The organism is Streptomyces sp. NPDC006512 (assembly GCF_040611935.1).
Lineage (GTDB): Bacteria > Actinomycetota > Actinomycetes > Streptomycetales > Streptomycetaceae > Streptomyces.
Map to the genome: position 1 here is coordinate 168341 of NZ_JBEXPG010000005.1, position 54996 is coordinate 223336.

The following is a 54996-nucleotide window of genomic DNA, read 5'->3' on the forward strand; positions in this document are numbered from 1 at the left end:
GGTGAGCCGGTTGCGGCACCTGGCCCTTCAAGTGATGCCGACCGATCGCGAGGTCCATGCCGGCATGGACGGCGGCATCGAGGTGCTGAAGTTCGGGGACGGATCGGCCGTCGGCCGTTCGGAAGGCGCCTTCGGCGGGCGCCCCGTCACCGACCCGAAGCACCTCCGGATCCTTGAACTGCGCTATGGAATGATCCGAGCCCAAGCGCTCACGCCCATGGAGTCGCGGGGCTTCATCGAAAACCTGCTGGGAGAGACATGATCGACTACCCCGAGCTGCGCTGGTTCAAGAGCAGCTACAGCGACGGCAGCGAAGGCGACTCCTGCGTCGAGGTGGCCTACACCTGGGTCAAGAGCAGCTACAGCGACAGCGGCGACATCAACGCGTGCGTCGAGGTGGCCCGTACCCCCGCCACCGTCCACGTGCGGGACTCCAAGGACACCGCCCTCCCCCACCTGGCCTTCGCCGCGACCGCCTGGGCGGAGTTCGTCTCACGCGCCTGACCCCCGTGCTACACAATGTCCCCTGTTCTTGGCGGCACGTCTCAGGGGGCCCAATGCGGGCGGGGGAGCACTTCTCCGGCAGGTACCGGCTCGACGCCCGGCTAGGGCACGGCGGCATCGGGGAGGTGTGGCGGGCGTACGACGTCGACCTCGGCCGGGCCGTCGCCCTGAAGGTGTTGCTGGAGTTCGACGCCCCGGACGAACTGCTGCGCCGCTTCCGGCGCGAGGCGGCGATCGGGGCGCGGCTCCAGCATCCCGGCATCACCGTCGTCCACGACATCGGGCACCACGAGAACCGGCTGTTCATCGTGATGGAGCTGCTGGAGGGCGAGGACCTCGCCCACCGGCTGGCCCGCTCGCCCGGCGGGCTGCCCGTGTCCGAGGCCCTCGAACTGGCCCTCCAGGCAACGGAAGCGCTGGAAGCCGCGCACGCGCAGAAGGTCGTGCACCGGGACCTCAAGCCCGCGAACCTCTTCCTCCTCGCCGACGGCCGTCTGAAGATCTGCGACTTCGGCATCGCGCGCACCGCCGACGCGACGGGCGGGCTGACGGTCACCGGCCGGCCGTTCGGCACCCCGTCCTACATGGCGCCCGAGCAGTGGCGCGGCGAGCACGTCGACGCCCGCTGTGACCTGTACGCCCTGGGGTGCGTGCTGCACGCGCTGCTGACGGGTGACACGCCCTTCCCGGCGACGGAGCAGCCGTGGGCGCTGATGCGCCGCCACCTGGACGAGGTACCGCCGGGCCTGCGGTCGGTGCGGCCGGACGTGCCGGTGGGCGTCGAGACGCTGGTCGCCTCGCTGCTGGCCAAGGACCCGGCCGAGCGGCCCGACGCGGCCGCCACGGTCCGGATCCTGCGCGCGCTGTGCTGGCCGGAGCCGGGCCCGCACACCGCCCCCACCGAGACCGCCCCCGCCCCGCCCGCCCCGCCCGCCCCGCCCCGGCCCCCGGAGCCGACGGAGCCCGGCCCGGCCGCACCCGACGTACGCGGCGCACCCGACGCGCACGGTCCGAGCCGCCGCAACGTCGTCCTCGGCGGCCTCGCCGCGCTCGCCGTGGCCTCGGGCGGCACCTTCGCCGCGCTGAAGCTCACCGGGGACGGAAACGGCGGGGGAACCGGCGGCGGAAAGGGAAGCGGGAACGGCGCCGCTCCGCAGTCCTCCGTCCTCACCGACGACGCCGGGGCGGTGTCCTCGGTGGCGTTCAGCCCGGACGGCAAGACCCTCGCCTGCGGCAACAGCAGCAAGACGGTCCGCTTGTGGAAGCTGGCCACCCGCGCCAAGACCTCGCCCTTCGGCGCCCACGCCAACGCGGTGGCATCGGTGGCGTTCAGCTCCGACGGCGCGAGCTTCGCCAGCGGCAGCCTCGACAACAGCATCCGGCTGTGGGACGTCCGCCGGCGCAGCGCCGACGTCCTCACCGGGCACACCAGCAGCGTGTGGGCGGTGGCGTTCAGCCCCGACGGCAAGACCCTGGCCAGCGGCAGCTGGGACCACACCGTCCGCCTGTGGAACGTCGCCGACCGCACCAGCGGCTCCCTCACCGGGCACACCAGCAGCGTCTGGTGCGTGGCCTTCGGCCCCGACGGCACGGCCCTCGCCAGCGGCGGTGACGACAACACCGTGCTGGTGTGGGACGTCGCCACCCGCGCCGTCGACACCACGCTCTCCGGCCACGGCGGCGCGGTCGCGTCGGTCGCGTTCAGCCCCGACGGGAAGACCGTCGCGACCGGCAGCAGCGACAACACCGCCCGCCTGTGGAACCTCGCCAAGGGCACCAGCGTCACCCTCGCCGCCCACTCCGGCGCCGTGTCCTCGGTGGCGTTCAGCCCCGACGGCCGGACCCTCGCCACCGGCAGCAGCGACAACACCGTCCGCCTGTGGAACGTCGCCGAGCGCTCCCCCACCATCTTGACCGGCCACACCGGCGCCGTGTCCTCCGTCGCGTTCAGCCCCGACGGCCGGACCCTCGCCACCGGCAGCGCCGACAACACCATCCGCCTGTGGAGCCTCAGGTGAGGGAGAACGTCGACCTGCCCGAGGACCAGGGGTGCCTGCGCTGGGTGCTCGGCGTCCCGCTCGTCCTGATCTACGTACCGGCGGTGCTCTTCTGCTGGTCGGCGCTGGCCATGAGCCCCGGCCCGGCGGACGATCCGCTGCGGGAGGACGTCCGCTTCGCCGCCGGTCTCACGATCGCCGTGTGCTTCGCCGGGCTGCTGCTGACCGCCGTACCGGTCTTCCACCGCACCATGGGCCGCTGGTGGTACGCCGGTCCCTTCCTCCTGGCCTCCGTCGCCTGGGTCCGCGCCCTGACCGTGTGACGTGACGACAGGCGGGCGGACGGGGAAACGCCGCGGCCCCCGCCCGGACGGGGGCGGGGGCCGCGGTGGGCGCGCGCGGGGCGCGCCCGGATCAGGCGGTGACGGCGACCGGGGCGCCGGCCTTCTCCTCGGCCGGGGCGGCGGCCTTCTCGTCCAGCGGGGAGGAGGAGGCGGTGGCGTAGGCCTCCTTGTCCAGGATCCCCTCACGGGCCGCGACGATGACCGGGACGACGGCCTGGCCAGCCACGTTGGTGGCGGTGCGCATCATGTCCAGGATCGGGTCGATCGCCATGAGCAGGCCGACACCGGCCAGCGGCAGGCCCAGCGTGGACAGGGTCAGGGTCAGCATCACGGTCGCGCCGGTCAGACCGGCCGTGGCGGCGGAGCCGACCACCGAGACGAACGCGATGAGCAGGTACTCCTTGATGCCCAGCTGCACGTCGAAGATGTTCGCGATGAAGATCGCGGCGAGCGCCGGGTAGATCGCGGCGCAGCCGTCCATCTTCGTGGTGGCGCCGAACGGGACGGCGAAGGAGGCGTACTCCTTCGGGACGCCGAGGCGCTCGGTGACCTTCTGGGTGACCGGCATCGTGCCGACCGAGGAGCGGGAGACGAAGGCCAGCTGGATCGCGGGCCAGGCGCCCTTGAAGAACTGGACCGGGTTCACCTTGGCGACGGCCCACAGGAGCAGCGGGTAGACGCCGAACATCACGAGGGCCGAGCCGATGTACACGTCGGCGGTGAAGGTGGCGTACTTGCCGATGAGCTCCCAGCCGTAGCTGGCGATGGCGGTGCCGATGAGGCCGACGGTGCCGATCGGGGCGAGGCGGATGACCCACCACAGGGCCTTCTGGAGGAGTTCCAGGACCGACTCGGCGAGGCTGAGGACCGGCTGGGCCTTGCTGCCGAGCTGGAGGGCGGCGATGCCGGCGACGGCGGCCATGAAGACGATCTGGAGGACGTTCAGCTCGGTGAACGGCGTGATGACGTCCTTCGGCACGATGCCGGTCAGGAAGTCGATCCAGGAGCCCGTCCGCTTGGGCTCCTTGCCGTCGGCCGGGGTGAGGCCGGTACCCGCGCCGGGGTCGGTCAGCAGGCCTATCGCGAGGCCGATGGCCACCGCGATCAGCGAGGTGATCATGAACCAGAGCAGGGTGCGGGAGGCGAGCCGCGCGGCGTTGTTCACCTTCCGCAGGTTGGTGATGGACACCAGGATCGCGAAGAAGACGAGCGGGGCGACGGCCAGCTTCAGCAGCTGGACGAAGATGTCGCCGACCTGCTCCAGCGTGGTCTTCAGCCAGCTGATGTCCTGGCTGCGGGCGAGCCAGCCGAACAGCACGCCGAGCACGAGACCGGTGACGATCTGGGCCCAGAAGGGGAACTTGAAGGAGGCCTTGGCGGGGGCCGGGGCCTGGGGGGTCGCGGACACGGACACTCTCCGGGGGTGACGCACAACGTACGGCGGAAGGTTCTGCAAGGGGTGCGGTGCGGCAGCAGCCGGAAGGGGCCGGGCCGGCCGGGACCGCTGCTGTATCGATTCAGCTCAACGGCAGAGGGAATCAGCGGCAACAGCAACAGGCCGCGGACACGCGGCGGCAGAGGTCGACGTGCAGGCGCTCCACGAGCGGAAGGCTCGCGGTCATCGGGTGCGCAACTGTGGTCAACATGTTGAACACGCTAACACTTCTCCTTTGAGAAGCCCAAAGGCATTCTTTGATCCAGAGCGCCCGGGAAGCCGCCGCGCCGGGCCCGGAAAACACGAAAGCCCCAGCGTTACGGGCGGTATTCCCGTAGCTGGGGCAGTTCGGTGTGTGAGGAAGCCAACCCGCCTCGCGTCAGTTCACGCGGGCGGCGTCGTCGGCCACGTCCTCCTGGCTGCGGTTCGCGGCGAGCTTCTGCTTCGCACCCGCGACGCGTCCGGAGATCTGCTCGGACATCTCGTCGCGCTGCTTGCGCAGCAGGACGAACGACAGCGGGGCCGAGATCACCAGCGCGAGCAGCACGATCCAGACGACGTTGGCGTCACCGAGGGATGCGGGCACCCACTTCAGGCGGACCAGGACGGTCACGAAGACCAGGCATCCGACGAAGATGCCCAGGCGCATCGCGGTGTAGCGGATCGTCGCGCTCGGCTTGAGGGACACGGTGACCCCTTCTCTCTCGTCGTCCTGCGGGCTTGGCGTGCCCGTCCAGTGAAGCACGCCGCTCCCCGGCGGCGGCCCGCCGGGGGGAGCGCCCCGGCCGGGCGCGGGCCGGGGCGAAGGGAGCGGCGTCAGAGGCGCATGGCCTGCGGCGTCTCGCGCAGGGCGGCGTCCGGGCCGGGGTACTCGCGGATGATCTCGTAGCGCGTGTTGCGCTCGACCGGGCGGAAGCCCGCCTCGCGGATGAGCTCCAGCAGGTCGTCGCGGCCCAGCTTGTTCGGGGTGCCGTAGTTGTCGGCGTCGTGCGTGATCTTGTACTCGACGACCGAGCCGTCCATGTCGTCCGCGCCGTGCAGGAGGGCGAGCTGGGCGGTCTGCACGCCGTGCATCACCCAGAAGACCTTGACGTGCGGGACGTTGTCGAAGAGCAGCCGGGAGACCGCGAAGGTCTTCAGCGCCTCGGCGCCGGTCGCCATCGTCGTCCGCGCCTGGAGCTTGTTGCGGACCTTGCCGTCCTTCATGTCCACGAAGTCGTGCTGGTAGCGCAGCGGGATGAAGACCTGGAAGCCGCCGGTCTCGTCCTGGAGCTCGCGCAGCCGCAGCACGTGGTCCACGCGGTGGCGCGGCTCCTCGATGTGCCCGTAGAGCATCGTCGCGGGCGTCTTGAGCCCCTTCGAGTGCGCCAGGCGGTGGATGCGCGACCAGTCTTCCCAGTGGGTGCGGTGGTCGACGATGTGCTGGCGGACCTCCCAGTCGAAGATCTCCGCGCCGCCGCCGGTCAGCGACTCCAGGCCGGCCTCGATCAGCTCGTCGAGGATGTCGGAGGCCGACATCCCGGAGATCGTCTCGAAGTGGTGGATCTCGGTGGCCGTGAACGCCTTCAGCGAGACGTTCGGCAGCGCCTCCTTGAGGGCGGACAGCGAGCGCGGGTAGTACCGCCACGGCAGGGTGGGGTGCAGGCCGTTGACGATGTGCAGCTCGGTGAGGTTCTCGTTCTCCATGGCCTTGGCCAGGCGGACGGCCTCCTCGATGCGCATCGTGTACGCGTCCTTCTCGCCCGGCTTGCGCTGGAAGGAGCAGTACGCGCACGACGCGGTGCACACGTTCGTCATGTTGAGGTGGCGGTTGACGTTGAAGTGGACCACGTCGCCGTTCTTGCGCGTGCGCACCTCGTGGGCGAGGCCACCGAGCCAGGCCAGGTCGTCCGACTCGTAGAGGGCGATCCCGTCCTCACGCGTCAGCCGCTCGCCGGAGCGGACCTTCTCCTCCAGCTCACGCTTGAGCCCAGCGTCCATGCCGGTGTCTCCTCTTTGTCCTGACCTGCCTGCAACCGCCACCCACCGTACTCTCAGCTCTCCTCGGGCAGCTCCCCGACCCGGTTCTCCCACTTGGTGGAGAGCACGATCGTGGTGCGGGTGCGGGAGACGCCCTTGGTTCCCGACAGCTTGCGGATGATCTTCTCCAGGCCGTCGACGTCGCTGGCGCGGACCTTCAGCATGAAGGAGTCGTCACCCGCGATGAACCAGCAGTCCTCGATCTCCGCGAGGTCGCGGAGCCTGCGCGCCACGTCCTCGTGGTCGGCGGCGTCGGAGAGGGAGATGCCGATCAGGGCGGTGACGCCGAGGCCGAGCTCCGCGGCGGCCACCGTCGCGCGGTAGCCCGTGATGACGCCGGCCGTCTCCAGACGGTTGATGCGGTCGGTGACGCTGGGGCCGGAGAGGCCCACGAGACGGCCCAGCTCCGCATACGAGGCACGACCGTTCTCACGAAGTGCCTGGATGAGCTGCCTGTCCACCGTGTCCATTACGTGGAGCCTTCCATTATTCGGCGATTCTGCAAGTCTAGGTATAGAATCTAAGGCACGCAGGGTCAACACCCTGCGAATCTTTTAGTCAGATCAATGACGATCTTCAGGAGTGGTTCACCGTGTACACGATCGAGATGGCCTACGCACACATGCGACAGCTCCAGGAGCTGGCCAACCGATCCCGCACCGACCAGCCGTCCGCCGCTCACCGCGTGGACAAGACCCGCAAGCCGCGCAGCGCCAAGAAGCGCTAGTCACCGCCGCTCGCCCCCTCGGGAGAGCGGGAGCCACCGAGCTCCCCCTCCCACCGGCGGTACAGCCGGTGCGGCACACCCGCCGCGTCGAGCACCCGCCCCGCGACGAAGTCCACCAGGTCCTGGATGTGCGTCGCGCCCGCGTAGAACGCCGGAGAGGCGGGCAGCACGACCGCGCCCGCCTCGTCCAGCGCCACCAGCTGCTTGAGCGTCTGCCCGCTCAGCGGGGTCTCCCGCACCGCGACCACCAGCCGCCGCCGTTCCTTGAGCGTCACGCTCGCGACGCGCTGGAGCAGGTCCTTCGACAGTCCGAGCGCCACACCGGCCACGCACGCCGTCGACGCCGGGACGATCAGCATCCCCTTGACCGGGTACGAGCCCGAACTCGGCCCCGCCGCCAGGTCCCCGGCGGCCCAGTACCGGACGTCGTCCAGTTCCGGCCGCGCGAAGGTCCCGGGCTTCCCGTCGGCCCCCCACCGCAGCCACTCCCCCAGATCGTCCCGCCAGTGCGCGTCGCGGAAGGCGATCCCGGTCTCGTCCAACAGGGTGAGCCGCGAAGCCCGGCTGACCACCAGGTCGACGCTCTCCCCCGCAGCCAGCAGCCCGCGGAGGACCGCCGCCGCGTACGGCGTCCCGGAGGCCCCGGAAACCCCGACCACCCACGGGGTGCGCTTGCGCTCAGTCATACCTCCGAGACTATCCGGCCACCCCGGGCGGGCACTCGGTAAGGTGCCCGCACGTTCCGAAGACGGGGCGGCGATCAGGGGGGACGAGCGGGATGAGTACGACGACGCGTCAGGACGAGTGGCGCCGGCGGGACCGGGCGAAGGCCGCCGCGCAGCTGATGCTGGGCTGGGTGGCCCTGCTGTGGGTGCTGGAGGCCGTCGACTACGCCACCGGGCACGCGCTGGACGCATACGGGATCGTGGCCCGGGACCCGGGCAGTCTGACGGGCGTCGTCACCGGGTCCTTCCTGCACTTCGGCTTCGGGCACGTCTTCGCCAACAGCGTCCCGCTGCTGGTGCTCGGCTTCATCACGGCGCTGGCCGGGATCCGGCGCTTCCTCGCGGTGTCCGGGCTGATCATGCTGGCGGACGGGATCGGCACCTGGCTGATCTCCCCGTCGGACACCATGACCCTGGGCGCCTCGGGCGTCGTCTACGGCCTCTTCGGCTACGTGGTGGTGCGCGGGTTCGTCGAACGCAAGCCGCTCGGGATCCTCGTCGGCGTGGCCGTCGCCGCCTACTGGGGAGGAACGTTCTTCCTCGGTCTGCTGCCGCTGGATCCGACGATCAGCTGGCAGGGACACCTGTGCGGCCTGGCGGGCGGGGTGCTGACGGCCCTGTACTTCCGCCGCCCGGACCACCGCCCCGCCCTCGCCGCCTAGCGCGGTGGCCTGTTACGGCGTCAGGCCCCGCACCGCGAGGTCGAGCAGCGCGCACACGAACAGGGCGATCCCGATGAAGCCGTTGACCGTGAAGAAGGCGCGGTTCAGGCGGGACAGGTCGTTCGGCTTGACGATGGTGTGCTCGTAGCAGAAGGCGACGGCCACGATCGCGAGGCCCGCCCAGAACAGCGGGCCCGCGTCCGTGGCGACGGCGTACCAGGCCAGCAGGGCCGTGGTGACGACGTGCGCGCCGCGCGCTCCCCACAGGGCGGCCGCGACGCCGTAGCGCGCGGGGACGGACTTGACGCCCTCCGCGCGGTCCGCGGCCACGTCCTGGCTGCCGAAGATCAGGTCGAAGCCGCCGATCCAGACGCCCACCGCGAGACCCAGGATCACCGCGTCCCACGACCACGTGCCGGTGACGGCCAGCCAGGCCCCGACCGGACCGATCGCCTGGGCGAGGCCCAGGATGGCGTGCGGGAAGTTCGTGAACCGCTTGCCGTACGGGTAGACCACCATCGGGATCACCGCGACCGGCGCCAGCATCAGGCACAGCGGGTTCAGCAGCGCCGCCGAGCCGAGGAAGACCGCCAGCGCGATCCCGGCCCCGGTCCAGGCGGAGCGCACCGACACCGCGCCGGTGACGAGCTCGCGCCCGGCGGTGCGCGGGTTCCGGGCGTCGATCTCCCGGTCGATGATCCGGTTGGCGGCCATCGCGAAGGTCCGCAGCCCGACCATGCAGACGGTGACGAGCAGCAGCGTGCCCCAGTGCACCGTCCCGTCGAGCCGGAACATCGCGGTGAACGCGGCGATGTAGGCGAAGGGCAGCGCGAAGACCGAGTGCTCGATCATCACGAGCCGCAGGAAGGCCTTGACCTTGCCGTTCGCCCGGGGCGCGGGCGCGGGCCCGGACCCGAGGACGCCCTCGGCAGCCGACGTCATCGCAGGGACCTCCGGAACTGTTCGAGTTCGGCGCGCAGGTCGGTGACCGACTGCGGGCCGATCTCCACCTCCAGCTGGGGCGTGCCCTCCGAGGGCGGCGGGACGACGGCCGCCAGGAAGGCGAAGCCCTCGCCGGCCGGGCGGCCCTCCAGGCGGAGCACGTCGTGGGCGGCCACGGTGAGGACCACCGTGAACTCCTTCTCGGTGTCCGCGGTGGCGTCGAGCAGGCTGGCGGCGAAGGCGTCCGCGTCGGCGGTGGACAGCTCGTCGAGGGCGATCTCGCGGCCCTCGCCGTCCGTCCGGTCGGCGATCAGCTGCCACAGGTCGGACGGCCCCGCGAACTCCTCGGGGGTCACTCCGGTGCGCTCGGCCGCTTCCCGGACGCCCGGCTGCGCCGGGTCGATCTCGGGGCGGACCAGCGCGACGCAGGGGGTGTCGCTGCCGATGAAGAGGGCGGGTCCGCCCACGGCGATGTCGCTCACAGGCCGTACTCCTTCCAGCGGCGGTCCACGAGGGCCGCCGTCGCGGGGTCGGACTCCACCATGTCGGGCCAGCCGCCGTCGCGCGTGTAACCCTCCTCCGGAAGTTTCTTCGTGGCGTCGATGCCCGCCTTGCCGCCCCAGAACTGCTGGTAGGAAGCGTGGTCCAGATGGTCGACCGGACCCTCGACCACCGTCAGGTCACGGGAGTAGTCGGTGTTGCCCAGCGCTCGCCAGGACACCTCGTGCAGGTCGTGGACGTCGCAGTCCTTGTCCACCACGATGATCAGCTTGGTCAGCGACATCATGTGGGCGCCCCAGATGGCGTGCATGACCTTCTGCGCGTGCTTCGGGTACTTCTTGTCGATCGAGACGATCGCGCAGTTGTGGAAGCCGCCCGACTCCGGCAGGTGGTAGTCCACGATGTCCGGCACGATGATCTTCAGCAGGGGCAGGAAGAACCGCTCCGTGGCCCGGCCCAGCGGACCGTCCTCGGTGGGCGGCCGGCCCACGACGATCGACTGGATCAGCGGACGCTTGCGCATCGTCACGCAGTCGATCTTCAGCGCGGGGAAGGGCTCCTGCGGGGTGTAGAAGCCGGTGTGGTCGCCGAACGGCCCCTCGGGGAGCATCTCCCCGGGCTCCAGCCAGCCCTCGATGACGACCTCGGCGTTGGCCGGGACCTGGAGCGGGACCGTCTTGCAGTCGACCATCTCGATCCGCTTGCCCGCGACGAACCCGGCGAACAGGTACTCGTCGATGTCTCCGGGCAGCGGTGCGGTGGAGGCGTAGGTCACGGCCGGCGGGCAGCCGAAGGCGATCGCGACGGGCAGCCGCTCGCCCTTCGCCGCGGCGACGGCGTAGTGGTTGCGGCTGTCCTTGTGGATCTGCCAGTGCATGCCGATGGTGCGCTTGTCGTGGCGCTGGAGGCGGTAGAGACCGAGGTTGCGCACGCCCGTCTCGGGGTGCTTGGTGTGCGTCAGGCCGAGGTTGAAGAAGTCCCCGCCGTCCTTGGGCCAGGTGAACAGCGCCGGGAGCTGGTCGAGGTCGACGTCGTCGCCGGTGAGGACGACCTCCTGGACGGGCGCGGAGTCGCCCTTCACCTTCTTCGGCGGGACGTGCACCATCGAGCCGAGCTTGCCGAAGGCCTCGCGGACGCCGATGAAGCCCTGCGGCAGTTCGGGCTTGAGGAGGCCGCCGATCTTCTCGCTGATCTCGGCGTACGACTTCAGGCCGAGGGCCTTCAGCAGGCGCCGGTCGGTTCCGAAGACGTTCATGGCGAGCGGCATCGCCGAGCCCTTGACGTTCTCGAACAAGAGGGCCGGGCCGCCCGCCTTGTTCACTCGGTCGACGATCTCCCCGACCTCCAGGTACGGGTCGACTTCGGCCTTGATGCGCTTGAGGTCGCCCTCTCGCTCCAGAGCCCGGAGCAGCGAGCGGAGATCGTCGTAAGCCATGGGGCCCAGTATCCGTCACCCTCTACCCTGGAAGCGTCACCGGGGCCCGACGCGGGCCCGCCGTCACTGCCCGGGAGTCGGTCCCACACCGTGCTGCGCTATCTGCCGTTCCTGCTGATCCTCGCGCTGACCATCTACGCCTTCATCGACTGCCTGAACACGCCCGAGGAAGAGGTCAAGGTCCTCCCCAAGGGGGTCTGGGTGATCATCATCCTGCTCTTCTCGATCGTCGGCCCGGTGGTGTGGCTCTTCGCGGGCAAGAAGCGGGCCGCGGTGGGCGGCGGGGGCGGGGGCTTCGGCGGCGGCCGGTCGCGCCGGACCCAGTGGGTGGCCCCCGACGACAACCCGGAGTTCCTCAAGTCCCTGCGCGACGAGCAGGACGAGAAGGACCAGAAGGACGCGCGGGACGCGAAGGAAGCCCGGGACGCCAAGGAAGCCGCGGAGAAGGACGCCCCGGAGAAGGACGTCTCGGACACGGACGCCCCGGACACGGACAAGGGCAAGGGCAAGGACGACCAGGCCTAGGACCGTCAGGCCCGGGTCGCGTCCCGCGCGCACCGCGCGGGGAACTCTCCCGCGCCGTCCGCGCGTTGAACGGAGACGGACCGCCTCCCCCGCTGCGCCCGGCCTGTTGACCGGCCCGGTGACCTGCCCGGCGACCACCCCGCCCAGCGGCCCCCACATGTGACGCAAAGTTGATTGAACGCGTTCAAGTCGGCTGACAGAATGGCCCCATGCCACTGCCACGGGCCTCTCAGCACGGCGGGCCGCGGATCGTCGACACGGTCCTGCGCAATCTCCTCGCGTACGGCGTGCTCGTCGCCGCCCTGCTCACCATGACCGGCTGGAACACGCAGCACTCCGCCCCCGGCCCCGTCCCCGCCGTCTACGACGCCGACCTCTCCGAGATCGTCGGCACCTGGCGCTGCGTCGAGGGCACCGCGGTCGTCTTCCGCGCCGACGGCAGCGCCTCCGTCACCCTCCTCGACGGCCAGGAACGCGACTACGCGGCGGGCTGGCGGCTTTCCGGCCCCGCCTCCTGGAAGCTCACCAGCGACGACCAGCCGGCCGGCCGCAACCTCGGCCAGCACCTGCGCCTGGACCTGCCCGCCGCCACCGGCACCGCCACCCGCAGCGGCACCACGACCAGGGCCCCGGGCCGCTACTCGTGGACCTTCGAACTGCGCCGCGACGAACGCCGGACCCTGGAGCTGTACTTCTTCCTCGGCCCCGCGCAGGGGCACGGCGCGTACGTCCTGGAGAAGGACGCGTAGCACCGCACGTACGCCGAGAGGCCCCGCCGCCCGCCCGACGTGGTCGGGGCGGGCGGCGGGGCCTCTCGGCGTCCTGCGTCCTGCGGCGGTCAGACGCCCGCGTACGAGTGCTTGCCGCTGAGCAGGATGTTCACGCCGTAGTAGTTCCAGATCCAGCAGGCGAACGCGAAGAGCGCGAGGTAGGCGGCCTTGCGGCCCTTCCAGCCCGCCGTGGCCCGTGCGTGCAGGTAGCAGGCGTACGCCACCCAGGTCACGAAGGACCAGACCTCCTTGGGGTCCCAGCCCCAGTAGCGGCCCCAGGCGTCGCCCGCCCAGATCGCGCCCGCGACGATGGTGAACGTCCACAGCGGGAAGACCGCCGCGTTGATCCGGTACGAGAACTTGTCGAGGGAGGCCGCCGAGGGCAGCCGCTCCATCACCGAGGTGCGCAGCCGGCCGGGCGTGCGGCCGGCCTCCAGGTGGCTCTCGTAGCTGTCGCGGAAGAGGTAGAGCACCGCGCCGGCCCCGCCGATGTAGAAGACGGCGCCGCAGAAGATGGCGGTGGAGACGTGGATCCACAGCCAGTACGAGTCCAGGGCCGGCACCAGCTGGTCGCTGTCGGTGTACAGCCACTTGGTGGCGATGCCGAGGTCCAGCAGGACGGTGGTGACCAGGATCAGGCCGAGCCAGCGCACGTTCTTCTTCAGCAGGAGCAGCACCAGGTACGCGCCGACGGCCACCGTGGAGAAGGTGATCGAGAACTCGTACATGTTGCCCCAGGGGGCCCGCCGCACCGACATGGCCCGGGCGACGACGCCGGCGGCCTCGATGAGGAAGCCGAGCACCGTCAGGGACACCGCGACGCGCCCGTACAGGTCGCCCTGCTCGTCGCCGCCCGCGGCGCCGGGGCCGTCCGGTACGTCGCGCGAGCCGGAGGCGGCGCGGGTGACGACCTTCGGCCTGTCGAGGACGGCGGTGCCCCCCTTGCCGCGCACCTGCACGGCGGGCGCCCCGGCGTCCTTCGCGGCGGTCAGCGCGGCGGCCGTACGGGCCACCTTGCTGCGGCTGCCGAAGGTCCACTCGGCGATGTGCGCGAGGAAGGCGAGCGTGTAGACCGCCATCGACGAATAGATCAGGTAGTTGCTGATCTGAGCCAGGCTCTCACTGAATGCGACTGCGAGCGGCGTCATCCGCGCTCCCCTTCAACAGATTCCTTGACAGGTGGTTCGGGCGCCGTGGGCGCCTGCTCGTGGAGCGCGGCGGAGAGCACCGCCAGTTCCTCCGGGAGCCGGGCGGACTCGCTGCGGCCGAGGCCCGCCATCTCGACGACGGTCACGCCGTCCTCGCCACGGACCGCCCGGACCCAGATCCGGCGGCGCTGGATGAACAGGGACGCGGCGAGGCCGCCGATGGCGACGACCGCGCCCGCGAGGGCGAGCCCGTTGGCGGGCTGCTGGGTGACCGAGAAGGTCGCCCAGCGCTCGATGCCCTCGAACTTCACGGTGCCGGCCCCGTCGGGCAGGGTCATGGTCTCGCCGGGGAGCAGCTTCTGCTTGAAGAGCTCGCCCTTCTCGTCCTTGAACATCTGCATCTTGGTCGTGTTGAGCTGGTACACGTTCTGCGGCAGGCCCGAGTCCACGCCGAGGCTGCCGTGGTAGGCGTTGAGCGCCAGGACCGGGAAGTTCAGCGCCGGGAACTGCGAGAACATCGTCCCCTGGCCCTCGCCCGCGTAGGTGGGCACGAACCAGGCGTTGAAGCCGAGCTGTTCCTTCTTGCCGGACTTGTCCTTGTACCCGTCGGTGACCTTGACGGCCCCGGAGGACGTGAGGTTGGAGTCCTGCGGCAGCATCGGCACGGCGTCCTTGAAGATCACCTTGCCGGTGGGGTCGGTCACCGAGATGACCGGCGCGTAGCCGTGGCCGAGCAGGAAGACCTTGGAGCCGTCGATCTCCAGCGGCTCGTTGACCTCGATCTCGGTCTTCCGCGGCGTTCCGTGGGCGCCCTCGCTGACGGTGACGTACGCCTTGAAGTCGCGCGGGGTGCCCTTCTGCGGGCCGCTCTCCTCGTAGGTCGCGTCGAACTTGTCGAGCGTGAAGGAGAACGGCGGCAGGCTGTCGGACGAGAAGAGGCTGCCGGACTTGAAGTCGTCGTACTGGGTGAGCGTGTTCGAGAAGCCCTTGCCGCGCAGGACGAGCTTGCCGCCCTCGGACTTGAAGAGCTGCCCCGCGGCGAAGGCCACCAGCATCACGATCAGAGCGATGTGGAAGGCCAGGTTCCCGGCCTCGCGCAGGTAGCCCTTCTCCGCGGCGACGGCTCCCGCGCCCGTCTCCGTACGGAAGCGCCGTCCGCCCAGGAGGGTCTTCGCCGAGGCGAGCACCTCCTCGGGGGACTTCTCCGTCCGCCACGTCGCGTAGACCGGCAGCCGGTCCAGGCGCCGGGGCGCGCCCGGCGGGCGGCCCGTGAGCTGGCCGACGAACTGCCAGGTGCGGGGCACGATGCAGCCGATGAGGGAGACGAACAGCAGGATGTAGATCGCGGAGAACCACACCGAGCTGTAGACGTCGAACAGCTGGAGCTTCTCGGCGACCGGAACCCAGAACTCGTGGGTCCGCTTCCACTCCTCGACCTTCATCGCGTCGACCTGCGTCTGCGGGACGAGCGAGCCGGGGATGGAGCCGAGGGACAGCAGGAACAGCAGGATCAGCGCCACCCGCATGGAGGTGAGCTGCCGCCAGAACCAGCGGGCCCAGCCGATCACGCCGATGCCCACGGGCGCCGACGGGCCGTCCTCCAGGGGGGCCGTGGAGAGCTGCGCTCCGGCCGCCGCGTCGGTGGCGTCCGCGGACGCGGACTCGTGCGGCGCCCCGGTGGGCGCCTTGTCGGTCGTACTCATGTCCGTGTAGTCCTCAGATCCCCGCGGTGAAGCCGTCGGTCCAGCTCTGCATCTCCGTGACGATGCTGCTCCACATTCCTGTGACGAGCAGGATCCCGGTGAGGACCAGCATGCCGCCGCCGATGCGCATCACCCACGCGTAGTGCTTCTTCACCCAGCCGAAGGCGCCGAGGGCCTTGCGGAAGGCGACCGCGGCGAGGATGAACGGTACGCCGAGTCCGAGGCAGAAGACGGTGGTCAGCAGGGCGCCCCGGCCGGCGCTCGCCTGGTCGAAGGCCAGCGTGTTGACGGCGGCGAAGGTCGGGCCCATGCACGGGGTCCAGCCGACGCCGAACAGGACGCCCAGCACGGGCGCGCCGACCAGCCCGGCGGCCGGCTTCTTGTGGAAGCGGAGCTCGCGCATCGTCAGGCCGGGGATGAGCCCCATGAAGAACAGTCCGAGGACGATGACCAGGGCGCCGAGCACCCGGGTGATCACGTCCTGGTAGTCGTGGAGGGTCTCCCCGAAGTACCCGAAGAGCGCCCCGGTCGAGACGAACACGGCCGTGAAGCCGAGGACGAAGAGGGTGGCCCCGGTGACCATCCGGCCGCGCCGGGCCTCCGCGAGGTCGATCCCGCCGACGCCGGTGACGTAGGAGAGGTAGCCCGGGACCAGCGGCAGCACGCAGGGCGAGAAGAACGAGACCAGACCGCCGAGGAGGGCGATCGGCAGGGCGACCAGCAGGCCGCCGTTCAGGACCGTGGTGTTGACGCCGGTGGACTCGGCGGCCAGGAGGTACTCGACCACGAGGTCACTTCTCCGCGAGGAGCGGGTCGATCATCGAGCGGAGCTGCTCCTCGTTGAGGGCGACGAGGGCGCGCGAGGCGATCCGGCCCTCCTTGTCGAGGACGATCGTGGAGGGGATGGCCTGCGGGTTCAGCGTGCCCTTGGGGAAGCGGAGCATCAGCTTGCCGTCCGGGTCGTAGAGGCTCGGGTAGGTGATCCCGTAGGTCTCTTCGAAGGAGGCGGCGTTCTGCTTGCTGTTGTCGCGGGTGTTCAGTCCGACGAAGGCGACGTCCTTGCCGCCGTCGGCCATCTCCTTCGAGACCTTCGCGAAGTACGGGGCCTCCGCGCGGCACGGCGGACACCAGGAGCCCCACACGTTGAGGACGACGACCTTGCCCTTGAGCGTGGTCGTGTCGAGGGTCTGACCGGCCACGGTCTCCCCGTCGAGCTTGGGGGCCTCGGTGCGGTCGGCCTTGGCGACGGTGGAGATGCCGCTGGGGCCCGTGACGTAGTTGCCGCCGGCGGAGCCCGCGGACTTGCCGCCGCCGTTGCCGTCGCCGCACGCCGAGAGGGTCAGGGCGCTCGCGAGGGTCACCGCGGTCAGCAGGACGGCACGGCCGCTGGTCGAGCGGCGGCTACTTCGACGGACACGGGCGCGGCTAAGGCTCATGTGAAAAGTTTCGCATGAGCGATTTGCGGATCTTCCGCACCCCCCGACGGGATGTTAAGGCGCTGGTCAGGTACGTCAGCTGCGGGCGAGGTACGTTCCCCAGCCGCCGGCCGGGGCCCGGCCCGGGCCCAGGGCGTGCAGTTTGGCCAGCACGTTCGGGTCCTGGACGTCCAGCCAGTCGACGAACTGCCGGAAGGATATGAGGCGTACGTCCTTTTTGTCCGCCATGCCCTTGAGGGCCTCCTCGACGGCATCCATGTAGATGCCGCCGTTCCACTCCTCGAAGTGGTTGCCGATGAAGAGGGGTGCCCGGTTGGTCTCGTAGGCCCGCCGGAAGCCGCCGAGGTAGGTGGCGGTGGCCTGGGTGCGCCAGGCCGGGTAGTTGGCGGGGACGCCCCGGGTGCTGCTCCCGGACTGGTTGGCGAGGATGTTGTAGTCCATCGACAGCACCTCGAAGGAGCGCCCGGGGAAGGGCAGCGACTGCAGGGGCAGGTCCCAGAGGCCCTCCTTCTTCACCGGCCACGTCTGGAGGCCGCCCGGGGAGCTCGCGTCGTAGCGCCAGCCGAGCGCGCGGGCGGTGGGCAGCAGGGTCTCGCGGCCCAGGAGGCAGGGGGTGCGGCCGCCCGTCAGTTCCTTGCGGTAGTCGAAGGGGAGCGGGTCGAGGTCGGTGAAGCCGGTGTTCGTGCGCCAGCTGGTGACGAACGACACGGCCTGGTCGATCTCCTCGCGCCAGTCGTCCGCGGTCCACTTCGCGACGGAGCCCGGACCGCCGCAGAAGTGGCCGTTGAAGTGGGTGCCGATCTCGTGGCCGTCGAGCCAGGCCTCGCGGACCAGCCCGAGGGTGGTGCGGATGTTCTCGTCCTTCAGGTAGCCGATGTCGGAGGCGCCGACGGGGTTGTTGGGCGGCCGGTAGAGCTGCTTCTTGGACTCGGGCAGGAGGTAGAGGCCGGAGAGGAAGAAGGTCATGGCCGCGCCGTGGTCGCGGGCGAGCTTGAGGAAGCGCGGGAAGAGGCCGTTGCCGACCTCGCCGGCGCCGTCCCAGCTGAAGACCACGAACTGCGGCGGGGTCTCGCCGGGCTGGAGGGGTACGGGCGGGGCCGGCTGACGGGGCTGGGGGCCGGTGGTGGCGGTGGAGCCGTCACCGATCGGCTCGGCCGACGGCTTCGCGGGGCCGCCGGCGCCCTCCGCTCCCTGGCCGCCCGGGCCTGGTCCGCCGCCTCCGAACCCGCAGCCCGCGACACCCGTCGCGGCGGCAGCGCCAAGTCCGAGTCCGAGTACTCCCCTTCGACTGAATCCGCGCACGTCGCTCATGAACTGTCATATAAACGGACAATCCATGGCTGTCGACACCCCGACGCGGCCCAGGTGCGCGGACTTGCCCGAACCGATGCCGAAGCATGGCGTCGATTTGACCTACGGGCCGCCGGACGCGGGAGAGCCGGGGCTGGAGGGCCGGGGGCTGCGAGCCGGGGCGGGAGGGACGGCGGCTGGGAGCCGGGGCTGGAGGGCCGGGGGGCTCGGAGCCGAGGCTGGAGGGCCGGGGGCTGGGAGCCGGGGGCGAATGCCGGATGCCGGGCCCCGGGTGGGGCCCGGCATCCGGGTCGGGCTGGGGGCGGCCGGGGTTCCGGTGGAACCCCGGCCGGGATCAGGCGCCGAAGGCCTTCGACTTGCCCTTCACCGGCTTCGCTCCGGCCAGCAGGTGCGCCGGGACCAGGTCCCGGGCCGGCTCGCTGTAACCCACCGACACCAGCCGCTCGCCCTGGTACGTGAACGACGTCAGCGAAGCCAGCGTGCACTGCCGGCGGCGCGGGTCGTGCCAGAGCCGCCGCTTCTCCGCGAAGCTGCGCACGATCCAGATCGGCAGCTGGTGGCTGACCGCCACCGCCTCGTGCCCGCGCGCGGCGTCCCGCGCGGCCTCGATCGCGCTCATCATCCGGACGACCTGCTCGACGTACGGCTCGCCCCAGGACGGCTTGAACGGGTTCGTCAGGTGCTTCCAGTTGCCCGGCTTGCGCAGGGCACCGTCGCCGACGCCGAAGGTCTTGCCCTCGAAGACGTTGCCCGCCTCCAGCAGCCGGCCGTCGGTGGCCAGGTCCAGGCCGTGCGTCTTCGCGATCGGCGTGGCCGTCTCCTGCGCCCGCTCCAGCGGGGAGGCCACCACGTACGTGATGTCCCGGTCCTGGAGGTGCTCGGCGACCCGGTCGGCCATCTGCCGGCCGAGCTCGGAGAGGTGGTAACCGGCGCGGCGGCCGTAAAGCACGCCGTCCGGGTTGTGCACCTCGCCGTGCCGCATCAGGTGGACCACGGTGATGTCGCTCACGCGCTCGCCTCCGGGCTCGCCTCGGCGGCCGCACGGGCCGCGGCGGGCAGGGCGGCGGCGATGCGCTCGACCGCCCGCTCGTCGTGCGCCGTCGACACGAACCAGGACTCGAACGCCGAGGGCGGCAGGTAGACGCCCTGCGACAGCATCGAGTGGAAGAACCCGTTGAAGCGGAAGCTCTCCTGCTTCTTCGCGTCGTCGTAGTTGCGGACCTCGTTCTCCGTAAAGAACACGGAGAACATGTTGGAGGCCGTCTGCACCCGGTGCGCGACGCCCTCCTTGGTCAGCGCCTCCGTCACCAGGCCCTGGATCTCCTTCGAGACCGCGTCGACCTTCTCGTACGCCGCCGCGTCCAGCAGGCGCAGCTGCGCGAGGCCGGCCGCGGTGGCGATCGGGTTACCGGAGAGCGTGCCCGCCTGGTAGACCGGGCCGGCCGGGGCCAGGTGGCCCATCACGTCGGCGCGGCCGCCGAAGGCCGCCGCCGGGAAGCCGCCGCCCATGACCTTGCCGAAGGTCATCAGGTCGGGCCTGACCCCGTCGACGCCGTACCAGCCGGCGCGGGAGGTGCGGAATCCCGTCATCACCTCGTCGGAGATGTACAGGGCGCCGTTCTCGCGGCAGAGGTCGGCCAGACCCTGGTTGAAGCCCTCGCCCGGGGTCACGACGCCCATGTTGCCGGGAGCGGCCTCGGTGATCACGCAGGCGATCTCGCCGGGGTGCGCGGCGAACGCCGCCCGCACGGAGTCGAGGTCGTTGTAGGGCAGCACGATCGTGTCCCCGGCCTGCGCGCCCGTCACGCCCGGAGTGTCCGGGAGCGCGAACGTCGCCAGCCCGGAACCGGCGGCGGCCAGCAGAGCGTCGACGTGTCCGTGGTAGCAGCCGGCGAACTTGACGACCTTGGCGCGACCGGTGAAGCCACGGGCCAGCCGGATCGCCGACATGGTCGCCTCGGTGCCGGACGACACCAGGCGGACCTGCTCGACGGGCTCGATGCGGGCGACGATCTCCTCGCCGAGGGCGACCTCGCCCTCACCGGGCGTCCCGAAGGACGTGCCGCGGGCGACCGCGGCCTGGACGGCCTCGATCACCTCGGGGTGGGAGTGGCCGAGAATCATCGGCCCCCACGAGCAGACGAGGTCGACGTACTCCCGCCCGTCGGCATCGGTCAGGTAGGGACCGGTACCGGACACCATGAACCGGGGCGTACCGCCCACGGCACGGAAGGCGCGGACGGGAGAGTTCACGCCGCCGGGGGTCACGAGGGACGCGCGCTCGAAGAGCGTCTGCGAAACTGGGGCTTCATACGGGTACGGGTAGCTCACACCAGCCATGGTCTCAGAGGCCGCGACAGACTTGCGGACGGGCGTTTCACCGCGCCGCCGCGGGGGAGGTCACTGCCATGATGATCAGGCTGCGTGGCGGGGGCCGCGGGGCCGGGGCAGGCAATACCAGTCGGGTGGAGATATGCAACGCGGTGGTGGACCGGGCGAGGGTACGGACGGCCTGGACCCGCAGCGCGCCCGCGATGCCCGCCGCAGAGGCAAGCACCGCCGCCGCGGTGCGGAAGCCGCCGAGCCCGTACCGGGTCCCACCCGCGCGCCCGACGGCGCGGACGGTGCGGACGGCCTCGCCCGGGGCCGCGGCATGGGAGTGACCTACAAGTACTTCGGCGCCCCCGACGGCGCGACGGCCGCGCGGGTCCCGGTGACGATGCGGCCGGAGGAGCTGGGCGGCGACGAGCTCGGCATGGGCGGCATGTTCACCAAGATCAAGCCGGAGACGGTCGCCGCGATGGTCCTGACCGGCATCGAGGGCATACCCCTGCACAAGGTGCCGCCGCTGGAGCTGGTCGTCCTCCACCCCGACTACGCGGTGGTCAAGCTCCCCATGACGGTGGTCGACCCGCTGCGCGGCGTCGGCGAGGAGTCCGTCGGCGCGGCCGCCTTCATCTGGTCCACGGTCCCCGACCGCGGGGGTCCGCGCGACGCGTTCAACGTCTACCAGCTGCTGCACGAGTGGCAGGACTTCTCCCACCGCCTCCACGAAGCCGGCCACCAGCCGTACTGCCTCGTCTGGCCCTGACGCCCCCCGACGGGTCTGGCCCTGACGTTCCCGACGGGGCGGAGCCGCCCGTGGCCCCGGTCGCGGACACGGCCGCGGGGCGGCCGCCCGGTCCCGGCGCGATCCCGTTACCGGTCGCGGCTCCCCCGCACGATCCCGATACCGGTCGCGGCTCCCGCGCATGGTCCCGCCCGCGGGCGCGGTCCCTGGGGCGGTCCCCGGCGCGTTGCCCGGCCCTGGTCGCGGCCCCACAGCGCGGCCCCGCCCCGCCCCCGTTCCCGACCCGTTCCCGTGACCGTTCCCGTGCCCGGCCCCGCCTCCGACCCGTGCCCGTTCCCGCGCCTGACCCCGCCCCGTTCCCGTTCGCGTTCCCGTGCCCGCGCCCGTATCCGTTCCCGTTCCCGCGCCCGCGCCCGTTCTCGCGCCCGACCCCGCCCCGCCCCGTGACCACCCCCCGACCCCGAGCCCGCCCCCGCCCCGTGCCCGTGCCCGTGCCCGTGCGCGTGACCGGGGACGTTCCGCGGACTCCCGGCCCGTTCGGTGCGTAGCGTGGCCCCATGGATCCCATGGAGACAGGACCCGCGGAGACACGCGTACGGCTGGAGCCCTGGGCGGCCGGGGACTTCTGGCTGCTGGAGCGCGCGAACGAGCCCGTCATGACCGAGCACCTCGGAGGCCCCGAGACGCCGGAGAAGCTCGCCGACCGGCACCGCCGCTACCTGGAGCTCGGCGCCCGCGAGCCGGCCGCCGGGCGCATGTTCCGGGTGGTGCTGGAGGATTCGGGCGAAACCGTCGGCTCAATCGGCTTCTGGGAACGCACCTGGCGGGACGAGCCGGTGTACGAGACCGGCTGGGGCGTCCTTCCCGAGCACCAGGGCCGGGGACTGGCCGCCGCCGCCCTGGCGGAACTCGTCCGCCACGTCACCGCCCACGGCGACCGCCGCGCCCTGCACGCCTTCCCCGGCACCGACCATCCGGCGTCCAACGCGGTCTGCCGCCGGGGCGGGTTCACCAACCTGGGCCGGGTCGACTTCGAGTACCCGCCGGGCGTCCCCCACCCCAGCAACGACTGGCGCCTCGACCTGCCCGAGAAGACCGAGCCCTCCTGACACCCCGGGCGCCACTGTCACTTCTGGCACTCCTGGCTCTGTCGGGCCCGGCCGGCCCGGGGTTCAGGCCACCGTGAGGACCAGGCGGCCGCGCAGGCCGCCGGCGGCGAGGCGGGCATGGGCCCCGGCGGCGTCCGCGAGCGGCACGGTGTCCGCCACGCGGAGGGTCAGCTCGCCGGAGTCGACCAGCGACACCAGCCGGGCCAGGTGCGCACCGTCGGGCGCGACCTCCTGCTCCTCGACCCGGATCCCGCGCTCCGCCGCCGGCGCGGCGTGGGGGCGCAGGCCGACGTAGACCCCGCCGTCGCGGACGAAGGACAGCGCGGGCTCGCCCAGTACCGCCGCGTCCAGGACCCCGTCGACCGGCCCGGCGGGTGCCGTACCGCGCGGCACGAACCCGGCCGCGCCGAGCGACCGTACGAGACCTTCGTCCTCGGCGCCCGCCAGGGCCGTCACCTTCAGGCCGGCCCGGACGGCGAGCTGGACGGCGAGTCCGCCCACGACCCCCGCCGCACCGGTGACCAGGACCGAGGAGCCCGGGGCGAGCCCCAGCAGGTCGACCGCCCGCGCAGCGGTCAGCCCGCTCAGCGGGAGCGCCGCCGCGGCGGCCGCGTCCACTGACGCGGGGGCCACGGCCACCGCCGAGGCGTCCAGGACCGCGTACTCGGCGTGCGTTCCCAGCGGCTTCACCGGGCCGTACTGCAGCCCGACCACCCGCTGGCCGGCCTCCCAGCCGGACACCCCCGGGCCGACCTCGTCGATCTCGCCCGCCACGTCCCAGCCGAGCCCGAGCCGCTGCCCCTCGCCGCCGAAGACCCCGGAGCGGACCGCCCCGTCCACGGGGTTCACGCCGGCCGCGTGCACCCGTATCCGTATCTGTCCGGCCGCCGGAACCGGCACCGGCACCTCGGCGATCTCCACCCGCTCCGGTCCACCGAAGCCGTTCACCACCGCCGCCCTCATGCTCGAAGTCCCCGTGCTCGAAGCCCCCGTGCTCGAAGTCCGCGTGGCCGTCGTGCGCTCGCTCATGGTCTCTCCCCGTGTTGGTCCGCTGGTTTTCAGCCGTTCCGATGGGCACTAACTTATGGAGAGGTACTCTCCTTTCGTAAGTACGTACTCCGGAGTGCGTACCCGACCCGAAGGTGGGTTCCCCCATGGCCACCCGCACCGCCGCCGCCCTGCGCGAGGAAGCCCGCGCCGCCTACGACGCCTTCGTCAAGGAGTGCCCCACCGGCCAACTCCTGGCCCGCATCAGCGACAAGTGGGTCGGCCTCGTCCTCAGCGCCCTCGGCCAGTCCGAGACCGGCTCCCTGCGCTACAGCGACCTCGGCCGCAAGATCCCCGGCGTCAGCCAGAAGATGCTCACCCAGACCCTCCGCTCCCTCGAACGCGACGGCCTCGTCACCCGTACCGTCACCCCCACCGTCCCCGTGCGCGTCGACTACTCCCTCACCGAACTCGGCCGCAGCCTCGGCGGACTCCTCACCTCCGTGAAACTCTGGGCCGAAAGCCACTTCGACGAGGTCAACGCCCATCGAGAGGCCTACGACCAGGGCACCGCATCCGCTTAATCGGGCGGCGCGGCCCGGCTCGCCGATGGCATGCTGGGGCCGTGAACGGTCCCGGCATTCAGCTCACCCTCGCTCCCGAACTGCGCCTCTTCGCCCCGCCCAGCCGGCGTGCGGAACGCGTACCGACCGCCACCGACGGCGCCTCCAGCATCGGCCACGTCGTCGAGTCGGCGGGCGTCCCGCTGACCGAGGTCGGCCGCCTGCTCGTCGACGGCCACGAGGTGCCCGTCTCGTACGTGCCCCAAGCGGGCCAGTCCGTCGAGGTGTTCGGCGTGGACCGCCCCCAACGGATCCCCGGCGCCCCGCTGCGCTTCCTCCTCGACGTCCACCTCGGCACCCTCGCCCGCCGCCTTCGCCTGCTCGGCGTCGACGCCGCCTACGAGAACGAGGACATCGGCGACCCCGCCCTCGCCACCCGCTCCGCCGCCGAGCAGCGCGTCCTGCTCTCCCGCGACCGCGGACTGCTCCGCCGCCGCGAGATCTTCGCCGGCGCCTACGTCTACAGCGACAACCCCGACGAGCAACTGCGCGACGTCCTGGGCCGCTTCCGTCCGGAGCTCACGCCCTGGACCCGCTGCACCGCCTGCAACGGCCCGCTCCGCGAGGCCGACAAGGACAGCGTGGGCGACCGTCTGGAGCACGGCACGCAGCGCTCGTACGACGTCTTCGCCCAGTGCACCGCCTGCGAGCGCGTCTACTGGCGCGGCGCCCACCACGCCCGCCTTGAAGGGATCGTCGGCGACGCCGTGGCGGAATTCGGCGGCGGCGCCGCCTGACACGGTCCGGTGCGGGCGCCCGGCTGGCAGACTCCCCGGGCATGACCGCCGCCGAGAACACCACGGGCGCCGCCGGCGCCACGGGCCCCGCGAGCCGCCCGGAGACCGGTACAGCCGTCGCCAGTACAGCCGTCGCCGATTCGGCCGTCGCCAGTACAGCCGTCGCCGATGCGGCCGTCGTCGACGTGGCCGTCGTCGGCGCCGGACCCACCGGGCTCCTGATCGCCGGCGACCTCGCCGCCGCCGGTCTCTCCGTCGCCCTCGTCGAAAAACGCCCCCGCACGGCCGCCAACCTCACCCGCGCCTTCGCCGTCCACGCCCGCACCCTCGAACTCCTCGACGCGCGCGGCCTCGCCGACGAACTCGTCTCCACCGGCCGCCGCATCGACCGCCTGAACCCCTTCGGTGGCATGGCCCTCTCCCTTCAACGGCTGCGCAGCCGCTACCCGTTCGTCCTGATCACTCCTCAATATGAGACAGAGAAACTGCTGGAGCGCCGCGCGCTGTCCACAGGAGTGGACATCCAGTACGACAGTCAGGTCACAGGCCTCCACCAGGACCACGACACCGCCACCCTCACCCTCACCGGCCCGGCGGGCGGCACCCGCCGCATCCACGCCCGCCACGTCGTCGGCGCCGATGGCGTCCGCTCCACCGTCCGCGAAGCCCTCGGCCTGCCCTTCCCCGGCAAGGCCGTCGTCCGCTCCATGGTCCTGGCCGACGTACGCCTCACCGATCCGCCCGAGGACCTCCTCGCCTTCAACGGCACCGCCGACGCCTTCGGCTTCCTCGTCCCCTTCCACGACGGCTGGTACCGCGCCATCGGCTGGCGCCGCCCCGGCCGGGCCTCCGCCGGCGCCGCCGAACCCGCAGACCTCGACGCATCCGCAGACCTCGACGAAGCCGCCGACCTGGACGAACCCGTAGGCCTCGACGAACCCGTAGGCCTCGACGAGGTCCGCGCCCTCATCACCGACGCCCTCGGCACCGACCACGGCATCCACGAGGCCCGCTGGACGTCCCGCTTCCGCAGCGACGAACGCCAGGTGCCCCGCTACCGCGTCGGCCGCGTCTTCCTCGCCGGCGACGCCGCCCACGTCCACTCCCCCGCCGGCGGCCTCGGCATGAACACCGGCCTCCAGGACGCCGCCAACCTCTCCTGGAAACTCGCCGCCGTCCTCCACGGCCAGGCCCCCGACCCCGAGACCCTCCTCGACAGCTACCACCGCGAACGCCACCCCGTCGGCCGCGCCGCGCTGCGCACCAGCGGCGCCATCGTCCGCGCCGTCATGGTGCCCGGCGCCGCCGCCCGCGCCGCCCGCGACCTCGCCGCGACGTTCCTCGCCCGCGTCGGCCCCGCCCAGGACCACGCCCTCGGCCTGATCTCCGGGATCGGACTCGCCTACCCGGCACCGCCCGGCACCCGCCGCCCCTCCCCCGCCGGCCGGCGCGCCCCCGACGTCGCCCTGGCCCCCGACCCCCACCGCCCGGACCCCGCCCACCGGGCAACGCGCCTGTACGAGGCCCTGCGCGGCGGCGGCTTCGTCCTCGTCACCCCGCCCGGCGCGGCCACCCCGCCCGGAACCCCCCTCACGCACCGCCACTGGGCCGCGCGGCGACGTACGGCCTGTGTCCTCGTACGCCCCGACGGCTACGTCGCCTGGAGCGCCCCCCGGGCCACCGACGCCGAACTCGCGCACGCGGTGGCCGCCTGGCTGCTCCCCGGCAAGCCCCAGCCCGGACCGGAAGGGCCGGGGTGAACGGGCCGGGGTGAACGGGCCGGGGCAACCGGAGGACCCGCCCCGGAAGGGGGCGCCGCCTCAGAAGGCGTAGTCGTCGCCCGTGTCCAGCGCGAGCACCACGTGGTCGTTGTTGGTGCTGTTGCGGTCGGTCGCCCCGCCGTTCCACCACGTGTCGATCCGCACCACCACCTCCGACGGCCGCTCGCGCAGGTTCAGCAGCAGTCCGATGTGCCGGCCCCTGCCGTGCTCCGGGAGCGCGCCCGTCTCGCACACCACCTCGCGCAGACCCGCCCGCGCACAGCCCCCGGCCAGGTCCTGCCGGTCGGCGAGGTCCACCGACAGGCGGATGCGCAGGGTCGCGTTCGGCAGCGCCGAGGGCCCCTCGTTCTCCGGGACCGTCCACACCCTCAGCTGGCCCGGGGTCAGGGCGACCCGTCCGTGGTAGGCCACGTCGGCCTCCGGTCCCACCAGGGCCTCGGCCTGCCCGGCCCCGCCCAGCACCAGCAATCCCGCCAACACCACACTCCGTACGGCACCACGGCGCACCGCCACCACCTCCTCGCGCGGACGCTAGCCAGTCCGCACGCCCCCCGGTCGGACCATCACACGAACGAGGGCGAGCCCTCCCCCATTCGCCTGCGTAGGCTTCGATCCATGCCGATCGCCCGCTCCGCGCTCCTCTTCGCCCTCGCCGCCGTCCTGGAGATCGGCGGCGCCTGGCTCGTCTGGCAAGGCGTACGGGAGCACAAGGGCTGGGCCTGGATCGGCGCCGGAGTCATCGCCCTCGGCCTCTACGGATTCGTCGCCACCCTCCAGCCCCAGGGCGACTTCGCGCGCGTCCTCGCCGCGTACGGCGGGGTCTTCGTCGCCGGCTCCCTGGCCTGGGGCGCGGTCGCCGACGGCTACCGCCCCGACCGCTGGGACGTCACCGGCGCCCTCGTCTGCCTCGCGGGCATGGCCGTCATCATGTACGCGCCACGCGGCCACTGAGCTCGCGCCCACCGCGCGAAAGGCGACCGGTCACCGCCCCCGCCTATGCTGACGGAAATCGCCCGTACGAACGAACGAGGAGCCCCGCCCATGAGCACGGCCACCCGCACCGCCGTAGTCACCGGCGCGAGCAGCGGAATCGGCGCGGCCACCGCCCGGCAGCTCGCCGCAGCCGGCTACCACGTCGTCCTGACCGCCCGCCGCAAGGACCGCATCGAGGCCCTCGCCGCCGAGCTCACCGCCGCGGGCCACGAGGCCACCGCCCACGCCCTCGACGTCACCGACCGGCCCGCCGTCGACGCCTTCGCGGCCTCCCTGGAGCGCTTCCCCTCCGTCGACGTCCTCGTGAACAACGCCGGCGGCGCGCTCGGCGCCGAGCCCGTCGCCACCGGCGACCCCGCCGACTGGCGCACGATGTACGAGGTCAACGTCATCGGCACGCTGCACGTGACCCAGGCCCTGCTCCCGGCCCTCACCGCCTCCGGCGACGGCACCGTCGTCGTGCTCTCCTCGACCGCCGGGCACTCCACCTACGAGGGCGGCGCGGGCTACGTCGCCGCCAAGAACGGTGCCCGCGTCCTCGCCGAAACCCTCCGCCTGGAGATCGTCGGCCAGCCGGTCCGCGTCATCGAGATCGCCCCCGGCATGGTCAAGACCGAGGAGTTCGCCACCACCCGCTTCCGCGGGGACACCGAGAAGGCCGCCAAGGTCTACGCGGGCGTGGCGGAGCCCCTGTCCGCCGACGACGTGGCCGACACCATCACCTGGGCGGTGACCCGTCCCAGCCACGTCAACATCGACCTGCTGGTGGTCCGGCCCCGCGCCCAGGCCTCGAACACGAAGGTCCACCGCGAGCTCTAGTGCCGCTCAGACCAGCCCGGCCGACTTCAGGTGCGGCATGAGGGCCGCCGGCTTCAGCCCGGCGGCCTTCGCCGCGTCCAGGGCCCGCTGGAGGTCGCCCGCCAGCGTCGGCGTGAAGTGCAGCAGCACGATGTCGCCCGCCTTCAGTTGCGGCGTCGGCGGGGTCTGGTTCCAGGTCGTGAAGTCGTGCGTCCACGTGACCAGCGCCTTCACCCCGCACGCCTTCGCCGCGAGCCGCACGTCGTCGTTGACGGCACCGTACGGGGGCCGCAGCAGCTTCGGCGTCTTCCCGAAGACCGCCTCCAGCTGCTCCCCGGCCCCGCACACCTCGGCGTCCTTGCCGGCGGCGTCGAGGGTGGTCAGGTCGGGGTGGTTCACCGTGTGGTTCTCCACCGTCACCCGCCCCTGCCCGGTCAGCCCGGTGAAGTAGCCGGTGTCGTACGAGGTCGCCCCCGGCAGCAGGAACAGCGCGGCCGGGACCCGCTTCTCCAGCAGGATCCGGGCGGCCTCCGGATCGTGGTTCCAGCCGTCGTCGACGGTGATGAAGACGACCTTCTCCTGGGTCGGTACGTGCGAGACGACGGGCGGCAGCCCCACTCCGGCGGCCTGGGCCTGACCTGCGGCCCCGAGGGCGAGCGACAACGACGCGAGCGCGGCGACGACCACGCGGGATCTCCACATGCCGCACACCTTGGTCTAGACCAACTCCCGCCGTCAAGCCCCTACTTGGCGACCCCGTCCGCCGACAGCGGGAACGGCCGCAGGCAGCTGCACCCCACCACGTCGGCCGGCCCCCGTTCCGGCACCTCGACGCTCGCCGTCACGCTCCACCGCACCGTCGTGCGCCGCCACGACTTCCCCTCCCCGCCCAGCAGCGCCTCCGCCTCCCGGTAGCGGAGGCCGGAGCCGTACCGGAACGCCATCGAACGGGGCGCCGTCAGCCGGTCGGTCCGCGTGAACGTGCAGGTGACGAGGGACTTGCCGTCCGCCAGCCGCACCACCGGCAACTCCAGCCCCCCGGCCACCTCCAGCTCCTGGCGCCACGTGACCTCCCGCATCTCCGCGTCCCCGGCGTTGTAGGCCCCCACCACCTCGGTGGTCAGCTCACCCGGCACGAAGTCCGCGCTCTCCGCCTCCCCGTCCGGGGCGGTGAAGGTCAGGTACTTCGCGTACCGCCCGCACACCTCCCGGTCCGCCCCGGCCGCCGGCGACAGCACCGCCTCGCCCCCCGCACCCCGCGCGAACCCCGCCACCTCCCGGTCCCGCACGTCGAATCCGTACCGCGCGTACGCGGTGTCGTCGAACACCCCCGGCCTGCGGGGCGCGTCGTACACCCAGGACAGCGCGACCGCCTTCCACTCGGCGCCCGGCGCCGCCTGGACGAAGTAGTGCACGGCGCGCGCCCGCGGGTTGTCGATGGGCGAGTCGCCCCGGCTCAGCGAGACGAACGACCGCGGGTACGCCGGCTGGTCCTTCTGCGCCGGGATCAGGAACTCCGCCCCCCCGGAACAACTCCGCCGCCCACTCCGTCGTCCGCTCCGCCTTCCGCTTCTGCCGCACCTCGACCCGCGCGAGGCTCTCCGCCAGCAGCGGCCCGGCCTCCACCTGGGCGAAGCCCCCGCCGTCCAGCCCCTCGATCGCCGCCTTCCGCACCGTGACGTACCGGTCGAAGACCTGCCGCGCCTGCTCCGCGCCGATGACCTTCGCCACGACGGGCACGGCGGCCGGCGCCTTCCCGCCCCCGCCGCCGGGCGCGCACCCCCCGGCCCCGACCAGGCAGCCCACGACCACCCCGGCCACCCGAACCCGCCACCGACCAGCCACGCCCCACTCCCCCACACCCGCCCGGCCCACCAGATCAGCGCATGAAAACACGCCCCCGGCCACACCCGGACGACGCCCCGATCACGATCGAGCCACCCCGCCACGGCATGTGCCCGTACGAGCGTCTCCCTGGAACTCCCGATGGGCCTCCTCCTGGGCCTCCTCGGCGGCGACGGCCGAGACGCGCGGAGGGGCCCGGACCGCAACCGGTCCGGGCCCCTCCGCTCCCCCGCCGACCACACGGCGGCAGCCGCCCCGCGGCGGCCTCAGCCCTTGATGCAGATGACCTGCTTCAGCTTCGCCACGACCTGGACGAGGTCGGTCTGCTGCTCGATGACCTGGTCGATCGACTTGTACGCGGCCGGGATCTCGTCCACGACGCCGGAGTCCTTGCGGCACTCCACGCCCTGCGTCTGCTCCGCGAGGTCGCGCGCCGAGAACCGCTTCTTCGCCGCCGTACGGCTCATCTTGCGGCCCGCTCCGTGCGAGGCCGAGTTGAAGGACTTCTCGTTTCCGAGGCCCTTCACGATGTACGAGCCCGTACCCATCGAGCCCGGGATGATCCCGTACTCGCCGCTGCCCGCGCGGATGGCGCCCTTGCGCGTGACGAGCAGGTCCATGCCGTCGTACCGCTCCTCCGCCACGTAGTTGTGGTGGCAGCTGATCTCGTGGTCGAAGGAGACCTTCGCCTTCCGGAACTCCTTCCGGATGACCTCCTTGAACAGGCTCATCATCGCCGCGCGGTTGTACTTCGCGTACTCCTGCGCCCAGAAGAGATCCTGCCGGTAGGCGTCCATCTCCGGCGTGGCGGCCAGGAAGACCGCGAGGTCGCGGTCCACGAGCCCCTGGTTGTGTTCGAGCCCCCGGGCCACGCCGATGTGATGCGCCGCGAGCTCGTTGCCGATGTTCCGGGAGCCGGAGTGCAGCATCAGCCAGACCGAACCCGACTCATCCAGGCAGAACTCGACAAAATGGTTTCCTCCGCCGAGCGTTCCGATCTGCTTCACGGCGCGCTCCTGACGGAATTTGACCGCGTCGGTGAGGTAGTCGAACCGCTGCCACAGGTCCTCGTACCCCGTGACCGAGAAGCCGTACAGCCGCGCGGGGTCCACCGCCTCCTTGTGCAGCGCCGCGCCCACCGGAATCACCTGCTCGATCCGCGACCGGAGCTTCGACAGGTCGCCCGGGAGGTCGTTCGCCGTCAGGGAGGTCTTGACCGCCGACATGCCGCAGCCGATGTCGACGCCGACCGCCGCCGGGCAGACCGCGTCCTTCATGGCGATCACCGAGCCGACCGTGGCGCCCTTGCCGTAGTGGACGTCCGGCATCACGGCCAGGCCCTTGATCCAGGGGAGGCCGGCGGTGTTGTGGAGCTGGCGCATGGCGCTGTCCTCGACCGATGCCGGATCCGTCCACATCCGGATCGGGACTTTCCCGCCCGAAACCTCTACATACGACATAAGACGTCAATCCCCCGAAGACCACAGAAAAGTAGGAAAACGCAAAAAGCCTCGCTCATCGCCCCAAAGCAGTCAGGGAACCGGCGCCGGCACCAGCGTGTGCGATAGACATTGTGTCCATCCGCGTCCAAGTCGCGGCAACGCATTTTCCCCAGGGAGCCAGGAAGCCAGTGGACGTGGAGCGCAAGACGGTACGTCGGCGGGTCCTGCCCGGCATCGCGATGCTCACCGCCCTCGCGGCAGCCGTGACCGGCCTGACCGGCTGCACCGACGGCAGCGGCATGGGCACCGGCGACCCGAAGAACGGCGGGAACACCGCCGCCCCCGCGCAGCCCGGCAAGTACCGCAGCCTGCCGCAGCCCTGCAAGGCGGCCGACGGCAAGCGGCTCCGGGCGATGCTCCCGGCGTCCGAGTCCCTCACTTCCGAGGCCCGCGAGCAGCTGTACGAGGGGACCGCGGACGCCTCGTACGACGGCGACCGGCACGTGGGCTGCCGCTGGAACACGCAGGTCCCCGAGGGGACCCTGCTGCTGTCGGTCAACTTCGAGCGGGTGGTCTCGTACGACCGGGCCACCACGAGCGACGACGACAAGGCGCACCAGGTGTACGTCAGCCGGCTGACGGCGGCCCACCTGCCGTTCCCCGGACCGGCCACGACCCCGGGTGCGGGCTCCAGCGGCAGCCCGAGCCCCGGCGGCGCGCCCGCGCCGGGCGCCACCCCCGGGACCGGGGCCCCCGCGTCCCCGTCCGACGCACCCTCCGGCGCCCCTTCCGGCACCCCGGGCGCCCCTTCCGCTTCCGCCTCCGCTTCTGCCTCCGTCGCCGCCTCTCCCTCCGCGTCTCCGTCCGCCTCTCCGGAGCTCGGCTCCCGCGTCCTGGAGGGGCTCGGGAACGAGGCCTTCCTCGACGACAAGCTGAGCGCGGCCGGCGCCACCGCCGCCCAGGCGCGCACCGTACGGATCGTGTTCCGCACCTCGAACGTGATCGTCACCGTCGAGTACAGCGTGCAGCCCGCCGGCCCGGGCACCGTGCCCCCGAGTGCGGAAACGCAGGACAAGGCCCGCCAGTTGGCACAGGCCCTGGTGGAGCGTTTCAACGAATGACAGCCCCGCCCGCCCGGGGCGTGCGCGCCCCGCGTGACGGCGCGCACAGCAGGCGGGCGCCCGGTCGGGCTACCGTTGCACGGGTCCAGCGCCCGCAACGCGTCCGTCAGAAGACCGTCGAATGACCCTCAACGTCTGAAGGAAACATGCACCGATCAGCCTCGCGCCTCACCCGCGTCCTCGCCTGCGCAGCCGTCCCGGTGATACTCACCGTCGCCGGGTGCTCCTCCGATTCGGGCAAGGACTCGGGCAAGTCCTCCGGCAAGAAGTCCGAAGCCTCCGCGTCGTCCAAGCCGAGCGCGAAGCCGTCGGCCGTGCTGGAGAAGGTGGCGTTCGCGAAGCTGCCCGACCCCTGCAAGACCGTCGCTTCGAAGAGCATCGACTCCCTCGTCCCCGAGGCGAAGGAGAAGAACGGCACGGCGACCAAGTCGAACGACCTCTCCAGCCGCGCCAGCTGCTCCTGGAACGGCCTCGACACGGACGGCCTGAAGGGCTCGCAGTACCGCTGGCTGTCCATCTCCCTGGTGCGCTACGACTCGCACGCCTCCCTCGGCAGCGGCAACAAGCGCGCCGAGGAGCAGTACAACAAGCAGATCGAGGCGTCGAAGACCACCGAGGGCGCGAACGACGTCAAGGTCGAGCAGGCCGGCGGGATCGGCGACCAGGCCACGTCCGTCGTGTACGGCGTGAAGAAGGACGTCGACTTCTTCAACACGACCGTCGTGACCCGCACCCAGAACGTCGTGATCACCATCGACTTCAACGGTGCCGCCTACGAGGGCGCGGGCGCCCCGGACAAGACGAAGATGCTGGAGAACGCGATCGCGGCGGCCAAGGAGAGCGTGACCTCGGTCGGCACCGCCAACGAGCAGCCGGACGCCTCGCAGGCCCCGGACGCGGGCTCGCCGTCGTCCTCCGCTTCGGGTTCCGCTTCCCCGTCCTCCTCGGCCGCGGCGCAGTAGCAGGTCACTGGGGGGACCTACGGGACCACTGACATCCAGTCACCCGTACGCTGTGCCTGCCGTAGCTCGACAAGGGGAGGGGATCGCGTGTGGCCGCGATGCAGCTGACTCGTACGCACCGGATACTCATCGGTGTCGTGGTCGCCGGAGCCTTGGTCATCGCGGGCATCGGTTTCGCGGGTTCGTACTCCGCGGTGCGCGCGCTGGCGCTGCAGAAAGGCTTCGGCAGTTTCTCGCTGGTGTTCCCGATCGGCATCGACGCGGGCATCTGCGTACTGCTGGCGCTGGACCTGCTGCTGACGTGGATGCGGATCCCGTTCCCCCTGCTCCGCCAGACCGCCTGGCTGCTGACCGCGGCGACGATCGCGTTCAACGGCGCGGCGGCCTGGCCGGACCCGCTGGGCGTCGGCATGCACGCCGTGATCCCGATCCTGTTCGTGGTCACGGTGGAGGCCGCCCGGCACGCCGTGGGCCGGATCGCGGACATCACCGCGGACCGGCACATGGAGGGCGTGCGCATCACGCGCTGGCTGCTCTCCCCGGTACCCACCTTCAAGCTGTGGCGCCGGATGAAGCTGTGGGAGCTGCGCTCCTACGAGCAGGCCGTCTCCATGGAGCAGGACCGGCTGATCTACCAGGCCCGGCTCCAGGCCCGGTACGGGCGGGCCTGGCGCCGCAAGGCCCCGGTGGAGGCGCTGATGCCGCTGCGGCTGGCCCGCATCGGCGTACCGCTGTCGCAGACGGCTCCGGAGGGGCTGGCGGCGGCGGGCATCGACCCGGTGCTGCTGCCCCCGGCCCCGGTGAGCGTCGCGGCGCCGGTGGCGGCCGCTGCCCCGGTGGCCGCCGCGGCCCTGCCGGCGGCCGCCCCGCAGGAGGCCGAGCTCGCGGCCCCGGTGGCCGGTCAGCCGGTACCGGAGACGGCCCCCGGAGCCCCGGACCGGCTCCAGAAGCAGCAGCCGGAACAGGTACAGCTGCCGGAACAGGCGCAGGCTCCGGAGCAGGTACAGGCCCAGCCGCAGGCCGCGGTCCCGGCCCAGCCCGCCGTCACGCACGCCCCGCCGCCCTTCGCGGTGGACCCGACGGCCATGCCGGCCGCCCACAACAGCGCCTGGTTCGCCGGGCCCGTGGCCCCGGACGCGACGGAGTACAAGGGGTCCTACAACCCCCAGTACGTCGAGGGCCTGGAGCCGACCCCGGTCATGCCCCCGGCGGGCCCGGAGGAGCAGCTGCCCGTCCCGGCGCCGCGGGACGAGCCGGGCGAGGAGCTGGACCAGGAGAAGTTCGAGGAGGCGGCGTACGAGGCGTACCAATCCCACGTGGAGGCGAACGGCCGCCACCCGAGCGCCCAGCAGGTGGACCAGGCCCTCACGGAGCTGCACGGGTTCATCCACCCGGACAGCGTCTCGATCATCGACGCGATGATGCCGATGCTCAAGCAGCGCTACCAGCGCCACCTGGAGAACGACTTCATCTCCTGAACCCGCCGGACCTCCCGGACCGGTTCCGGGAGACACGGACAAGGGCCCGCACCCCACCGGGGTACGGGCCCTTCGTCACGTTCCCGCGATCAGACGGCCAGCAGCTTGCGCACCCGGTCCGCCCCCACCGCGAGGAGCAGCGTCGGCAGGCGCGGCCCGGTCTCCCGGGTGACGAGCAGCCGGTAGAGCAGGGCGAAGAAGGTGCGCTGCGCGACCTTGAGCTCCGGCGTCGGCTTGGCGTCGGGCTCCAGGCCGGCCATGACCTTCGGCACGCCGTAGACGAGGGTGGTCAGCCCGTCGAGGGACCAGTGCGTGTCGAGCCCGTCCACCAGCATCCGCAGCGACTGCCGCGCCTCCTCGTCGAGGGAGGACAGCAGCTCGGTGTCGGCGTCCTCGCGGACGAGGGTGCGCTGGTCGGCCGGGACCTGGGTGGTGATCCAGTTCTCGGCGCGGTCCAGGCGCGGCCGTACCTCGTCGAGGGAGGTGAGCGGCTGCGTCGGGTCGAGGTCGGTCAGGATGCGCAGGGTCTGCTCGTCGTGGCCGGCGGTGATGTCGACGACGGAGGCGAGGGTGCGGTACGGGAGCGGGCGCGGGGTGCGGGGCAGCTCGGCGGCGGCGGTGCGCACGGCGCGGGTGTGCGCGGCGGCGTCGGCGGGCAGGACGGAGCCGTCGGCGACCTTGGCCTCCAGCTTGTCCCACTCGTCGTAGAGCCGCTGGATCTCCTGGTCGAAGGCGATCTTGAAGGACTGGTTGGGGCGGCGGCGCGCGTACAGCCAGCGCAGCAGCTGCGGCTCCATGATCTTCAGCGCGTCGGCCGGGGTCGGGACCCCGCCCTTGCTGGAGGACATCTTCGCCATGCCGCTGATGCCGACGAACGCGTACATCGGTCCGATCGGCTGCTCGCCGCCGAAGATGTGCACGATCTGGCCGCCGACCTGGAACGACGAGCCGGGCGAGGAGTGGTCGACGCCCGAGGGCTCGAAGATCACGCCCTCGAAGGCCCAGCGCATCGGCCAGTCGACCTTCCAGACGAGCTTGCCGCGGTTGAACTCGCTGAGCTTGACCGTCTCGGTGAACTCGTCCTCGGTGCAGACGTAGGTCAGCTCGGTGCTCTCGTCGTCGTACGAGGTGACCTTGGTGAAGTCCTTGCCGCACTCGCCGCAGTACGGCTTGTACGGGAAGTACCCGCCCTCGCCGGCGCTGCCGTCGTCCTCGGCGGCCGCGCCGGAGCCCTCGGCGGCCTCCAGCTCGGCCTCGTCGACCTGCTTCTGCTGGGGCTTCTTGCCCGGCTTCTGCTTGGTGCGGTACTGGTCGAGGACGGCGTCGATGTCACCGCGGTGCTTCATCGCGTGCAGGACCTGCTCGCGGTACACGCCGGAGGTGTACTGCTCCGTCTGGCTGATCGGGTCGTACTCGACGCCCAGCTCTTCCAGGGCGCCGATCAGGGCGGCCTTGAAGTGCTCGGCCCAGCTGGCGTACGGGGATCCGGCCGGGGCCGGGACGGAGGTCAGCGGGCGGCCGATGTACTGGCCGTAGGTGTCCTCGTCCACGCCCGGGATGCCCTGGGGCACCTTGCGGTAGCGGTCGTAGTCGTCCCAGGAGATCAAGTGCCTGACCTCGATGCCCCGGCGGCGGATCTCGTCCGCGACCAGGTGCGGGGTCATGACCTCGCGCAGGTTGCCCAGGTGGATCGGACCGGAGGGCGAGATTCCGGACGCGACGACGACAGGTTTGCCGGGTGCTCGGCGCTCCGCCTCGGCGATGACCTCGTCCGCGAAACGGGAGACCCAGTCGGTCTCGGTGCTGCTCTGAGCCACGACACGTCCTTCTACTCGAATGCTGGCTTCAGCCATTCTCCCAGACGGAGGGGAGCGCTCCGGGGTTGCTTCCACCCCCTGATATCCCGCGAGGCCGACGGTCCCCGCGTGGGATACTCGGCACTTGTCGGAACACCCAAGTGCACCTTCAGGCACAACCTCACAGGAACGGCAGCTCATGGCCTCGGTCCCTTCCCTCGCTTCTTCCGTCAATCAGCGCGTCGCGGACGCCCTCGCCTCCGCCCTGCCGGAGGCCGGTGCGACCGACCCGCTGCTGCGACGAAGCGACCGGGCCGACTTCCAGGCCAACGGGATCCTCGCGCTCGCGAAGAAGGCCAAGGCCAACCCGCGCGAGCTGGCGACGACCGTCGTCGAGGGCATCCCGACGGGTGACCTGATCAAGGAGATCGAGGTCTCGGGCCCCGGCTTCCTGAACATCACGATCACCGACAAGGCGATCATCGAGACCCTGGCCGCGCGCGCCGCGGACGACCGCCTCGGCGTCGCCCGCGCGGCGAACCCGGGCACCACGGTCATCGACTACGCGCAGCCGAACGTCGCGAAGGAGATGCACGTCGGCCACCTGCGTTCCGCCGTGATCGGCGCCGCGATGGTCGAGATCCTGGAGTTCACCGGTGAGACGGTGATCCGCCGCCACCACATCGGCGACTGGGGCACCCAGTTCGGCATGCTCATCCAGTACCTGCTGGAGCACCCGCACGAGCTGGACCACAAGTCGGACGAGGAGGTGTCCGGCGAGGAGGCCATGTCCAACCTGAACCGGCTCTACAAGGCCTCGCGCGCCCTCTTCGACTCCGACGAGGAGTTCAAGACGCGGGCCCGGGCCCGGGTGGTCGACCTCCAGGCGGGCGAGCCGGAGACCCTCGCCCTGTGGCAGCGGTTCGTCGACGAGTCGAAGATCTACTTCTACTCCGTCTTCAACAAGCTGGACATGGACATCCAGGACCAGGACGTGGTCGGCGAGTCCGGCTACAACGACATGCTCGTGGAGACGTGCAAGCTGCTGGAGGACTCGGGCGTCGCCGTCCGCTCCAACGGCGCGCTGTGCGTGTTCTTCGACGAGTACAAGGGCCAGGACGGCAACCCGACCCCGCTCATCGTCCAGAAGTCCGACGGCGGATTCGGCTACGCCGCGACCGACCTGTCCGCGATCCGCGACCGCGTCGGCAACCTGAAGGCCTCGACGCTGCTGTACGTCGTCGACGCCCGCCAGTCGCTGCACTTCAAGATGGTCTTCGAGACGGCCCGCCGGGCCGGCTGGCTGAACGACGGGGTCAAGGCCGTCCAGCTGGCCTTCGGCACCGTCCTCGGCAAGGACGGCAAGCCGTTCAAGACCCGTGAGGGCGAGACCGTGCGGCTCGTGGACCTGCTCGACGAGGCCGTGGAGCGGGCGACGGCCGTGGTCCGGGACAAGGACGAGGAGCGCGGCCTGCTCACCGCGCAGGAGATCACCGAGAACGGCCTCCAGGTCGGCATCGGCGCGGTCAAGTACGCGGACCTGTCCACCTCGGCCGCGCGCGACTACAAGTTCGACCTGGACCAGATGGTCTCGCTGACCGGTGACACGTCCGTGTACCTCCAGTACGCCTACGCCCGGATCCGGTCCATCCTGCGCAACGCGGGCGACCGTTCCCCGGCGGCCCACCCGGAGCTGGAGCTGGCTCCGGCCGAGCGGGCGCTGGGGCTGCACCTGGACGGGTTCGGCGCGCTGATCGAGGAGGCGGCCGCGGAGTACGCCCCGCACAAGGTGGCGGCGTACCTGTACCAGCTGGCCTCGCTGTTCACGACGTTCTACACGGAGTGCCCGGTCATCAAGCCGCAGCCGGAGCTCGTCGTCGGCGAGAACCGGCTGTTCCTGTGCGAGCTGACCGCCCGCACCCTCAACAAGGGCATGTCCCTCCTCGGGATCCGCACTCCCGAGAAGCTCTGACACCGGCCCGGCGCACGGCCGGGTGAAACGCGTACGGCCCCGGCACCCGCTGCCGGGGCCGTACGTATTTCGGATTTCAATTTCCTCCTGCCGGGCCCTCCGCTCTCACTAACCTGGGCGCGTTCCAAGGGGTTCGGGGTGGGTCCGGGCGTGGGTTCGGAGCCCGGGGAGGAAAGAAACATGCAGTTCAAGCGGATGGCCGTGGTGGCCGCGGCGGCAGTGGCGGGTCAAACACTGCTGATGGCGGCACCGGCGCTGGCCGAAGACCAGCCGGCGGTGACGGTGCCCGACGCGGCACCGACGGAGGAGCCGGCCGCGCAGCCGACGGGGGCGGAACCGGAAGCCGAACCGGAGGCGGGGGCGGAGAAGCCGGCCGGGCCGCCTGAGGCGGCGGAACCGGCGCAGGTACCGGCACCGGCACCGGCCCCCGTGGAAGCGCAGGCTCCCGTACCCGTACCCGTACCCGTACCGGCGCCCGTGTCCGCATCCGCGGAGGCGGCCGGGGACGAGGCCCAGGAGTCCGGGTCCGCCCGGATGCTGATGGGCCCCGAGGTCACCGTCCGCGGCATCCCCCAGGGCGGCTTCCCGGCCGACGGCAGCTGGACGCCGCTCACCGTGACCGTCGACAACTCGGGGCACGTCACCGTGCCGGACTACACGCCGGTACTGGGCGTCGCGCAGCCCTCGGGGGCGTTCCAGCCCGCCCACGTCAACGTCGAGTTCCGTACGGCCGGCGGGGCCTGGCAGGCCGCCGCGCCGGTGCAGGGCCCGGACGCGGCGCAGGCCCTGGGGTACGCCCTGGGCACCGCCGCGTCGGTGCCGGCCGGCCAGGTCCACACGGTCGAGGTCCGGATCAGCTTCGCGGCGGGCACGCCGGCCGTCCCGTTCGACCTGACGGCGGACGGCACGAGCCGCGTCGGGAACACCACCAGCGCCTCCCCCACGTCCTCGTACGCGACGAGGATCGCCGGCGCGCCCGGCGGTGACGAGGAGCCGGTCCACGTCGACGGACCCGCGCTGACGGTGAGTGGCGTACCGGAGAGCCTGCGGGCGGGCGGCGACTGGACGAACCTCTCGGTCCGCGTGGACAACACGGGGAAGGGGGCGTTGGCGGCGTTCAACATGGGACTGGTCATGGCCCGGCCGGACTTCGTCTCCATGGAGGCCTCGCAGATCACGGTCGAGGCGCAGCGCACGGGCGCCGACGGCACGCAGAGCTGGCAGCCCCTGGAGGTCCTGTCGGAGGAGGGCGGCTACTTCTTCGCGGCCGGTCTCACGGACGGCCCGATCGCCGCCGGGCAGACCTTCGACGTCCAGGTCCGCGTCCGCTTCGCCGCCGAGACCCCGACCGGATCGGTGTCCTTCTTCTCCTGGGGCACGTCCCAGGTCGACGCGGAAACCCCCCCGCCCTGGGCCGGCTCCCGCTCCCCCCGCCACCTCACCACCCTCCTGACCCCAGCCACCCCGGGCACCGACCCGGGCGGCACGCCCGGCGGAGACCCCGGCGGCACGCCGGGCGGGAACCCCGGCGGGAACCCCGGTGGCACGCCGGGCGGCGACCCCGGCGGGAACCCCGGCGGGACCCCCGGTGGCACGCCGGGCGGCGACCCCGGCGGGAACCCTGGTGGAGACCCCGGCGGCACCCCCGGCGGTGACCCGGGCGGAACGCCCGGTGGGAACCCTGGTGGCCCGCCGGGCGGCGACCCCGGCGGTACCCCGGGCGGGAACCCCGGTGGCGACCCGGGCGGCACCCCCGGAGGAAACCCAGGCGGGAACCCCGGCGGCACCCCGGGCGGGAACCCCGGAGGGGACCCGGGTGGCACCCCGGGAGGAAACCCAGGCGGGACCCCGGGCGGGAACCCCGGAGGGGACCCGGGCGGCACCCCGGGCGGAAACCCAGGCGGGACGCCCGGCGGGAACCCCGGAGGGGACCCGGGCGGCACCCCGGGCGGAACGCCGGGCGGGACGCCCGGCGGGAACCCGGGCGGGACGCCCGGTGGCACCCCCGGCGGGAACCCGGGCGGAACCCCCGGTGGCACCCCCGGCGAGAACCCCGGCGGGACGCCCGGCGGAACGCCCGGTGGAACGCCCGGTGGAACGCCCGGTGGAACGCCCGGCGCTGTGACGGGCGGCCAGCCCACCGGTACCGGGAACGTGCCCGTGCCGAACGGCGGTGCCCAGCCAATCGGCGGCCAGCCGGGCGGCAGCCAGCCGGGCGGTGAACTCGCCGCCACCGGCAGCGCCACCGGCTGGGCCCTCGGCGGAGCCGGTCTCACCGTCGCCCTCGGAGCCGCCCTGGCGGCCGGCACGGGCCGCCACCGCCGCCGCACCACCTGACGGGCCGGCCGCCGGGGTCCCCACCTGACGCCCGCCGTCAGCCGATCCGCACCACCAGACGCCCGCCGCCAGGCGACCCGGCGCCCCGGCGCCCCGGCCCCACCAGAAGGCCGCCGCCGGGCGACCGCCCCACCCCGCCGGCCCGCCGCCAGGCGCCCCGTCACCCGTACGGCCCGGTTCGGGCCGTACGGGCCGGGTAGGGGACGGCCCGTCCTTCCCCCTGCACCACCCGGAGGCACCCGTGCCCGACATGAACGGCCCCTACAAGCCCGGCACTCCCTGCTGGATCGACCTGTTCGTCCCCGACCAGCAGGCGGCCCTCGACTTCTACTGCGACCTCTTCGGCTGGCAGGGCGAGATCGGGCCCGCCGAGCAGGGCGGGTACTCCGTCTGCACCCTCAAGGGCAAGCCCGTCGCCGGCATCATGAAGGCGTCGAACCCGGACGGTTCGATCCCCGACCCGATGCCCCCGACCGTGTGGACGACGTACCTGTCCACCGACTCCATCGACTCCACCCTCAAGTCCGTCTCCGACGCGGGCGGCACGGTCATGATGGGCCCGATGGACGTCATGGACCTCGGGCGGATGGCGGTCGTCTCCGACCCCACCGGCGCGGTGTTCGGCCTGTGGCAGCCCGGCACGTTCGACGGAGCGGGCATCGTCAACGAGCACGGCGCCCTCATCTGGAACGAACTCAGCACCAGCGACGTCCCCGCCGCCGCCGCGTTCTACACGTCCGTCCTGCCCGTCACCACGGCCGCGTCCGACATGCCGGGCGCCGAGGGGTACACCGAGTTCAAGGTCGGCGGGCGCGCGGTCGGCGGGATGATGAACCTCGACAACCTCCCGCCCGGTACACCGCCCAACTGGCTGCCGTACTTCCACGCCGACAGCGTCGACGACATCCAGGCCGCCGCCACCCGCGCCGGGGGCAACGTCCTCGCCCCGGCCTTCGACATGGCGGCCGGCCGCATGGCCGTCCTCACCGACCCGCAGGGCGGCCCCTTCGCGGTGATCACGGCGCGCGCCCCGGAGCAGCCGGCGTAGTCGCTCCGCGTGGTGTGACGGGGCCCACGGGAATGTTCCTCCCGAGGGCCCCCTCCTTTCCGGCATGAACACCACGACACGCCTCCGCCTGGGCCGCGCGACGGCCGCCCTCCTCGCCGCCGACGGGCTGCTGCACCTGTACTGGGCCACCGGCGCGACCTGGCCCGCCGCCGACGAGCGGGCCCTGTCCCTGGCCGTACTCGGCCTGGAGACCTCCTTCGCCCCGCCGGTCGTACTGCCGCTGGCCGCCGCCACCCTGACCGGGGCCGCGGCCGTCCTCGCCCACTCCCGGGGCCGGGGCGGGCGCGTCTCCCGCGCGGTGACGGGCGCGGTGGCGGCGGGCATGGCCGTACGCGGACTCGCGGGCCTGGGGTGGGCGGCCGGTGTCCTCGACTCGCCGTCCGGCAGCCCCTTCTACGTGCTCAACCTGGCGGTCTACACCCCGGCGTGCCTGGTCTTCGGCTGGGCGGCGGCACGGCTGGCGCGGACCGCCTGAGGTCAGCGGAACTCGCACCAGACGACCTTGCCGGGGGACCTCGGCAGCACGCCCCAGCCGTCGGCGAGGGCCGCCACGAGTGTCAGGCCCCGGCCGGGCGGGCCGTCCGTCATCCGCGCCAGCCCGGGCCCGCTGTCGTGCACTTCGGCCCGCACGGTCCCCCCGAAGACGAGCAGCCGCAGCAGGTAGCCCCGGCCGCGCGGAACCCCGTACCGCAGGGCGTTCGTCGCGAGCTCGCTCACGCAGAGCAACACGTCGTCCTGCCGGGCGGTCGCGTCCCACGCGTACAGGGTGTCACGTGTGAAGTGCCGGGCGGCGGCGACGCTTTGGGGCGCGCGGAGGTACAGCCGCTCGCGCAGCAGGGCAGCTTGAATATTTAGGTTCACGGGACGATCGTCGCGCGCAGTGACTACCGTGTGGCTCAGCGCCAACCCGTACTCAGCCCTGAGTACGGGTCGGCACGAGGTGTTCCGGCCGCACGGGTGGGGAGTCCGCTGTCATGCCACCGAGGAAGCGCACACGGCCGAACGCGACGACCATGAAGATGGTCGGCGCGATGGTGGCCGCCGCCCGCATCGCCAAGAACCTGACCCAGAAGCAGCTCGGAGAGCTGGTCCGGCTGGACGAGGAGACCATCGCCTCGATCGAACAGGGTCGCAGGGCCTTGATGCCGCACGTCGCCGAGCTGATGGACCAGCACCTGGGCCTTCCCGGCCTGCTGACCGTGGCGGCGCTCAGGATGCCCGAAAGGGACCCGAGCCCTCCGTGGTCGGAGGAGTACATGGAGCTGGAGAAGCGCGCGATCACACTTCACTGGTTCGAAGCGATGGTCATTCCGGGGTTCTTGCAGACCGAGAACTACATGCGGGCCCTCTTCCGTTGCCGCGTCCCGGCGTTCCTCCCGGAGGAGATCGAGACCCTGATCTCCCGGCGACTTGCCCGAGCGCAGATCATGCACCGCAGGCAGCCCCCGAGCCTGACCTTCGTCATCTCGGAGACGGGGCTCCGCGACCGGATCGGCGGCGACGCGATCTATGCCGAACAGGTGCGGCACCTACTGGCCTGTATGGAACTCCCGCACGCCACCGTCCAGGTACTGCCGCTGGGCCAGACGTACCACCCAGCCCTGTCCGGCTCCTTCACCATGGTGGAGACACCCGAACACGAGCACCTCGGCTACTTCGAAGGCCAACGCGGCAGCCAGCTCATCACCGACCCCGATGACGTCAGCATGCTGACCCTGCGATATGCAATGCTGCGAACCCAGGCCCTCAACCCTCGTGAAACAGGGCGCCTGTTGAACCGTCTGCTAGGAGAGCTATGAACACCGCCCCGACGTGGTTCAAGTCGAGCTACAGCAGCCCGGACGGCGACAACTGCGTAGAGGTCGCCGCCGGCGCCGACACCGTCCACGTCCGGGACTCGAAGGTCCAGGACGGCCCCGTCCTGGACCTGGCCCCCGCCGCCTGGGCGGCGCTCACGGCGTGGACCGCTCGCTGATCAGCGAGGCCAGGCCGTCCAGGATGCGGTTCAGGCCGAAGCCGAACTGGAAGTCCGGCTCGTCGGAGCCCGAGAACGCGTCGGAGTCCAGCAGCCGCGTCACCGCCGGGTGGGTTTCCGGGCCGGTCATCAGCCGCAGGGTGCGTACGTAGCGGCCCATCACCTGGTCCGGTGAGACCCCGGACTTCACGATGGCGTCCATCATGTCCGCGGCCATGACCGCCTCGTTCCGCACCAGGCCGCCGATCAGGATGATCGCCGAGATCTTCTCGCCCTCGCCCAGGCCGGTGCCGGCCAGCGCCGCGAGCCCGCGTTCCATCCAGGCGAGCTGGTTCGGGCTGACCGGTGCCCCGGTGAGCGGGATGCGCAGGATCCAGGGGTTGGCCATCAGGACGGCGCGCTGCGCGTACGCCCACTCCGACGCCAGCTCCCGCCAGCCCGCGTCCGGCCCCGCGGCGGACTCCGGCGGCAGGCCGACCCCCGCGTCCGACATCAGGATGTAGAGCTCTTCCTTCGCCGTGACGTACCGGTAGAGGGACATCGTGGAGACGCCCAGTTCCTTGGCCACCCGGCCCATGGAGACGGCGTCCATGCCCTCCGCCGCGGCCAGCGCGACCGCCGTGTCCACGATCTTCGGGAGCGTGAGCGTCGGGCGCGGGCCCTTGCCGGGGCGTTCGCGCAGGCCCCAGGCCATTTCCAGGCTCGCCGGAAGCCCGGTGTCCCGTCCGTCCCGCGCCGGTTCGTCCGCCGGTTCGTCCGCCGGTTCCTTCGCCATGGCCGCTCCCTCCCTCCTCAGTCGTTGACCCACATCCTAGTTCTGTGTATTACTTACACAGAAGCGCGTAACCCATACGCAGAAGGGATCCGCTCCCGATGGCCAAGCCCATGACCACGACCACACCCGCGCCCGCGCCCGCGCCCGGCGCCACGCCCCCCACAGACCTCGGCATCCACGCCACCGCCCTGACCAAGTCCTACGGACCGATCCGCGTCCTCGACGGCATCGACCTGGCCGTCCCGCGCGGCAGCGTCCTCGCCCTCCTCGGCCCCAACGGCGCCGGCAAGACCACCGCCGTACGCCTCCTCGCCACCCTCACCGCCCCCGACTCCGGCACCGCCCGCGTCGCCGGGTACGACATCACCGCCGACCGCGCCGACGTACGCCGACGCATCAGCCTCACCGGGCAGTTCGCGGCCGTCGACGAGCTCCAGACCGGCGCCGAGACCCTCCGCATGATGGGCCGCCTCAGCGGCCTCAGCGGCCCGCGGGCCCGCGCCCGGGCCGCCGAGCTCCTCGAACGCTTCGGGCTGACCGAGGCCGCCGGCCGCACCGCGAAGACGTACTCGGGCGGCATGCGCAGGCGCCTCGACCTCGCCGCGAGCCTCGTCTCCCGGCCCGAGGTGGTCTTCCTGGACGAGCCGACCACCGGGCTCGACCCGCGCAGCCGCCAGGACCTGTGGGAACTCGTACGGGAACTGCGCGACGACGGCACCACCGTCCTGCTCACCACCCAGTACCTGGAGGAGGCCGACCGGCTCGCCGACCGCGTCGCCGTCCTCTCCGAGGGCCGCATCGCCGCCGAGGGCACACCGCAGGAGCTCAAGGCCCGCGTCGCCGGACACCGCCTCGACCTCACCCTGACCGGACGGGCCGCCTACGACGCACTGGCCCCGCGCGCGGTGCACCGCGCACCGGACGAGCTCACCCTCGGCCTGCCCACCGACGGCAGCGCCGCCCACGTCCGGGCCCTGCTCGACGAACTCGACCCCGACCGCACCGCCGTCGCCCGCTTCGCGCTGCGCACCGCCACCCTCGACGACGTGTTCCTCACCCTGACGGGAGCCGCTCCGTGACGACCCCCACCGCCTTCGCCCCCACCGCCTCCGCCCTCGCGGGCCGCAGCCTGCGGATCAGCAGCCGGCAGCCGGACGTGCTGATCACCGCCCTGATGCTGCCGGTCATGCTGATGCTGATCTTCGTGTACTTCTTCGGGGGCGCCATCGACACCGGCACCGCCTACGTGACGTACGTGGTCCCCGGCGCCATGCTGCTCTGCGCGGGTTTCGGCGCGGCGAGCACCGCCGTCAGCGTCGCCGACGACATGAAGAACGGCATCATCGACCGCTTCCGCTCCCTGGACGTCGGCGGCGTCCCGATCCTCGCCGGACACGTCACCGCCTCCGTCGCGCGGAACCTGCTCTCCACGGCCCTCGTGCTGGCCGTGGCCCTCGCCATCGGCTTCCGCCCCCAGGCCGGGCCCCTCGCCTTCCTGGCGGCCGCCGGACTGCTGCTCGCGTACATCACGGCCATCTCCTGGCTCGCGGCGACGCTCGGCCTGCTCGCGAAGTCCCCCGAGGCGGCAGGGGGGTTCACGTTCCTGATGATGTTCCTGCCCTACCCGTCCAGCGCCTTCGTGCCCATCGACACCATGCCCGGCTGGCTCCACGGCTTCGCCGACCACCAGCCCCTCACCCCGGTGATCGAATCCCTGCGCGCGCTCCTGCTGGACCAGCCCGCGGGCAACGCCCCCTACCTGGCACTGACCTGGTGCGCGGGCATTCTCACCCTGGCCGTCACCCTGTCGGCGGCCCTCTTCAACCGCCGCACCCGCTGAGGGAGTTACGCCCCACAGGAGCCCCACTGGAGCCCCACGGGAGCCCCTCAGGAGCGGCGAGCCCCCGCCCCCTGCCGTCCCCCGAGGTCCGGCAGGGGCCCGTCGGCCCGACCGCTCCCGACGCGCCGGCGGGGTCAGCTCTCCAGCGGGTAGGAGTGCCTGCCCGTGGCCTCGTCGATCTCGCTGTGTGCCTTCTGGAGCATCTGGGACGCGAGGTCCATGAGCGCACGCGCGCCCGCGATCTCCTCACCGACCCGCAACTGCTCCGGGTCGGAAGGGTGGCGCATGGCATAGCCGCGCGCCCTCATCTCGGAGCCGTCACCGAGTCTGAGCATCGCCGCCGCGCTGGTGCGGTGGCCCTCCTCGGAGAACTCCAGCTCTACATGCCACCCGACGAGCGTGGGCATGGCGGATCACCTCCACAGTCGGCCTCTGCCTCCAGGGTGCGCCCGTACCTCCCCGCCCGCACCCCGCGCCCGGCCGCGCCCCCGCCGCGCCCCGCCCGGTACCGCGGCGCGGTCAGCGCTCGGCGCGCAGCCAGCCCGCGACCTCGGTCGCCCAGTACGTCAGGATCGTGTCCGCGCCCGCCCGCTTGATGCCGAGCAGCGCCTCCAGGATCGCCCGGTCGCGCTCGATCCAGCCCTTCTCCGCGGCCGCCTCGATCATCGCGAACTCGCCGCTGATCTGGTACGCCGCCACCGGCACGTCCACCGCCTGCGCCACCCGGTACAGGACGTCCAGGTACGGGCCGGCCGGCTTGACCATGACCATGTCGGCGCCCTCGTCCAGGTCCAGCGCCAGCTCCCGCAGCGACTCCCGGGCGTTCGCCGGGTCCTGCTGGTAGGTCTTGCGGTCGCCCTGGAGCGAGGAGCCGACGGCCTCGCGGAAGGGACCGTAGAAGGCGGAGGAGTACTTCGCGGTGTAGGCGAGGATCGACACGTCCTCGTGGCCCGTCTCGTCCAGCGCGTCGCGGATGACGCCGACCTGGCCGTCCATCATGCCGCTGGGCCCCACGACGTGGACGCCCGCGTCGGCCTGGACCTGCGCCATCTCCGCGTACCGCTCCAGCGTCGCGTCGTTGTCGACCCGGCCGTGCTCGTCGAGGACCCCGCAGTGCCCGTGGTCGGTGTACTCGTCCAGGCACAGGTCCGACATGATCACCAGGTCGTCGCCGACCTCGGCCCGCACGTCACGGATCGCGAGCTGGAGGATGCCGTCCGGCTCGGTGCCCGCCGTGCCCAGCGCGTCCTTGTTCTCGTCGGCCGGGACACCGAAGAGCATGATCCCCGCGACGCCCGCCTCGACCGCCTCGACCGCCGCCTTCCGCAGCGTGTCCCGGGTGTGCTGGACGACGCCCGGCATCGCCGAGATCGCGAAGGGCTCGCTGATGCCCTCCCGTACGAACGCCGGCAGGATCAGGTCCGAGGGGTGCAGCCGGTTCTCCGCGACCATCCGCCGCATCGCCGGGGTGGTGCGCAGCCGCCGGGGCCGCGAGCCGGGAAAGGATCCGTACGCGCTCATCTTCAGTCGCCTCTTCGAGCATCGACAGCAGTCGGGAACAAGCGTAGAGCCCCCTCACCCGCTCCCCCGCGCCGGTCCTCGCCCGGTCGTTCGGCGCGCCCGCCGGGACGGCGAGGGCCCGGACGCGTTCCACGTCCGGGCCCTCGCCGATCCTGCCGCGACCGTCAGGTCGTACGACGCCTGCGCGCGCCGGGGCGGCGTTCGCTCGGGCGGGAGACCGCCTCGCCGGCCTCCTTGGCCGCCTCGCGGCGGGCCTCTCCGTACGCGGCCAGCGCCTCCGCCAGCTTGCCGACGCTCGGCTCCGGCGACAGCACGTCCACGCGCAGCCCGTGCTCCTCCGCGGTCTTGGCCGTCGCCGGCCCGATGCACGCGATGACGGTCACGTTGTGCGGCTTGCCCGCGATGCCGACCAGGTTCCGCACCGTCGACGAGGAGGTGAAGAGCACGGCGTCGAAACCGCCGCCCTTGATCGCCTCGCGGGTGTCCGCCGGCGGCGGCGACGCGCGGACCGTCCGGTAGGCGGTCACGTCGTCGACCTCCCAGCCGAGCTCGATCAGCCCGGCCACCAGGGTCTCGGTGGCGATGTCGGCGCGCGGCAGGAAGACGCGGTCGATCGGGTCGAAGACCGGGTCGTAGGGCGGCCAGTCCTCCAGCAGCCCGGCCGCCGACTGCTCGCCGCTCGGCACGAGGTCCGGCTTCACGCCGAACTCGACCAGCGCGGCCGCGGTCTGCTCGCCCACCGCGGCGACCTTGATGCCCGCGAAGGCCCGCGCGTCGAGCCCGTACTCCTCGAACTTCTCGCGCACCGCCTTCACCGCGTTGACGGAGGTGAAGGCGATCCACTCGTAGCGGCCCGTGACGAGGCCCTTGACCGCCCGCTCCATCTGCTGCGGGGTGCGCGGCGGCTCCACGGCGATGGTCGGCACCTCGTGCGGCACCGCGCCGTACGAACGCAGCTGGTCGGAGAGCGAAGCGGCCTGTTCCTTCGTCCGCGGTACGAGGACCCGCCAGCCGAACAGCGGCTTCGACTCGAACCAGGCCAGTTCCTCGCGCCGCGCGGCGGCGCCCTGCTCACCGACCACGGCTATGACGGGACGCGCGCCCTCCGGCGAGGGCAGCACCTTGCCCTGCTTGAACACCTGGGCGATGGTGCCCAGGGTCGCGCTCCAGGTCCGCTGGCGGGTCGTCGTACCGCCGACGGTCACCGTCAGCGGGGTCTCCGGCTTGCGGCCGGCGGACACCAGCTCGGCGGCCGCGGCGGACACCGTCTCCAGCGTCGCGGTGACGACGAGGCTGCCGCCACTGGCGCCCACCTCGCTCCAGCACTTCGCCGAGGCGTGCCGCGCGTCCACGAACCGTACGTCGGTCCCCGACTCCCCGCGCAGCGGCACACCCGCGTACGCGGGCACGCCGACGGCGGTCGCGACACCGGGCACCACCTCGAAGGGGATCCCCTCCGCGGCGCAGGCGAGCATCTCGCCGGACGCGTTCCCGTCGAGCCCGGGGTCGCCGGTGACGGCGCGGACGACCCGCCTGCCGGACCGCGCGGCCTCCATGACAAGATTGGCGGCGTCGCGGATCACCGGGACCCCGGCGGCGGCTGACACTTCGTCAGCCACCGTCAGCTGCGGCGTGTCGACACCCGCGCGCGCGTGGGTCCGTACGACCTCGAGCACCTCGGGCTCGGCGATCAGTACGTCCGCGGCGGCGAGCGCCTCGACGGCGCGCAGCGTCAGCAGACCCGGGTCGCCGGGGCCGGCACCGAGGAAGGTGACGAGTCCGTGGGCGGCGACGACCGGAAAAGCGGAGGTGGTCGGACGTGAGGGGTTCAAAGCGATCGCTCCCCCATAAGACCGGCCGCGCCCTTGGCCAGCATCTCGTCCGCGAGTTCGCGGCCGAGCGCCATGGCCTCGTCATACGACTGGGGCACGGGACCGGTGGTGGACAGCTGCACCAGCGTCGAGCCGTCGAGGGTACCGACGACGCCGCGCAGGCGCATTTCATTGACAATCTGCCCGTCGGCCAACAGGTCGGCGAGCGCGCCCACGGGTGCGCTGCAGCCGGCCTCCAGGGCGGCGAGCAGGGAACGCTCCGCGGTCACGGCGGCCCGGGTGTGCGGGTCGTCGAGCTCGCCGAGCGCGGCGATGAGGTCCGTGTCGGACGCGAGGCACTCCACGGCCAGGGCCCCCTGGCCGGGAGCGGGCAGCACGCTGTCGACGGACAGCAGGTCGGTGGCCTCGTCACCGCGGCCGATCCGGTTCAGCCCGGCCGCGGCCAGCACGACCGCGTCGAGCTCGCCCGCCCGCACGAACCCGATCCGGGTGTCGACGTTGCCGCGGATCGGGACCGTTTCGATCCGCTTGCCGAGGCTCCGGGCGTACGCGTTGAGCTGCGCGGTGCGGCGCGGCGAACCGGTGCCGATCCGCGCGCCGTCGGGCAGCTGCTCGAAGGTCAGCCCGTCCCGGGCGACGAGCGCGTCACGCGGGTCCTCCCGCTTCGGCATGGCCGCGATGACCAGCTCGTCGGGCTGCGCGGTCGGCAGGTCCTTCAGCGAGTGCACGGCGAAGTCGACCTCGCCGCGCACCAGGGCGTCGCGCAGCGCGGTGACGAACACGCCGGTGCCGCCGATCTGCGCGAGGTGCTCGCGGGACACGTCACCGTAGGTCGTGATCTCCACGAGCTCGACGGGCCGGCCGGTGATCGCCCGGACCGCCTCGGCGACGTGCCCGGACTGGGACATGGCCAGCTTGCTGCGCCTCGTGCCGAGCCGGAGGGGCTGGTCGGGACGTGTGTTCATGATGCCCGTCCTGGGTCGTCGTTCTTCGGATCGGCCGCGTCCGCCCGGCTGACGGATGCCACCGTCTGAGGGTCGAGGTCGAAGAGTTCGCGCAGCGCCTCCGCGTACCCGGCGCCGCCGGGCTCGCTCGCGAGCTGCTTGACGCGCACGGTCGGCGCGTGGAGGAGCTTGTCGACGACGCGGCGCACGGTCTGGGTGACCTCGGCCCGCTGCCGTTCGTCGAGATCGGGTACCCGCCCGTCGAGCCGCGCCACCTCCATGGCGACGACCTCGGCGGCCATCGCCCGCAGGGCGACGACGGTGGGGGTGATGTGCGCGGCCCGCTGGGCGGCCCCGAACGCGGCCACCTCCTCGGCGACGATCCCGCGCACGGCGTCGACGTCGGCCGCCATCGGCGCGTCGGCGGAGGTCTCCGCCAACGACTCGATGTCGACCAGCCGCACTCCCGGGATCCGGTGCACCGCGGCGTCGATGTCCCGCGGCATGGCCAGGTCCAGCAGCGCCAGCCGTACGGGGGCCCCGTCGGCCCGGCTGCGGGCCGTCCGGCGGGGCTGCCGCTGGGCGGCGGCCTCCCCCTGGTCGGCCCAGGTGCCGTGCAGTTCGAGCGAGTCGGCGTCGACCCCGGTCAGCGCGGCGCGGCCCTCGCCGGCCGGCGCGTCCAGGCCCAGGGGGCAGCCCTCGGGCTCGGCGGCGGCGATGGTGCGTACGGCTCCGGCGTCGGAGAGGCGCCGGCCGGCCTCGGCGGCGGCCACCAGCCGGGCCAGTACGTCGGCCCCCGCGGGGCCCGCGGCCCGCGCGCCGGACGCCTGCGCGGGGACCCCGGACCCGTCCGGGCCCACCGCCGCGGGTTCCACCGTCACGTCCCCGGACAGGGCGGCGAGGACGTCGTCCCCGCTCAGCACCAGCCCGGTCGCGCCCGTACAGGACACGACCACGTCAACACGTGTCAGCTCCTCGGCCACCGAGCCCATGGTCACGGCCCGCGCCGTCACACCGGTGCCCGAGGCAACCAGAATCTCGGCGAGACGCTCGGCCCGCTCCGCGGTCCGGTTCGCCACCGCGATGTCGGCGACGCCCACCCGGGCCAGCGTGGCGGCGGCCAGCGAGGACATCGAGCCGGCGCCGATCACCAGCGCCCGCTTGCCCGCGGCCCACCGCTCCACCGGCTCGTGCACGGCGAGCTGCTCCAGCCCGAAGGTCACCAGGGACTGCCCGGCCCGGTCGATCCCGGTCTCGGAGTGCGCCCGCTTGCCGACCCGCAGGGCCTGCTGGAAGAGGTCGTTGATCAGCCGCCCGGCGGTGTGGAGCTCCTGCCCCAGCGCCAGCGCGTCCTTGATCTGCCCGAGGATCTGGCCCTCGCCGACGACCATCGAGTCCAGCCCGCACGCCACCGAGAACAGGTGGTGCACCGCCCGGTCCTCGTAGTGGACGTAGAGGTACGGAGTGAGCTCCTCCAGGGCCACCCCGCTGTGCTGGGCCAGCAGCGTCGACAGCTCGGCGACACCGGCGTGGAACTTGTCCACGTCCGCGTACAGCTCGATCCGGTTGCAGGTGGCCAGTACGGCGGCCTCGGTGGCCGGCTCGGCGGCCAGCGTGTCGTGCAGCAGCTTGACCTTGGCATCGGCGGACAGCGAAGCCCGCTCCAGCACGCTCACCGGCGCGCTGCGATGACTGAGGCCTACGACGAGCAGACTCATGCCGGCATCACCGCCGGGACGTCACCCTCGGGACCGCCCTTGCGCGCGGCCGCGGCGGCCCGCCCGGCCGGCGGCACGAGGGCGGCGGCCGGAGCGGCCCCGGTGCCCGTGCCGGCGCCGGAGTCGGCGAGGTCCTCGGCGGCAGCGGCGGCCGCCGCTCCCTCACCGGCCTTGCGCTGCTCGTGGAACGCCAGGATCTGGAGCTCGATCGACAGGTCGACCTTGCGCACGTCGACGCCGTCCGGCACGGACAGCACGGTCGGCGCGAAGTTCAGGATGGAGGTGACGCCCGCGGCGATCAGCCGCTCGCTCACCTGCTGCGCGGCGCCGGCGGGGGTCGCGATGACCCCGATCGAGACGCCGTTGTCCTCGATGATCGCCTCGAGCTCGTCGGTGTGCCGCACGGGCATGCCGGCGACCATCTTCCCGGCCATCGCGGGATCGGCGTCGATCAGCGCCGCCACGCGGAAGCCGCGGGAGGCGAAACCGCCGTAGTTGGCCAGGGCGGCGCCGAGGTTGCCGATGCCGACGATGACGACCGGCCAGTCCTGGGTCAGGCCGAGCTCGCGGGAGATCTGGTAGACGAGGTACTCGACGTCGTAGCCGACGCCCCGCGTACCGTAGGAGCCGAGGTACGAGAAGTCCTTGCGCAGCTTCGCCGAGTTGACTCCGGCGGCGGTCGCGAGCTCTTCGGAGGACACCGTGGGCACCGATCGCTCGGAGAGCGCGGTGAGGGCACGCAAGTACAGCGGAAGCCTGGCGACAGTGGCCTCGGGAATACCTCGGCTGCGGGTCGCCGGTCGGTGAGTTCGGCCAGTTGCCACGATGCTCCTGCGGGATGAGCGGGGCTGCAGGCGGCCTCTTGTCCCAGGACCGCCCCGTCGAATGCAGGCTATGTCTTTGTGAACGCGTGCACAAAGATTGTGTCCGCTTTGTCCGACCAAAGTGACCGGGGTCACGCGGGTCGGGCACCCGGGGGTGGAACCGGGAACGGGTCGAACCCGTTCAAATCCCGAGGGGGGCAAAACCGTACACACTCCTCATCAATACGCCCCCGAGTCCCCATAAATCGCCCATGATGGTAACGGCCAGAACGGTCAGGCTCCCAATGCCCGTCGCAGCCGGTCCGGGTTCACCCTCCAGAAGGTGTGCTGCTCGCCGTCCACGAGCACCACCGGAATCTGCTCCCAGTGCAGCCGGTACAGCTCCTCGTCCTGCGAGATGTCCTTCTTCTCCCACTGTGCGCCCGTCTCGGCGCAGATCTCCTCGATCACCGACTGGGCGTCGTCACAGAGGTGACAGCCCGGCTTCCCGATGAGGGTGACCATCCGCTCGGCGGGACGCTTCTTTTCCTTACGGCGCAGCAAAGGGCTCATGTCCTCATTGTCCCGCCCGGGAGCGGGGTGCCCGAAGTGTTAACCACCCCCTAACCCGGCGGTTCGGGAACTCCCGAACACAATGGCTATGCTCGCGTCATGGCCGCTCTGGGATGGCTCACCCCCCGTAGGCGCTCCGCCACCGCGCGGAGCGTGCTGGCAGGCGAGGCCTCGGCCGAGGCCGCCCGCAAGACCGCACAGGCCGACACCCCACCGTCCGCCACGACCGCCGAAGCGGAAGCAGAAGCGGAAGCTGCCGCCGGGGCGGCGGCCGAGGCCGCCGAACCCGAGTTCCCGGTCCCGGGCGACGACCTCGCCGCGGCCTTCTTCGACCTCGACAACACCGTCATGCAGGGCGCCGCGATCTTCCACTTCGGCCGCGGCCTCTACAAGCGCGAGTTCTTCCAGCGCCGCGAGCTCGCCCGCTTCGCCTGGCAGCAGGCCTGGTTCCGGCTGGCCGGCGTCGAGGACCCCGAGCACATGCAGGACGCCCGCGACAGCGCCCTGTCCATCGTCAAGGGCCACAAGGTCTCCGAGCTGATGTCCATCGGCGAGGAGATCTACGACGAGTACATGGCGGAGCGGATCTGGCCGGGCACCCGCGCCCTCGCCCAGGCCCACCTCGACGCAGGCCAGAAGGTGTGGCTGGTCACCGCCGCCCCCGTCGAGACGGCCACGATCATCGCCCGCCGCCTCGGCCTGACCGGCGCC

The 54996-nt window shown here is 72.1% G+C and carries 57 protein-coding genes (2 of these 57 only partly in view); 27 read left to right on the plus strand and 30 right to left on the minus strand.

Translation table 11 applies throughout. From position 1 onward, the window contains the following. The 4 genes in view from ABZZ17_RS05640 to ABZZ17_RS05655 are tightly spaced (at most 53 nt apart) and all read left to right on the plus strand, a layout consistent with a single transcriptional unit that may run on beyond the window. Window positions 1-262, plus strand: partial view of a helix-turn-helix transcriptional regulator gene (locus tag ABZZ17_RS05640; protein ID WP_356872319.1) — the end only. It extends 602 nt beyond the left edge of the window; only the last 262 of its 864 coding nucleotides appear in the window; its start codon lies off the left edge, out of view; its stop codon occupies window positions 260-262. Then, a complete protein-coding gene (locus ABZZ17_RS05645) occupies window positions 259-504 on the plus strand; it encodes a DUF397 domain-containing protein (RefSeq protein ID WP_356872321.1) in 246 nt (81 codons plus the stop codon). The genes ABZZ17_RS05640 and ABZZ17_RS05645 overlap by 4 nt, the downstream gene beginning before the upstream one ends. Window positions 505-557: 53 nt before the next feature. Next, a complete protein-coding gene (locus ABZZ17_RS05650) occupies window positions 558-2522 on the plus strand; it encodes a serine/threonine-protein kinase (protein ID WP_356872323.1) in 1965 nt (654 codons plus the stop codon). After that, entirely contained in the window at window positions 2519-2824 is a 306-nt protein-coding gene (locus tag ABZZ17_RS05655; protein WP_356872325.1) for a hypothetical protein, read from the plus strand. Before ABZZ17_RS05650 ends, ABZZ17_RS05655 begins: the two co-directional genes overlap by 4 nt. A 91-nt stretch (window positions 2825-2915) precedes the next feature. On the opposite strand, the gene ABZZ17_RS05660 is transcribed toward ABZZ17_RS05655, so the two are convergent. From ABZZ17_RS05660 to ABZZ17_RS05675, 4 genes are all read right to left on the minus strand, one after another. After that, window positions 2916-4259: a dicarboxylate/amino acid:cation symporter gene (locus tag ABZZ17_RS05660; RefSeq protein WP_356872327.1), complete on the minus strand. Its 1344-nt coding sequence runs from the start codon at window positions 4257-4259 to the stop codon at window positions 2916-2918. Between the two features lie 400 nt (window positions 4260-4659). Further along, window positions 4660-4968 carry a DUF4229 domain-containing protein gene (locus tag ABZZ17_RS05665; RefSeq protein WP_356872329.1) on the minus strand — a complete coding sequence of 103 codons (309 nt, stop codon included), beginning with the start codon at window positions 4966-4968 and terminating at the stop codon, window positions 4660-4662. A gap of 128 nt (window positions 4969-5096) precedes the next feature. Continuing rightward, window positions 5097-6260, minus strand: a complete 1164-nt coding sequence (gene mqnE / locus ABZZ17_RS05670) for an aminofutalosine synthase MqnE (RefSeq protein ID WP_356872331.1) — start codon at window positions 6258-6260, stop codon at window positions 5097-5099. Between the two features lie 53 nt (window positions 6261-6313). Continuing rightward, on the minus strand, window positions 6314-6769 hold the full coding sequence (locus ABZZ17_RS05675; RefSeq protein WP_356872333.1) for an Lrp/AsnC family transcriptional regulator: 456 nt from the start codon (window positions 6767-6769) through the stop codon (window positions 6314-6316). Window positions 6770-6891: 122 nt separating this feature from the next. On the opposite strand from ABZZ17_RS05675, the gene ABZZ17_RS05680 reads away from it, so the two are divergent. Then, on the plus strand, window positions 6892-7026 hold the full coding sequence (locus ABZZ17_RS05680) for a hypothetical protein (RefSeq protein WP_266947896.1): 135 nt from the start codon (window positions 6892-6894) through the stop codon (window positions 7024-7026). Here ABZZ17_RS05680 and ABZZ17_RS05685 read toward each other — a convergent pair. Then, window positions 7023-7712: a UbiX family flavin prenyltransferase gene (locus ABZZ17_RS05685; protein WP_356872336.1), complete on the minus strand. Its 690-nt coding sequence runs from the start codon at window positions 7710-7712 to the stop codon at window positions 7023-7025. The two genes, ABZZ17_RS05680 and ABZZ17_RS05685, sit on opposite strands and share 4 nt — an antisense overlap. A 92-nt stretch (window positions 7713-7804) precedes the next feature. Between ABZZ17_RS05685 and ABZZ17_RS05690 the strand changes: the two genes are divergently transcribed. Further along, window positions 7805-8413: a rhomboid family intramembrane serine protease gene (locus tag ABZZ17_RS05690; protein WP_356872338.1), complete on the plus strand. Its 609-nt coding sequence runs from the start codon at window positions 7805-7807 to the stop codon at window positions 8411-8413. A 12-nt stretch (window positions 8414-8425) separates the two neighbouring features. Here ABZZ17_RS05690 and mqnP read toward each other — a convergent pair whose 3' ends face one another. Genes mqnP through ABZZ17_RS05705 form a run of 3 tightly spaced genes read right to left on the minus strand, consistent with a single transcriptional unit; the run spans window position 8426 to window position 11291 of the window. After that, on the minus strand, window positions 8426-9355 hold the full coding sequence (gene mqnP, locus ABZZ17_RS05695) for a menaquinone biosynthesis prenyltransferase MqnP (protein ID WP_356872340.1): 930 nt from the start codon (window positions 9353-9355) through the stop codon (window positions 8426-8428). Then, window positions 9352-9837, minus strand: a complete 486-nt coding sequence (locus ABZZ17_RS05700) for a hypothetical protein (RefSeq protein ID WP_356872342.1) — start codon at window positions 9835-9837, stop codon at window positions 9352-9354. The genes mqnP and ABZZ17_RS05700 overlap by 4 nt, the downstream gene beginning before the upstream one ends. Further along, window positions 9834-11291: a menaquinone biosynthesis decarboxylase gene (locus ABZZ17_RS05705; RefSeq protein ID WP_356872344.1), complete on the minus strand. Its 1458-nt coding sequence runs from the start codon at window positions 11289-11291 to the stop codon at window positions 9834-9836. The genes ABZZ17_RS05700 and ABZZ17_RS05705 overlap by 4 nt, the downstream gene beginning before the upstream one ends. A gap of 90 nt (window positions 11292-11381) precedes the next feature. On the opposite strand from ABZZ17_RS05705, the gene ABZZ17_RS05710 reads away from it, so the two are divergent. Continuing rightward, window positions 11382-11816 carry a PLD nuclease N-terminal domain-containing protein gene (locus tag ABZZ17_RS05710; protein ID WP_356872346.1) on the plus strand — a complete coding sequence of 145 codons (435 nt, stop codon included), beginning with the start codon at window positions 11382-11384 and terminating at the stop codon, window positions 11814-11816. A 209-nt stretch (window positions 11817-12025) separates the two neighbouring features. After that, window positions 12026-12565: a hypothetical protein gene (locus ABZZ17_RS05715; protein WP_356872348.1), complete on the plus strand. Its 540-nt coding sequence runs from the start codon at window positions 12026-12028 to the stop codon at window positions 12563-12565. 89 nt (window positions 12566-12654) lie between these two features. Here ABZZ17_RS05715 and ccsB read toward each other — a convergent pair whose 3' ends face one another. From ccsB to hemL, 7 genes are all read right to left on the minus strand, one after another. Further along, on the minus strand, window positions 12655-13734 hold the full coding sequence (gene ccsB, locus ABZZ17_RS05720; RefSeq protein ID WP_356872350.1) for a c-type cytochrome biogenesis protein CcsB: 1080 nt from the start codon (window positions 13732-13734) through the stop codon (window positions 12655-12657). Next, window positions 13731-15437: a cytochrome c biogenesis protein ResB gene (locus ABZZ17_RS05725; RefSeq protein WP_356872352.1), complete on the minus strand. Its 1707-nt coding sequence runs from the start codon at window positions 15435-15437 to the stop codon at window positions 13731-13733. Before ABZZ17_RS05725 ends, ccsB begins: the two co-directional genes overlap by 4 nt. Window positions 15438-15450: 13 nt before the next feature. Next, the gene (locus tag ABZZ17_RS05730) at window positions 15451-16224 is read right to left on the minus strand and encodes a cytochrome c biogenesis protein CcdA (RefSeq protein ID WP_356872354.1); all 774 of its coding nucleotides are present in this window, start codon (window positions 16222-16224) and stop codon (window positions 15451-15453) included. Window positions 16225-16228: 4 nt separating this feature from the next. Then, the gene (locus tag ABZZ17_RS05735) at window positions 16229-16873 is read right to left on the minus strand and encodes a TlpA disulfide reductase family protein (protein WP_356872357.1); all 645 of its coding nucleotides are present in this window, start codon (window positions 16871-16873) and stop codon (window positions 16229-16231) included. A gap of 75 nt (window positions 16874-16948) precedes the next feature. Then, the gene (locus ABZZ17_RS05740; protein ID WP_356872462.1) at window positions 16949-18175 is read right to left on the minus strand and encodes a hypothetical protein; all 1227 of its coding nucleotides are present in this window, start codon (window positions 18173-18175) and stop codon (window positions 16949-16951) included. Between the two features lie 343 nt (window positions 18176-18518). Next, window positions 18519-19166 (minus strand): histidine phosphatase family protein, encoded by a 648-nt coding sequence (locus tag ABZZ17_RS05745; RefSeq protein ID WP_356872464.1) that lies wholly within the window; start codon window positions 19164-19166, stop codon window positions 18519-18521. 23 nt (window positions 19167-19189) lie between these two features. Beyond that, window positions 19190-20524, minus strand: coding sequence for a glutamate-1-semialdehyde 2,1-aminomutase (gene hemL / locus ABZZ17_RS05750; RefSeq protein WP_356872359.1), 1335 nt, complete (start codon window positions 20522-20524; stop codon window positions 19190-19192). 133 nt (window positions 20525-20657) lie between these two features. Between hemL and ABZZ17_RS05755 the strand changes: the two genes are divergently transcribed. Next, window positions 20658-21275 (plus strand): hypothetical protein, encoded by a 618-nt coding sequence (locus ABZZ17_RS05755; RefSeq protein WP_356872361.1) that lies wholly within the window; start codon window positions 20658-20660, stop codon window positions 21273-21275. Between the two features lie 536 nt (window positions 21276-21811). Then, complete coding sequence (locus ABZZ17_RS05760) at window positions 21812-22363, plus strand: GNAT family N-acetyltransferase (RefSeq protein ID WP_356872363.1); 552 nt, start codon at window positions 21812-21814, stop codon at window positions 22361-22363. Window positions 22364-22426: 63 nt separating this feature from the next. Here ABZZ17_RS05760 and ABZZ17_RS05765 read toward each other — a convergent pair whose 3' ends face one another. After that, a complete protein-coding gene (locus ABZZ17_RS05765; RefSeq protein ID WP_356872466.1) occupies window positions 22427-23326 on the minus strand; it encodes an NADP-dependent oxidoreductase in 900 nt (299 codons plus the stop codon). A 191-nt stretch (window positions 23327-23517) separates the two neighbouring features. On the opposite strand from ABZZ17_RS05765, the gene ABZZ17_RS05770 reads away from it, so the two are divergent. Genes ABZZ17_RS05770 through ABZZ17_RS05780 form a run of 3 tightly spaced genes read left to right on the plus strand, consistent with a single transcriptional unit; the run spans window position 23518 to window position 26470 of the window. Then, window positions 23518-23934, plus strand: coding sequence for a helix-turn-helix domain-containing protein (locus tag ABZZ17_RS05770; protein WP_356872365.1), 417 nt, complete (start codon window positions 23518-23520; stop codon window positions 23932-23934). 41 nt (window positions 23935-23975) lie between these two features. Then, window positions 23976-24710, plus strand: coding sequence for a Mut7-C RNAse domain-containing protein (locus ABZZ17_RS05775; protein ID WP_356872367.1), 735 nt, complete (start codon window positions 23976-23978; stop codon window positions 24708-24710). Between the two features lie 41 nt (window positions 24711-24751). After that, entirely contained in the window at window positions 24752-26470 is a 1719-nt protein-coding gene (locus ABZZ17_RS05780) for an FAD-dependent oxidoreductase (protein WP_356872369.1), read from the plus strand. 60 nt (window positions 26471-26530) lie between these two features. Here ABZZ17_RS05780 and ABZZ17_RS05785 read toward each other — a convergent pair whose 3' ends face one another. After that, window positions 26531-26971: a hypothetical protein gene (locus ABZZ17_RS05785; RefSeq protein ID WP_356872468.1), complete on the minus strand. Its 441-nt coding sequence runs from the start codon at window positions 26969-26971 to the stop codon at window positions 26531-26533. A gap of 135 nt (window positions 26972-27106) precedes the next feature. Between ABZZ17_RS05785 and ABZZ17_RS05790 the strand changes: the two genes are divergently transcribed. Continuing rightward, window positions 27107-27442, plus strand: coding sequence for a YnfA family protein (locus tag ABZZ17_RS05790; protein ID WP_356872371.1), 336 nt, complete (start codon window positions 27107-27109; stop codon window positions 27440-27442). Between the two features lie 90 nt (window positions 27443-27532). Continuing rightward, window positions 27533-28303, plus strand: coding sequence for an SDR family oxidoreductase (locus ABZZ17_RS05795; protein ID WP_356872373.1), 771 nt, complete (start codon window positions 27533-27535; stop codon window positions 28301-28303). 6 nt (window positions 28304-28309) lie between these two features. Here the strand turns inward: ABZZ17_RS05795 and ABZZ17_RS05800 are convergent, their stop codons facing one another. From ABZZ17_RS05800 to ABZZ17_RS05810, 3 genes are all read right to left on the minus strand, one after another. After that, entirely contained in the window at window positions 28310-28984 is a 675-nt protein-coding gene (locus ABZZ17_RS05800) for a polysaccharide deacetylase family protein (RefSeq protein ID WP_356872375.1), read from the minus strand. 41 nt (window positions 28985-29025) lie between these two features. Beyond that, window positions 29026-29697, minus strand: a complete 672-nt coding sequence (locus tag ABZZ17_RS05805) for a hypothetical protein (RefSeq protein ID WP_356872377.1) — start codon at window positions 29695-29697, stop codon at window positions 29026-29028. Between the two features lie 696 nt (window positions 29698-30393). Further along, window positions 30394-31587 (minus strand): RtcB family protein, encoded by a 1194-nt coding sequence (locus tag ABZZ17_RS05810; protein WP_356872379.1) that lies wholly within the window; start codon window positions 31585-31587, stop codon window positions 30394-30396. A 176-nt stretch (window positions 31588-31763) separates the two neighbouring features. Between ABZZ17_RS05810 and ABZZ17_RS05815 the strand changes: the two genes are divergently transcribed. The 3 genes from ABZZ17_RS05815 (at window position 31764) to ABZZ17_RS05825 (ending at window position 35130) form a co-directional block, all read left to right on the plus strand. Next, entirely contained in the window at window positions 31764-32690 is a 927-nt protein-coding gene (locus ABZZ17_RS05815) for a DUF3558 domain-containing protein (RefSeq protein ID WP_356872381.1), read from the plus strand. Between the two features lie 146 nt (window positions 32691-32836). Next, window positions 32837-33652 carry a DUF3558 domain-containing protein gene (locus ABZZ17_RS05820; protein WP_356872383.1) on the plus strand — a complete coding sequence of 272 codons (816 nt, stop codon included), beginning with the start codon at window positions 32837-32839 and terminating at the stop codon, window positions 33650-33652. An 89-nt stretch (window positions 33653-33741) separates the two neighbouring features. Next, window positions 33742-35130: a DUF2637 domain-containing protein gene (locus ABZZ17_RS05825; protein WP_356872385.1), complete on the plus strand. Its 1389-nt coding sequence runs from the start codon at window positions 33742-33744 to the stop codon at window positions 35128-35130. A gap of 89 nt (window positions 35131-35219) precedes the next feature. Here the strand turns inward: ABZZ17_RS05825 and lysS are convergent, their stop codons facing one another. Continuing rightward, a complete protein-coding gene (lysS, locus tag ABZZ17_RS05830) occupies window positions 35220-36947 on the minus strand; it encodes a lysine--tRNA ligase (protein WP_356872387.1) in 1728 nt (575 codons plus the stop codon). A 178-nt stretch (window positions 36948-37125) separates the two neighbouring features. Here lysS and argS point away from each other — a divergent pair, with 178 nt between their 5' ends. The 4 genes from argS to ABZZ17_RS05850 all read left to right on the plus strand — a co-directional run bounded on the left by argS (window position 37126) and on the right by ABZZ17_RS05850 (window position 42779). Continuing rightward, window positions 37126-38898: an arginine--tRNA ligase gene (gene argS, locus ABZZ17_RS05835; protein WP_356872389.1), complete on the plus strand. Its 1773-nt coding sequence runs from the start codon at window positions 37126-37128 to the stop codon at window positions 38896-38898. A 180-nt stretch (window positions 38899-39078) separates the two neighbouring features. Beyond that, window positions 39079-41235: a hypothetical protein gene (locus ABZZ17_RS05840; protein ID WP_356872391.1), complete on the plus strand. Its 2157-nt coding sequence runs from the start codon at window positions 39079-39081 to the stop codon at window positions 41233-41235. Between the two features lie 250 nt (window positions 41236-41485). After that, entirely contained in the window at window positions 41486-42283 is a 798-nt protein-coding gene (locus ABZZ17_RS05845) for a VOC family protein (protein ID WP_356872470.1), read from the plus strand. Window positions 42284-42347: 64 nt separating this feature from the next. Continuing rightward, window positions 42348-42779 (plus strand): DUF3995 domain-containing protein, encoded by a 432-nt coding sequence (locus tag ABZZ17_RS05850; RefSeq protein ID WP_356872393.1) that lies wholly within the window; start codon window positions 42348-42350, stop codon window positions 42777-42779. A gap of 2 nt (window positions 42780-42781) precedes the next feature. Here ABZZ17_RS05850 and ABZZ17_RS05855 read toward each other — a convergent pair whose 3' ends face one another. Further along, window positions 42782-43165 (minus strand): ATP-binding protein, encoded by a 384-nt coding sequence (locus ABZZ17_RS05855; RefSeq protein WP_356872395.1) that lies wholly within the window; start codon window positions 43163-43165, stop codon window positions 42782-42784. A gap of 113 nt (window positions 43166-43278) precedes the next feature. On the opposite strand from ABZZ17_RS05855, the gene ABZZ17_RS05860 reads away from it, so the two are divergent. Both ABZZ17_RS05860 and ABZZ17_RS05865 read left to right on the plus strand, forming a co-directional pair. Further along, entirely contained in the window at window positions 43279-44103 is an 825-nt protein-coding gene (locus tag ABZZ17_RS05860; RefSeq protein ID WP_356872397.1) for a helix-turn-helix transcriptional regulator, read from the plus strand. Further along, window positions 44100-44279 (plus strand): DUF397 domain-containing protein, encoded by a 180-nt coding sequence (locus ABZZ17_RS05865; protein ID WP_356872399.1) that lies wholly within the window; start codon window positions 44100-44102, stop codon window positions 44277-44279. The genes ABZZ17_RS05860 and ABZZ17_RS05865 overlap by 4 nt, the downstream gene beginning before the upstream one ends. Here ABZZ17_RS05865 and ABZZ17_RS05870 read toward each other — a convergent pair. Beyond that, the gene (locus ABZZ17_RS05870) at window positions 44257-45054 is read right to left on the minus strand and encodes a TetR/AcrR family transcriptional regulator (protein ID WP_356872401.1); all 798 of its coding nucleotides are present in this window, start codon (window positions 45052-45054) and stop codon (window positions 44257-44259) included. The two genes, ABZZ17_RS05865 and ABZZ17_RS05870, sit on opposite strands and share 23 nt — an antisense overlap. A gap of 98 nt (window positions 45055-45152) precedes the next feature. Between ABZZ17_RS05870 and ABZZ17_RS05875 the strand changes: the two genes are divergently transcribed. Both ABZZ17_RS05875 and ABZZ17_RS05880 read left to right on the plus strand, forming a co-directional pair. After that, the gene (locus ABZZ17_RS05875; protein ID WP_356872403.1) at window positions 45153-46133 is read left to right on the plus strand and encodes an ATP-binding cassette domain-containing protein; all 981 of its coding nucleotides are present in this window, start codon (window positions 45153-45155) and stop codon (window positions 46131-46133) included. After that, entirely contained in the window at window positions 46130-46894 is a 765-nt protein-coding gene (locus tag ABZZ17_RS05880) for an ABC transporter permease (protein WP_356872406.1), read from the plus strand. The genes ABZZ17_RS05875 and ABZZ17_RS05880 overlap by 4 nt, the downstream gene beginning before the upstream one ends. Window positions 46895-47028: 134 nt before the next feature. Here the strand turns inward: ABZZ17_RS05880 and ABZZ17_RS05885 are convergent, their stop codons facing one another. The 7 genes from ABZZ17_RS05885 to ABZZ17_RS05915 all read right to left on the minus strand — a co-directional run bounded on the left by ABZZ17_RS05885 (window position 47029) and on the right by ABZZ17_RS05915 (window position 54285). Further along, window positions 47029-47301: a DUF1876 domain-containing protein gene (locus ABZZ17_RS05885; RefSeq protein ID WP_356872408.1), complete on the minus strand. Its 273-nt coding sequence runs from the start codon at window positions 47299-47301 to the stop codon at window positions 47029-47031. Between the two features lie 112 nt (window positions 47302-47413). Continuing rightward, complete coding sequence (gene hemB, locus ABZZ17_RS05890; protein ID WP_356872410.1) at window positions 47414-48415, minus strand: porphobilinogen synthase; 1002 nt, start codon at window positions 48413-48415, stop codon at window positions 47414-47416. A 164-nt stretch (window positions 48416-48579) separates the two neighbouring features. Next, entirely contained in the window at window positions 48580-50247 is a 1668-nt protein-coding gene (locus ABZZ17_RS05895; protein WP_356872412.1) for a uroporphyrinogen-III synthase, read from the minus strand. Next, the gene (gene hemC, locus ABZZ17_RS05900) at window positions 50244-51212 is read right to left on the minus strand and encodes a hydroxymethylbilane synthase (protein ID WP_356872414.1); all 969 of its coding nucleotides are present in this window, start codon (window positions 51210-51212) and stop codon (window positions 50244-50246) included. Before hemC ends, ABZZ17_RS05895 begins: the two co-directional genes overlap by 4 nt. Beyond that, window positions 51209-52909 (minus strand): glutamyl-tRNA reductase, encoded by a 1701-nt coding sequence (locus tag ABZZ17_RS05905; RefSeq protein WP_356872416.1) that lies wholly within the window; start codon window positions 52907-52909, stop codon window positions 51209-51211. The genes hemC and ABZZ17_RS05905 overlap by 4 nt, the downstream gene beginning before the upstream one ends. Continuing rightward, window positions 52906-53733, minus strand: a complete 828-nt coding sequence (locus ABZZ17_RS05910; RefSeq protein WP_356872418.1) for a redox-sensing transcriptional repressor Rex — start codon at window positions 53731-53733, stop codon at window positions 52906-52908. Before ABZZ17_RS05910 ends, ABZZ17_RS05905 begins: the two co-directional genes overlap by 4 nt. Window positions 53734-54006: 273 nt before the next feature. After that, window positions 54007-54285 (minus strand): glutaredoxin family protein, encoded by a 279-nt coding sequence (locus ABZZ17_RS05915; RefSeq protein ID WP_356872420.1) that lies wholly within the window; start codon window positions 54283-54285, stop codon window positions 54007-54009. Between the two features lie 99 nt (window positions 54286-54384). On the opposite strand from ABZZ17_RS05915, the gene ABZZ17_RS05920 reads away from it, so the two are divergent. Continuing rightward, window positions 54385-54996, plus strand: partial view of an HAD-IB family hydrolase gene (locus ABZZ17_RS05920; protein ID WP_356872422.1) — the 5' portion only. Its footprint extends 366 nt past the window's final position; the window shows 612 of its 978 coding nt (coding positions 1-612); it begins with the start codon at window positions 54385-54387; its stop codon lies beyond the right edge, outside the window.

Bases quoted from the DNA above. Each gene is read 5' to 3' on its own strand.
- ABZZ17_RS05845 (WP_356872470.1), top strand. From the start codon at position 41,486: ATGAACGGCCCCTACAAGCCCGGCACTCCCTGCTGGATCGACCTGTTC.
- ABZZ17_RS05780 (WP_356872369.1), top strand. From the start codon at position 24,752: ATGACCGCCGCCGAGAACACCACGGGCGCCGCCGGCGCCACGGGCCCC.
- ABZZ17_RS05790 (WP_356872371.1), top strand. From the start codon at position 27,107: ATGCCGATCGCCCGCTCCGCGCTCCTCTTCGCCCTCGCCGCCGTCCTG.
- ABZZ17_RS05675 (WP_356872333.1), bottom strand. From the start codon at position 6,769: ATGGACACGGTGGACAGGCAGCTCATCCAGGCACTTCGTGAGAACGGT.
- ABZZ17_RS05715 (WP_356872348.1), top strand. From the start codon at position 12,026: ATGCCACTGCCACGGGCCTCTCAGCACGGCGGGCCGCGGATCGTCGAC.
- ABZZ17_RS05765 (WP_356872466.1), bottom strand. From the start codon at position 23,326: ATGAGGGCGGCGGTGGTGAACGGCTTCGGTGGACCGGAGCGGGTGGAG.
- ABZZ17_RS05865 (WP_356872399.1), top strand. From the start codon at position 44,100: ATGAACACCGCCCCGACGTGGTTCAAGTCGAGCTACAGCAGCCCGGAC.
- ABZZ17_RS05645 (WP_356872321.1), top strand. From the start codon at position 259: ATGATCGACTACCCCGAGCTGCGCTGGTTCAAGAGCAGCTACAGCGAC.
- ABZZ17_RS05760 (WP_356872363.1), top strand. From the start codon at position 21,812: ATGGATCCCATGGAGACAGGACCCGCGGAGACACGCGTACGGCTGGAG.
- ABZZ17_RS05745 (WP_356872464.1), bottom strand. From the start codon at position 19,166: ATGCGGCACGGCGAGGTGCACAACCCGGACGGCGTGCTTTACGGCCGC.
- ABZZ17_RS05705 (WP_356872344.1), bottom strand. From the start codon at position 11,291: ATGGCTTACGACGATCTCCGCTCGCTGCTCCGGGCTCTGGAGCGAGAG.
- mqnP (WP_356872340.1), bottom strand. From the start codon at position 9,355: ATGACGTCGGCTGCCGAGGGCGTCCTCGGGTCCGGGCCCGCGCCCGCG.
- ABZZ17_RS05795 (WP_356872373.1), top strand. From the start codon at position 27,533: ATGAGCACGGCCACCCGCACCGCCGTAGTCACCGGCGCGAGCAGCGGA.
- ABZZ17_RS05885 (WP_356872408.1), bottom strand. From the start codon at position 47,301: ATGCCCACGCTCGTCGGGTGGCATGTAGAGCTGGAGTTCTCCGAGGAG.
- ABZZ17_RS05870 (WP_356872401.1), bottom strand. From the start codon at position 45,054: ATGGCGAAGGAACCGGCGGACGAACCGGCGGACGAACCGGCGCGGGAC.
- ABZZ17_RS05905 (WP_356872416.1), bottom strand. From the start codon at position 52,909: ATGAGTCTGCTCGTCGTAGGCCTCAGTCATCGCAGCGCGCCGGTGAGC.
- argS (WP_356872389.1), top strand. From the start codon at position 37,126: ATGGCCTCGGTCCCTTCCCTCGCTTCTTCCGTCAATCAGCGCGTCGCG.
- ABZZ17_RS05850 (WP_356872393.1), top strand. From the start codon at position 42,348: ATGAACACCACGACACGCCTCCGCCTGGGCCGCGCGACGGCCGCCCTC.
- hemC (WP_356872414.1), bottom strand. From the start codon at position 51,212: ATGAACACACGTCCCGACCAGCCCCTCCGGCTCGGCACGAGGCGCAGC.
- hemL (WP_356872359.1), bottom strand. From the start codon at position 20,524: ATGGCTGGTGTGAGCTACCCGTACCCGTATGAAGCCCCAGTTTCGCAG.
- ABZZ17_RS05735 (WP_356872357.1), bottom strand. From the start codon at position 16,873: ATGAGCCTTAGCCGCGCCCGTGTCCGTCGAAGTAGCCGCCGCTCGACC.
- ABZZ17_RS05770 (WP_356872365.1), top strand. From the start codon at position 23,518: ATGGCCACCCGCACCGCCGCCGCCCTGCGCGAGGAAGCCCGCGCCGCC.
- ABZZ17_RS05840 (WP_356872391.1), top strand. From the start codon at position 39,079: ATGCAGTTCAAGCGGATGGCCGTGGTGGCCGCGGCGGCAGTGGCGGGT.
- ccsB (WP_356872350.1), bottom strand. From the start codon at position 13,734: ATGACGCCGCTCGCAGTCGCATTCAGTGAGAGCCTGGCTCAGATCAGC.
- ABZZ17_RS05725 (WP_356872352.1), bottom strand. From the start codon at position 15,437: ATGAGTACGACCGACAAGGCGCCCACCGGGGCGCCGCACGAGTCCGCG.
- ABZZ17_RS05690 (WP_356872338.1), top strand. From the start codon at position 7,805: ATGAGTACGACGACGCGTCAGGACGAGTGGCGCCGGCGGGACCGGGCG.
- ABZZ17_RS05810 (WP_356872379.1), bottom strand. From the start codon at position 31,587: ATGTCGTATGTAGAGGTTTCGGGCGGGAAAGTCCCGATCCGGATGTGG.
- ABZZ17_RS05685 (WP_356872336.1), bottom strand. From the start codon at position 7,712: ATGACTGAGCGCAAGCGCACCCCGTGGGTGGTCGGGGTTTCCGGGGCC.
- ABZZ17_RS05820 (WP_356872383.1), top strand. From the start codon at position 32,837: ATGCACCGATCAGCCTCGCGCCTCACCCGCGTCCTCGCCTGCGCAGCC.
- ABZZ17_RS05650 (WP_356872323.1), top strand. From the start codon at position 558: ATGCGGGCGGGGGAGCACTTCTCCGGCAGGTACCGGCTCGACGCCCGG.
- ABZZ17_RS05915 (WP_356872420.1), bottom strand. From the start codon at position 54,285: ATGAGCCCTTTGCTGCGCCGTAAGGAAAAGAAGCGTCCCGCCGAGCGG.
- ABZZ17_RS05860 (WP_356872397.1), top strand. From the start codon at position 43,279: ATGCCACCGAGGAAGCGCACACGGCCGAACGCGACGACCATGAAGATG.
- ABZZ17_RS05755 (WP_356872361.1), top strand. From the start codon at position 20,658: ATGCAACGCGGTGGTGGACCGGGCGAGGGTACGGACGGCCTGGACCCG.
- hemB (WP_356872410.1), bottom strand. From the start codon at position 48,415: ATGAGCGCGTACGGATCCTTTCCCGGCTCGCGGCCCCGGCGGCTGCGC.
- ABZZ17_RS05800 (WP_356872375.1), bottom strand. From the start codon at position 28,984: ATGTGGAGATCCCGCGTGGTCGTCGCCGCGCTCGCGTCGTTGTCGCTC.
- mqnE (WP_356872331.1), bottom strand. From the start codon at position 6,260: ATGGACGCTGGGCTCAAGCGTGAGCTGGAGGAGAAGGTCCGCTCCGGC.
- ABZZ17_RS05875 (WP_356872403.1), top strand. From the start codon at position 45,153: ATGGCCAAGCCCATGACCACGACCACACCCGCGCCCGCGCCCGCGCCC.